At 65.0% G+C, this 56,850-nt stretch carries 54 protein-coding genes (1 of these 54 cut by a window edge); 31 read left to right on the top strand and 23 right to left on the bottom strand.

All coding sequences use genetic code 11. The features are described from left to right. Both EO136_RS17990 and EO136_RS17985 read left to right on the top strand, forming a co-directional pair. Positions 1-29: the 3' end of a dihydrodipicolinate synthase family protein gene (locus EO136_RS17990; protein WP_127145770.1), read on the top strand. It extends 910 nt beyond the left edge of the window; only the last 29 of its 939 coding nucleotides appear in the window; its start codon lies off the left edge, out of view; its stop codon occupies positions 27-29. Between the two features lie 75 nt (positions 30-104). Beyond that, entirely contained in the window at positions 105-722 is a 618-nt protein-coding gene (locus EO136_RS17985) for a 5'-methylthioadenosine/S-adenosylhomocysteine nucleosidase (protein WP_127145769.1), read from the top strand. Positions 723-816: 94 nt separating this feature from the next. On the opposite strand, the gene hutU is transcribed toward EO136_RS17985, so the two are convergent. From hutU to hutI, 4 genes are read right to left on the bottom strand one after another with little or no spacing between them, the layout of a single operon-like run. Next, positions 817-2,484 (bottom strand): urocanate hydratase, encoded by a 1,668-nt coding sequence (gene hutU, locus EO136_RS17980; protein ID WP_127145768.1) that lies wholly within the window; start codon positions 2,482-2,484, stop codon positions 817-819. Next, positions 2,481-3,308, bottom strand: coding sequence for an N-formylglutamate deformylase (gene hutG, locus EO136_RS17975; protein ID WP_127145767.1), 828 nt, complete (start codon positions 3,306-3,308; stop codon positions 2,481-2,483). Before hutG ends, hutU begins: the two co-directional genes overlap by 4 nt. Further along, positions 3,305-4,840, bottom strand: coding sequence for a histidine ammonia-lyase (hutH, locus tag EO136_RS17970; protein ID WP_127145766.1), 1,536 nt, complete (start codon positions 4,838-4,840; stop codon positions 3,305-3,307). Before hutH ends, hutG begins: the two co-directional genes overlap by 4 nt. Then, positions 4,837-6,075 carry an imidazolonepropionase gene (gene hutI / locus EO136_RS17965; protein ID WP_127145765.1) on the bottom strand — a complete coding sequence of 413 codons (1,239 nt, stop codon included), beginning with the start codon at positions 6,073-6,075 and terminating at the stop codon, positions 4,837-4,839. The genes hutH and hutI overlap by 4 nt, the downstream gene beginning before the upstream one ends. Positions 6,076-6,174: 99 nt before the next feature. Here hutI and EO136_RS17960 point away from each other — a divergent pair, with 99 nt between their 5' ends. The 9 genes from EO136_RS17960 to EO136_RS17920 all read left to right on the top strand — a co-directional run bounded on the left by EO136_RS17960 (position 6,175) and on the right by EO136_RS17920 (position 15,830). After that, positions 6,175-7,524, top strand: a complete 1,350-nt coding sequence (locus EO136_RS17960; RefSeq protein WP_127145764.1) for a formimidoylglutamate deiminase — start codon at positions 6,175-6,177, stop codon at positions 7,522-7,524. 57 nt (positions 7,525-7,581) lie between these two features. Further along, on the top strand, positions 7,582-8,331 hold the full coding sequence (gene hutC / locus EO136_RS17955; RefSeq protein WP_127145763.1) for a histidine utilization transcriptional repressor HutC: 750 nt from the start codon (positions 7,582-7,584) through the stop codon (positions 8,329-8,331). Positions 8,332-8,406: 75 nt separating this feature from the next. Then, a complete protein-coding gene (locus EO136_RS17950; RefSeq protein ID WP_127145762.1) occupies positions 8,407-9,180 on the top strand; it encodes an SDR family NAD(P)-dependent oxidoreductase in 774 nt (257 codons plus the stop codon). 124 nt (positions 9,181-9,304) lie between these two features. Continuing rightward, a complete protein-coding gene (locus tag EO136_RS17945; protein WP_127145761.1) occupies positions 9,305-10,417 on the top strand; it encodes an ABC transporter ATP-binding protein in 1,113 nt (370 codons plus the stop codon). 35 nt (positions 10,418-10,452) lie between these two features. Continuing rightward, positions 10,453-11,586: an ABC transporter substrate-binding protein gene (locus EO136_RS17940; protein WP_206513364.1), complete on the top strand. Its 1,134-nt coding sequence runs from the start codon at positions 10,453-10,455 to the stop codon at positions 11,584-11,586. Between the two features lie 78 nt (positions 11,587-11,664). After that, entirely contained in the window at positions 11,665-12,630 is a 966-nt protein-coding gene (locus EO136_RS17935) for an ABC transporter permease (protein ID WP_127145760.1), read from the top strand. Continuing rightward, on the top strand, positions 12,630-13,430 hold the full coding sequence (locus EO136_RS17930) for an ABC transporter permease (RefSeq protein ID WP_127145759.1): 801 nt from the start codon (positions 12,630-12,632) through the stop codon (positions 13,428-13,430). The genes EO136_RS17935 and EO136_RS17930 overlap by 1 nt, the downstream gene beginning before the upstream one ends. Positions 13,431-13,492: 62 nt before the next feature. Continuing rightward, positions 13,493-14,818 (top strand): histidinol dehydrogenase, encoded by a 1,326-nt coding sequence (gene hisD / locus EO136_RS17925; protein WP_127145758.1) that lies wholly within the window; start codon positions 13,493-13,495, stop codon positions 14,816-14,818. Between the two features lie 4 nt (positions 14,819-14,822). Next, positions 14,823-15,830, top strand: coding sequence for a zinc-dependent alcohol dehydrogenase (locus EO136_RS17920; protein WP_127145757.1), 1,008 nt, complete (start codon positions 14,823-14,825; stop codon positions 15,828-15,830). A 21-nt stretch (positions 15,831-15,851) separates the two neighbouring features. On the opposite strand, the gene phoB is transcribed toward EO136_RS17920, so the two are convergent. The 11 genes from phoB to EO136_RS18935 all read right to left on the bottom strand — a co-directional run bounded on the left by phoB (position 15,852) and on the right by EO136_RS18935 (position 26,758). Beyond that, positions 15,852-16,562 (bottom strand): phosphate regulon transcriptional regulator PhoB, encoded by a 711-nt coding sequence (gene phoB, locus EO136_RS17915; RefSeq protein WP_127145756.1) that lies wholly within the window; start codon positions 16,560-16,562, stop codon positions 15,852-15,854. 12 nt (positions 16,563-16,574) lie between these two features. Beyond that, positions 16,575-17,282: a phosphate signaling complex protein PhoU gene (phoU, locus tag EO136_RS17910; RefSeq protein ID WP_127145755.1), complete on the bottom strand. Its 708-nt coding sequence runs from the start codon at positions 17,280-17,282 to the stop codon at positions 16,575-16,577. 25 nt (positions 17,283-17,307) lie between these two features. Then, positions 17,308-18,078 (bottom strand): phosphate ABC transporter ATP-binding protein PstB, encoded by a 771-nt coding sequence (gene pstB / locus EO136_RS17905; RefSeq protein WP_206513370.1) that lies wholly within the window; start codon positions 18,076-18,078, stop codon positions 17,308-17,310. Positions 18,079-18,199: 121 nt separating this feature from the next. Beyond that, the gene (pstA, locus tag EO136_RS17900; RefSeq protein ID WP_127145754.1) at positions 18,200-19,483 is read right to left on the bottom strand and encodes a phosphate ABC transporter permease PstA; all 1,284 of its coding nucleotides are present in this window, start codon (positions 19,481-19,483) and stop codon (positions 18,200-18,202) included. Positions 19,484-19,495: 12 nt separating this feature from the next. Then, entirely contained in the window at positions 19,496-20,863 is a 1,368-nt protein-coding gene (pstC, locus tag EO136_RS17895) for a phosphate ABC transporter permease subunit PstC (protein ID WP_425466637.1), read from the bottom strand. An 84-nt stretch (positions 20,864-20,947) separates the two neighbouring features. After that, positions 20,948-21,985, bottom strand: a complete 1,038-nt coding sequence (locus EO136_RS17890) for a substrate-binding domain-containing protein (protein ID WP_127145752.1) — start codon at positions 21,983-21,985, stop codon at positions 20,948-20,950. Between the two features lie 227 nt (positions 21,986-22,212). After that, on the bottom strand, positions 22,213-23,040 hold the full coding sequence (locus tag EO136_RS17885; protein ID WP_127145751.1) for an IclR family transcriptional regulator: 828 nt from the start codon (positions 23,038-23,040) through the stop codon (positions 22,213-22,215). A gap of 112 nt (positions 23,041-23,152) precedes the next feature. Beyond that, entirely contained in the window at positions 23,153-24,439 is a 1,287-nt protein-coding gene (locus EO136_RS17880; protein ID WP_127145750.1) for a saccharopine dehydrogenase family protein, read from the bottom strand. A gap of 72 nt (positions 24,440-24,511) precedes the next feature. Beyond that, complete coding sequence (locus tag EO136_RS17875; RefSeq protein WP_127145749.1) at positions 24,512-25,615, bottom strand: carboxynorspermidine decarboxylase; 1,104 nt, start codon at positions 25,613-25,615, stop codon at positions 24,512-24,514. 166 nt (positions 25,616-25,781) lie between these two features. Then, a complete protein-coding gene (locus EO136_RS18940) occupies positions 25,782-26,333 on the bottom strand; it encodes a copper chaperone PCu(A)C (RefSeq protein WP_246018439.1) in 552 nt (183 codons plus the stop codon). A 44-nt stretch (positions 26,334-26,377) separates the two neighbouring features. Continuing rightward, positions 26,378-26,758, bottom strand: a complete 381-nt coding sequence (locus EO136_RS18935; protein WP_246018438.1) for a hypothetical protein — start codon at positions 26,756-26,758, stop codon at positions 26,378-26,380. A gap of 74 nt (positions 26,759-26,832) precedes the next feature. Between EO136_RS18935 and cobF the strand changes: the two genes are divergently transcribed. From cobF to EO136_RS17830, 8 genes are all read left to right on the top strand, one after another. Continuing rightward, positions 26,833-27,582 carry a precorrin-6A synthase (deacetylating) gene (cobF, locus tag EO136_RS17865; protein WP_127145747.1) on the top strand — a complete coding sequence of 250 codons (750 nt, stop codon included), beginning with the start codon at positions 26,833-26,835 and terminating at the stop codon, positions 27,580-27,582. Positions 27,583-27,646: 64 nt separating this feature from the next. Continuing rightward, entirely contained in the window at positions 27,647-28,903 is a 1,257-nt protein-coding gene (locus EO136_RS17860) for a hypothetical protein (RefSeq protein WP_164730683.1), read from the top strand. Further along, positions 28,900-29,532 (top strand): precorrin-8X methylmutase, encoded by a 633-nt coding sequence (locus EO136_RS17855; protein ID WP_127145745.1) that lies wholly within the window; start codon positions 28,900-28,902, stop codon positions 29,530-29,532. Before EO136_RS17860 ends, EO136_RS17855 begins: the two co-directional genes overlap by 4 nt. Next, complete coding sequence (locus EO136_RS17850; protein WP_127145744.1) at positions 29,529-30,281, top strand: precorrin-2 C(20)-methyltransferase; 753 nt, start codon at positions 29,529-29,531, stop codon at positions 30,279-30,281. Before EO136_RS17855 ends, EO136_RS17850 begins: the two co-directional genes overlap by 4 nt. Then, entirely contained in the window at positions 30,278-31,039 is a 762-nt protein-coding gene (locus EO136_RS17845; RefSeq protein ID WP_127145743.1) for a precorrin-3B C(17)-methyltransferase, read from the top strand. Before EO136_RS17850 ends, EO136_RS17845 begins: the two co-directional genes overlap by 4 nt. Then, positions 31,032-32,258: a precorrin-6y C5,15-methyltransferase (decarboxylating) subunit CbiE gene (gene cbiE, locus EO136_RS17840; RefSeq protein WP_127145742.1), complete on the top strand. Its 1,227-nt coding sequence runs from the start codon at positions 31,032-31,034 to the stop codon at positions 32,256-32,258. Before EO136_RS17845 ends, cbiE begins: the two co-directional genes overlap by 8 nt. After that, a complete protein-coding gene (gene cobM, locus EO136_RS17835; protein ID WP_127145741.1) occupies positions 32,255-33,019 on the top strand; it encodes a precorrin-4 C(11)-methyltransferase in 765 nt (254 codons plus the stop codon). The genes cbiE and cobM overlap by 4 nt, the downstream gene beginning before the upstream one ends. Positions 33,020-33,129: 110 nt before the next feature. Next, positions 33,130-33,477 carry a VOC family protein gene (locus EO136_RS17830; RefSeq protein WP_127145740.1) on the top strand — a complete coding sequence of 116 codons (348 nt, stop codon included), beginning with the start codon at positions 33,130-33,132 and terminating at the stop codon, positions 33,475-33,477. 33 nt (positions 33,478-33,510) lie between these two features. Here the strand turns inward: EO136_RS17830 and phnE (EO136_RS17825) are convergent, their stop codons facing one another. From phnE (EO136_RS17825) to EO136_RS17805, 5 genes are all read right to left on the bottom strand, one after another. Further along, positions 33,511-34,326, bottom strand: coding sequence for a phosphonate ABC transporter, permease protein PhnE (gene phnE, locus EO136_RS17825; protein ID WP_127145739.1), 816 nt, complete (start codon positions 34,324-34,326; stop codon positions 33,511-33,513). 2 nt (positions 34,327-34,328) lie between these two features. Next, on the bottom strand, positions 34,329-35,141 hold the full coding sequence (gene phnE / locus EO136_RS17820) for a phosphonate ABC transporter, permease protein PhnE (protein WP_127145738.1): 813 nt from the start codon (positions 35,139-35,141) through the stop codon (positions 34,329-34,331). Next, positions 35,142-35,981: a phosphonate ABC transporter ATP-binding protein gene (gene phnC, locus EO136_RS17815; RefSeq protein WP_127145737.1), complete on the bottom strand. Its 840-nt coding sequence runs from the start codon at positions 35,979-35,981 to the stop codon at positions 35,142-35,144. A 75-nt stretch (positions 35,982-36,056) separates the two neighbouring features. Further along, the gene (gene phnD / locus EO136_RS17810) at positions 36,057-37,016 is read right to left on the bottom strand and encodes a phosphate/phosphite/phosphonate ABC transporter substrate-binding protein (protein ID WP_127145736.1); all 960 of its coding nucleotides are present in this window, start codon (positions 37,014-37,016) and stop codon (positions 36,057-36,059) included. Next, positions 37,013-37,195, bottom strand: a complete 183-nt coding sequence (locus EO136_RS17805; protein WP_127145735.1) for a hypothetical protein — start codon at positions 37,193-37,195, stop codon at positions 37,013-37,015. Before EO136_RS17805 ends, phnD begins: the two co-directional genes overlap by 4 nt. A gap of 11 nt (positions 37,196-37,206) precedes the next feature. On the opposite strand from EO136_RS17805, the gene EO136_RS17800 reads away from it, so the two are divergent. From EO136_RS17800 to EO136_RS17750, 12 genes are all read left to right on the top strand, one after another. Further along, complete coding sequence (locus tag EO136_RS17800; RefSeq protein ID WP_127145734.1) at positions 37,207-38,373, top strand: GGDEF domain-containing protein; 1,167 nt, start codon at positions 37,207-37,209, stop codon at positions 38,371-38,373. Positions 38,374-38,492: 119 nt separating this feature from the next. Continuing rightward, on the top strand, positions 38,493-39,590 hold the full coding sequence (locus tag EO136_RS17795) for a microcin C ABC transporter permease YejB (RefSeq protein ID WP_127145733.1): 1,098 nt from the start codon (positions 38,493-38,495) through the stop codon (positions 39,588-39,590). Further along, positions 39,590-40,684, top strand: coding sequence for an ABC transporter permease (locus EO136_RS17790; protein ID WP_127145732.1), 1,095 nt, complete (start codon positions 39,590-39,592; stop codon positions 40,682-40,684). The genes EO136_RS17795 and EO136_RS17790 overlap by 1 nt, the downstream gene beginning before the upstream one ends. 4 nt (positions 40,685-40,688) lie before the next feature. After that, positions 40,689-42,296: an ABC transporter ATP-binding protein gene (locus tag EO136_RS17785; protein WP_127145731.1), complete on the top strand. Its 1,608-nt coding sequence runs from the start codon at positions 40,689-40,691 to the stop codon at positions 42,294-42,296. 70 nt (positions 42,297-42,366) lie between these two features. After that, a complete protein-coding gene (locus EO136_RS17780) occupies positions 42,367-44,220 on the top strand; it encodes an extracellular solute-binding protein (RefSeq protein ID WP_127145730.1) in 1,854 nt (617 codons plus the stop codon). A 70-nt stretch (positions 44,221-44,290) separates the two neighbouring features. Continuing rightward, complete coding sequence (locus EO136_RS17775; protein ID WP_127145729.1) at positions 44,291-45,550, top strand: NAD(P)/FAD-dependent oxidoreductase; 1,260 nt, start codon at positions 44,291-44,293, stop codon at positions 45,548-45,550. Between the two features lie 64 nt (positions 45,551-45,614). Then, on the top strand, positions 45,615-45,761 hold the full coding sequence (locus tag EO136_RS18690; protein ID WP_164730682.1) for a hypothetical protein: 147 nt from the start codon (positions 45,615-45,617) through the stop codon (positions 45,759-45,761). 132 nt (positions 45,762-45,893) lie between these two features. After that, complete coding sequence (locus tag EO136_RS17770; RefSeq protein ID WP_127145728.1) at positions 45,894-47,063, top strand: alpha-hydroxy acid oxidase; 1,170 nt, start codon at positions 45,894-45,896, stop codon at positions 47,061-47,063. Further along, positions 47,060-47,947 carry a carboxylating nicotinate-nucleotide diphosphorylase gene (nadC, locus tag EO136_RS17765; protein ID WP_127145727.1) on the top strand — a complete coding sequence of 296 codons (888 nt, stop codon included), beginning with the start codon at positions 47,060-47,062 and terminating at the stop codon, positions 47,945-47,947. The genes EO136_RS17770 and nadC overlap by 4 nt, the downstream gene beginning before the upstream one ends. 172 nt (positions 47,948-48,119) lie before the next feature. Further along, on the top strand, positions 48,120-48,686 hold the full coding sequence (locus EO136_RS17760) for a PadR family transcriptional regulator (RefSeq protein ID WP_127145726.1): 567 nt from the start codon (positions 48,120-48,122) through the stop codon (positions 48,684-48,686). Positions 48,687-48,798: 112 nt separating this feature from the next. Continuing rightward, positions 48,799-49,983 (top strand): efflux RND transporter periplasmic adaptor subunit, encoded by a 1,185-nt coding sequence (locus tag EO136_RS17755; RefSeq protein WP_127145725.1) that lies wholly within the window; start codon positions 48,799-48,801, stop codon positions 49,981-49,983. A 4-nt stretch (positions 49,984-49,987) separates the two neighbouring features. After that, positions 49,988-53,362: an efflux RND transporter permease subunit gene (locus tag EO136_RS17750; RefSeq protein ID WP_127145724.1), complete on the top strand. Its 3,375-nt coding sequence runs from the start codon at positions 49,988-49,990 to the stop codon at positions 53,360-53,362. A gap of 201 nt (positions 53,363-53,563) precedes the next feature. On the opposite strand, the gene EO136_RS17745 is transcribed toward EO136_RS17750, so the two are convergent. From EO136_RS17745 to EO136_RS17735, 3 genes are all read right to left on the bottom strand, one after another. Next, positions 53,564-55,456, bottom strand: coding sequence for an ABCB family ABC transporter ATP-binding protein/permease (locus tag EO136_RS17745; RefSeq protein WP_127145723.1), 1,893 nt, complete (start codon positions 55,454-55,456; stop codon positions 53,564-53,566). Positions 55,457-55,505: 49 nt separating this feature from the next. Then, positions 55,506-55,835: an ArsR/SmtB family transcription factor gene (locus EO136_RS17740; protein WP_206513363.1), complete on the bottom strand. Its 330-nt coding sequence runs from the start codon at positions 55,833-55,835 to the stop codon at positions 55,506-55,508. Positions 55,836-56,037: 202 nt separating this feature from the next. Then, the coding region (locus tag EO136_RS17735) for a LysM peptidoglycan-binding domain-containing protein (RefSeq protein WP_127145722.1) at positions 56,038-56,850 on the bottom strand (813 nt) is incomplete at its 5' end.

The raw sequence follows: 56,850 nt of genomic DNA, 5'->3' as shown, positions 1-56,850 counted from the left end.
GGTACGCAAGCTGGAGCGCGGCAGCCTGACCGGCGGAGGGAATCGCGATACGAGACAGGCTGCGCGGCCCCCCGCGCGGCCTTTTTTATCCTTCGGAGTCGGCAATGGAATTCAGTTCGTCCCCAATCCTTTACGTGATGGCCGCCGACCAGGAATACGGCCCTGCCCTGCGCGCCCGCATCACCCCGCTGATGACCGGCGTCGGCCCTGTAGAAGCCGCGATCGCGCTCACCCGCGCGCTGGACACGGCGGCATCGAAGGGAACACGTCCGCGATACGTGGTGTCACTGGGGTCAGCGGGGTCCGCGCGGCTCGAGCAGACCGGGGTCTATCAGGCTGTTTCGGTCTGCTATCGGGATATCGATGCATCGCCGCTGGGCTTTGCCAAAGGGGTGGTGCCCTTCCTCGACCAGCCGGCGACGCTCGAGCTCGGCCCGCGCGTGCCGGGCCTGCCGGCGGCCACGCTGTCCACGGGAGGCAATATCATTTCCGGGGCCGTCTACGAGACCATCGCGGAAGACATGGTCGACATGGAAACCTATGCCATTGCGCGGGTCTGCCAGACATTCGAGGTCGGACTGATCGCCATTCGCGGCATCTCCGATGGTGCCGCCGAGCTTTCGGTGATCGAGGACTGGACCCGCTATCTCGATGTCATCGACGCCAAGCTGGCGGCGGCTGTCGATACCATCGAAGCCTTCGTGAGCAGACAGACGGCTTGAGGACCTGCGCGCCCGGGACCCCGACTTGATCCCGGGGGTATCGGACGCGCCTATACTCGGCCAATCGCCCGGGGCGGCATATTCGGCCGCTCTGTCAGAGTATGGCCGGGAGGTCGAGCCCCTGTTCCCGAGCGCAGGCAGCAGCCTCGTCATAGCCGGCGTCGGCGTGGCGCATCACACCCGTTGCCGGGTCGTTCCAAAGCACCCGCTCGATGCGCCGGGCAGCGTCATCGGTTCCGTCAGCGCAGATCACCATGCCGGCGTGCTGGGAATAGCCCATGCCGACGCCGCCACCATGGTGCAGCGAGACCCAGGTCGCACCCGAAGCGGTGTTGAGGAGCGCGTTGAGAAGCGGCCAGTCCGACACCGCGTCCGACCCGTCCTTCATGGCTTCGGTTTCCCGATTGGGCGAGGCGACCGAGCCGGAATCCAGGTGATCGCGACCGATGACCACCGGGGCGCTCAGCTCGCCGGTGCGTACCATCTCGTTGAACGCAAGCCCCAGCCTGTGGCGGTCCCCGAGGCCGACCCAGCAGATGCGGGCCGGCAGGCCCTGGAACGCAATGCGATCGCGGGCCATGTCGAGCCAGTTGTGCATGTGCGTGTTGCCCGGTGTGAGTTCGCGCACCTTGGCATCGGTCTTGTAGATGTCTTCGGGGTCACCCGACAGCGCGGCCCAGCGGAAGGGCCCGATGCCGCGGCAGAACAGGGGCCGGATGTAGGCCGGCACGAAGCCGGGAAAGGCAAAGGCATCGGCGAGGCCTTCGTCCTTGGCGACCTGCCTTATGTTGTTGCCGTAGTCGAAGACCGGCACGCCCTGCCCGCGCAGCGTGACCATGGCTTCGACATGCTCGCGCATGGAGGCCCTAGCCGCCGCTTCGACGGCGGCAGGATCGCTCTGGCGCTTCTCGCGCCATTGCCCGAGCGTCCAGCCCTTGGGCAGATAGCCGTTGACGGGATCGTGGGCGGATGTCTGGTCGGTGACGAGGTCGGGGCGCACGCCACGGCGGACCAGTTCGGGCACGATCTCTGCAGCGTTGCCGAGCAGGGCCACGGACCTGGCGTCTCCGGCCGAAGTCCAGCGCGCGATCATCTCCAGCGCCTCATCCAGAGATTCCGTTTTCTCGTCTACATATCGGGTACGAATACGAAAATCGATAGAGTCCGGATTGCATTCGATGGCGAGGCAGCAGGACCCGGCCATTACGGCCGCGAGGGGCTGGGCGCCGCCCATGCCGCCCAGGCCGGCAGTGAGCACCCACCGGCCCGAAAGGTCACCGCCATAGTGCTGGCGGCCGGCTTCAACGAAGGTTTCGTAGGTGCCCTGGACGATGCCCTGGGTGCCGATATAGATCCACGAGCCGGCGGTCATCTGACCGTACATGGCGAGGCCCTTGCGGTCCAACTCGTTGAAATGGCTCCAGTTTGCCCAATGGGGCACGAGGTTGGAATTGGCGATCAGCACGCGGGGGGCATCGGCGTGGGTCCGGAAGACGCCGACGGGTTTTCCGGACTGGACCAGAAGGGTCTCGTCGGCCTCAAGTCGTTCCAAAGTCTCGACAATCAGGTCAAAATCGCGCCAGGTCCGGGCGGCGCGGCCGATGCCGCCATAGACGACGAGCTCGTGCGGGGCCTCGGCGACCTCGGGGTCGAGATTGTTCATCAGCATGCGCAGCGGGGCTTCGGTGAGCCAGCTTTTTGCCCGGAGTTCCGGACCTCTCGGGCTGCGAACCTGGCGGATGTTGTGGCGGGGATCGGTCATTGGGCAACCTCGTTTCGAGCGGCGAGAGACAGGGCGGCGCCCTCGATGGCCCCCAGAATCCGGGCGAGTTGGGGCCTTAGGCGCTCGGCTCGGGCCGGATCGTAGGCGAAGGGCGGGGATTCGGTGGCCAGGTGGGTGGCCTGGGCCAGTTCCATCTGGATGGCATGGACGCCCGCTGCGGGGTTGGCGTGGTGGCGGGTGGTCCAGCCCCCTTTGAAGCGGCCATTGAGGATGTGGGAGAATTCTTCTTGCGCGCCAATGGTTTGCATGGCGGCATCGGCGATCTCCGGGGCGCAGGATTTCCCGTCATTCGTCCCGACATTGAGGTCTGGTAGGAGGCCTTCGAAGAGATAGGGGATGCGCGAGCGGATCGAGTGGCAGTCGTAGAGCACAGCCACCCCGTGCAGCCCGATCACGCGCGTGATCTGCGCTCTGATCGCTGCGTGATATGGGGTGTGAAAGGCTGATAGGCGGTGATCTGACTCGCTGATCCGGGGCTCTTGCCCCGGTTTCCAGATCCCAATGTTGTCGAAATCGTGGCGCGGGATCAGATCGGTGGTGTTCTGGCCGGGGTAAAGGCTGGTGCCCTCAGGGTCCCGGTTGGCGTCGATCACGTAGCGATGAAAATGGGCGCGCACGGTCGTGGCGCCCGGCAGCAATCCGGCATAGAGCCGATCGACGTGCCAGTCGGTGTCGGCCAGCAGGCGGCCATTGGCATCGAGCCGGGCGGCGACGTCCTCGGGCACCATGATACCCGAATGCGGGAAGGCGAGGATAACCGGGCTCGTGCCCTCCTCGACCGAAAAGACCTCGAACGTGCTCATGGGTCGAGCCCCGGGAGGATGTCGAAAGGGACCGCGCCGGCGAGGGCACCGGATGCGACGAGCCGCGTGGCGGCGGCGATGTCGTCGGCCATGAAACGGTCATGCTCGAGGGTGGGGATGGAGCCGCGGACGACGGCATGGGCGCTGGCGAGGAGCGGGCTGGTGGAGAGCGGCGCCCGGCAGTCTATGCCCTGGCTCGCGGTCATCGCCTCGATGCCGATGATGGTTTCGAGATTTCCGACCATTTCACCGAGACGCCGGGCGCCGTGGCAGGCCATGGAGACGTGATCCTCCTGATTGGCAGAAGTGGGCGTGGAATCTACCGAGGCCGGGAAAGCCTTCTGCTTGTTCTCGGACATGAGGGCGGCAGAGGTCACCTCGGCGATCATCAGGCCGGAATTGACGCCGGCATGGGGCGCAAGGAAAGGCGGCAGGCCGTAGGACAGTGCCGGGTCGACCAGAAGCGCGATGCGCCGCTGGGCGATGGCCCCGATCTCGCAGATGGCAATGGCGATCTGGTCGGCGGCGAAAGCGACAGGCTCGGCGTGGAAATTGCCGCCCGAGACGATCTCGTCATCGGAGACCAGTAGCGGATTGTCGGTCACCGCGTTGGCTTCGATCACCAGCGTGCGGGCGGTAGTGCGCAGGAGGTCAAGACACGCGCCGACCACCTGAGGCTGGCAGCGAATGCAATAGGGATCCTGGACGCGCTCATCGCCTTCCTTGTGGCTGGCCCTGATCTCCGAGCCCTCAAGCAGCGCGCGGAGCGATGCGCCGACAGTGATCTGGCCGGGCTGGCCGCGCAGGAGGTGGATATCGTGATGGAAGGGCGCCGAGGAGCCCATGGCCGCATCCGTCGAGAGCCCGCCCGAGACCAGGCCCGAGCAGAGGGCGCGATGGGCGCCGAAAAGGCCGGCAAGGGCAAGCGCGGTCGAGACCTGGGTGCCGTTGATGAGCGCCAGACCCTCCTTGGCCGCGAGCGCGAGGGGTTCGAGACCGACGCGGGCAAGCGCTTCTTTGGCAGGGAGACGTTCGTCGCCCAGAAAAGCCTCGCCCTCCCCCATCATGACCGCAGCCATGTGGGCAAGCGGAGCGAGGTCTCCGGAAGCGCCGACCGATCCTTTTTCCGGGATCACCGGATGGCAGCCTGCGGCCAGCATGGCTTCGAGCAGAGCGATGATTTCGAGCCGCACGCCGGATGCGCCGCGCCCAAGCGAGACGATCTTGAGCGCCATGATGAGCCGCACGATGGGCGCTTCGAGCGGGCGGCCCACCCCGCAGCAATGAGACAGGATGAGATTGCGCTGCAGCGTTTCGAGGTCGGCGGCGTCGATCTTGACCGAGGCGAGTTTTCCAAATCCGGTGTTGATGCCATAGACCGGGGCGTTGCCCGACGCGATGCGGCGCACGCGCTCGGCGCCCTGGCGGACAGGCTCATGGAAATCGGGATCGAGCCGGACGGGTTCGGTGCCCCGGTAAATGCGTTCGAGCGTATCGAGGGGGACGGCGCCGGGCGTGAGGGTGAGGGTCATAGCAAGGTCCTTTCCCCGCGAAAGATGCGCGCATGGAGCGGATTGAAACCGATGCGGTAGACGAGTTCGGCCGGGGTCTCGCAATCCCAGATAGCGAAATCGGCCGAGAGCCCGGGCGCGAGCGTGCCGGTTTCCTGCGAAAGGCCGAGCGCGCGGGCGGCGTGGCAGGTGACCCCGGCGAGGCATTCGGCGATGGTCATCCCGAAGAACGTGGCGCCCATGTTCATGGATAGAAGGATGGAGGTGAGCGGCGAGGTGCCCGGATTGGCGTCGGTGGCCAGCGCCATGGGCACTTTGTGGGCGCGCAGCGCGGCAATATCGGGCTTGCGGGTTTCGCGCAGGGTATAGAATGCCCCGGGCAGAATGACCGCCACCGAGCCGGCTCGGGCGAGCGCCGCGGCATCCTCGTCCTCGATATATTCGAGGTGGTCGGCCGAAAGCGCGCCATGGCGGGCTGCCAGCTGCGTGCCCCCTGCCCGGCTGAGCTGTTCGGCATGGAGCTTGACCGGGAGGCCGAGTTCGGCAGCGCGGGCAAAGACGGGCGCGAGGTCCTCGACCGAAAAGGCGATGGATTCGCAGAACCCGTCCACCGCGTCGGCAAGGCCTTCGGCATGGGCCTTCTCGAGACCGGGGATGACCACCTCCGCGATGTATCCGGCACGGTCGTCCCGATACTCGGGCGGAATGGCGTGGGCCGCGAGGTAGCTGGTCCGGACGCGCACCGGACGGTGCTTTTCGAGCGCGCGGGCGGCGCGGAGCATGTTCAGCTCGGCGTCGATTTCGAGCCCATAGCCGGATTTGACCTCCACCGTGGAGACGCCCTCGGCAAGCAGGGCATCAAGGCGCGGCAGGGCCGAGGCCACAAGATCGTCCACCGACAGCCCGCGCGTGGCCTCGACGGTCGAGAAGATGCCGCCGCCGGCGCGGGAAATCTCGGCGTAGCTGGCGCCTTCTAGCCGCATCTCGAACTCGCGGGCGCGGTTGCCGCCATGGACGAGGTGGGTGTGGCAATCGATGGGCGCGGACGTGACCAGCCGGCCTTCCAGGTCCTCGACCGTCGCGTTCCCCGGGATGTCTGGCGCCTCGCTCGACGGGCCGGCATAGACGATGCGGCCATCGCGCGCGAGGATCGCACCGTCCGGGACGAGAGCAGGTTCTCCGTCGACGAGCGGGGCGAGGGTGGCATTGCGCCAGAGGGTCGTGGTGCCCGATGCAGCGGTCAATCCAGCGGCCATTGGAAAATCGATCCTTCCCTGTTGCCTCTAAAATGTATATACATATCGGATAGTGACGCAAGAGGGCAATCGGGCTGCATGGCAGGAGGGCCGGCGGGAATGGAACGCACAGTGTTTGCCGAGCATGCGCTGCTGCCCGATGGATGGGCGCGGGACGTGCTGATAGCCTTTGGCGCGGATGGCAGGATAGCCGATGTCTCGACCGGCGCGAGCGCGCAGGCCCGGGAGCGCCAGCGCTTCATCGTGCCCGGCCTTGCCAACCTTCATTCCCACGCCTTCCAGCGCGCCTTTTCCGGGCTGACCGAGCGCCGGGGCGCGAGCGCGGACAGCTTCTGGAGCTGGCGCGAGGCGATGTACCGGCACGCGCTGGCGATGAGCCCGGAGGCGACGGAGGCGGTCGCGGCCATGGCCTATATCGAGATGCTGGAAGCCGGGTTCACCCGGGTGGGCGAATTCCACTATCTCCATCACGATCCCGAGGGCGCCGCCTATGCCGACCGGGCCGAGATGGGCGCGCGGATCGCGGCTGCGTGCGCAGAGACCGGGCTGGGCCTAACGCTGCTGCCGGTGTTTTATGCCCATTCCGGGTTCGACTATGGCGCATCCCTGTCCGAGCAGCGGCGGTTCATTTCGACCCTCGATGACTACGCAAAGCTGCACGCGGCCAGCCGGCAAGCCATCGCCGGGCTCCCCACCGCCGTTCTGGGCATCGCGCCGCACAGCCTGCGTGCTGCCTCTGTCGCCGAGATCGGCGCCCTGCTTGATCTGGCCGGCGACGGGCCGATCCATATCCATGTGGCCGAGCAGGTGCGCGAGGTCGAGGACTGCCTGGCCGCGACGGGACAGAGACCGGCGGCCCATCTTCTCGATGCCCTCGATGTGGGCGCGCGCTGGTGCCTGATCCACGCCACCCATCTCGATGCGGACGAGATCGCGGGGATCGCCGCATCCGGAGCGGTGGCGGGGCTGTGCCCGGTGACCGAGGCCAATCTGGGGGACGGGATTTTTCCCGCGCCGCAGTTTCTTGCTGCCGGCGGCCGTTGCGGGGTGGGCACCGACAGCAATGTGCGCATCTCGGCTTCCGGGGAATTGCGCCAGCTCGAATATTCCCAACGGCTTGTGTCCCGGGCCCGCAATGTGGTGGCCGCACCGATGCACTCGACCGGCCAGACGCTGTTCGCACAGGCGGCGGCAGGCGGCGCGCAGGCGCTGGGATGGGAGACGGGAATCGCTGCGGGACGGCCCGCCGATCTGGTGGCGATCGAGGCTCCCGATGCGCCGCATCTGGGGCCCGAGACGATTCTGGACGGCTGGATCTTCGGCACCGGGGCCAGGGTCGCGGACGTCTGGACGGCGGGGGAAAAGCGGGTCTCTGCGGGCCGGCACGTGGCGCGCGACGCGGTTCGAGACCGGTTCATCGCGGCCATGGAGATGCTGGCCGAGACTTGACCGGATGGGGGTGCAATGACTAGCCATCTCTTTACAGGGGCGAAAACGGGGCCGGCGATGCTTGAGGACACGGAACGATTGCCCGCCGACGAGGACGGCCCCACGGGCACCCTGCACCAGCGCATTCTGGGCGATATCGAAGGCAAGATCGTTTCGGGCACCTGGCCGCCGGGCTACAGGATTCCCTTCGAGGTGGAACTGGCGCGGCAGTATGGCTGCTCGCGCATGACAGTGAACAAGGCGCTGACCCAGCTCGCCAAAGCCGGGCTGATCGAACGGATCAAGCGCTCGGGCAGCTTCGTGCGCCGGCCGGTGGCCCAATCGGCGGTGCTCGAGATCCACGACATTGCGCTCGAAGTCGAGCAACTCAACCTCCCCTATTCCTTCGAGATGCTCAGCCGCACCGTACGGGCGGCGACGGAAGCGGACAGATTGCGGCTGGACGTGCCGGCCGGGGGGCGGGTTCTGGCGCTGCGTTGCCTGCACAAGGCGGCGAGCGAGCCGTTCTGCCTCGAGGACCGACTGATCAGCCTTTCCACCGTCCCCGAGGGCGAGGACGCCGATTTCGGCGGCGCGACGCCCGGGAGCTGGCTTTTAGCGCAGGTGCCCTGGACCAGCGCGGAGCACCGGATTCAGGCGGTCGGCGCAAGCCAAGCGACGGCCCAGGCGCTTGCGGTCGACGCCGGGGCGGCGTGCCTGTCGATCGAGCGCCGAACGTGGTCGGGCTCGGGGCCGGTCACCCATGTGCGCTTCATCTATCCCGGCGACCGGCACGCGCTGGTCGCCCGGTTCACCCCTGAGTCCTGACCGGATGGACGGGGCCGAATTTATGTATAGATATGAGCGCGGCCCGGTTGTTCGATGGCCGCGGGAAAGGTGAGCATGGTTCTGCCAGCAGCATTCGATCTGACCGGGCGCAAGGCGCTGGTCACCGGCGCGAGCCGGGGGCTGGGCCGGCATATCGCGCTGGCGCTGGCGCGCATGGGGGCCGAGGTGGCGATAACCGCCCGCAGCGACGCGGGGCTGGCCGATACCATGGCCGCGTTCGCAAGCGAGGGCCTCGGCGCCTTGCCCCGGGCGCTGGACGTCACCGACATCGGGGCGATCCCCGAGGTGGTGGGCGCGACGGCAGAGGCGATGGGCGGGCTCGACATCGTGGTCAACAATGCCGGGATCGAAGAGGTCACGCCCTCCACGCAGGTGAGCGAGGCGATCTGGGACCGGATCGTGGACACCAATCTCAAGGGCAGCTTCTTTGTCTCACAGGCAGCGGCGCGGCTCATGGAGGCGGCGGGGACGTCCGGGGCGATGGTCAATCTGTGCTCGCTGACCTCGTTTGTGGGCGTGCCGACGGCGGTGCCCTATGGGGCGTCGAAGTCGGGACTTCTGGGCATGACCCGGGCGCTCTCGGCGGAGTGGGCCCCTAAGGGCATTCGGGTGAACGCCATCGCGCCGGGCTATTTCCGCACCGAGATGACGGACGTCTTTTACACCGACCCAGCCTGGCAGCAGACCATGCTGGCCAAGATCCCGCAGGGGCGCTTCGGCAGTCTCGAGGATGTGGGCGGGGCCGTGGTGTTCCTGTGCAGCGATGCGGCGGGTTACATCACCGGGCAGTGCCTTGGGATCGACGGAGGATATCTGGCGTCGATCTGAGCGGATGCACAAAATTGAGGCAGTCGTAAAAAGTGCCTAAACGGTTTGACACAGTTTTTGAATATGTATAGACAAATAAGCCATAGCCCTGATCGCCAGACCCCGCAGCGAGGGAGTTCGCAGCATGGATGACACCGCCCGCCGGAGCGAGACCAGCACGCAGGCGGCCGTTCAGGTTCAGGACGTCTCCATGGTCTTTGACGGGACGCCGGCGGTGGACGCTGCATCGTTCGACCTGGCCCACGGGCGGTTTCTCACGATCCTGGGGCCATCGGGATCGGGCAAAACGACGCTATTGCGCATGATCGCGGGCTTCCAGACGCCCACGGCGGGCGAGATATTCATCAAGGGCACGCCGGTGAGCACCACGCCGCCGCACAAGCGCTCGATCGGCATGGTGTTCCAGAAGCTGGCACTGTTCCCGCACATGACGGCGGCCGAGAACGTGGCCTATCCCCTCAAGATGCGCCGGTTCGCGCCGGCCGACATCCCAGGCCGGGTGAAGCGCTATCTCGAGCTTGTGCAGCTCGGGCCCTATGCGGACCGGCGCATTCACCAGCTTTCGGGTGGCCAGCAGCAGCGCGTGGCGATCGCGCGGGCGCTGGTGTTCGAGCCCGACCTGTTGCTGCTCGACGAGCCGCTGGCCGCGCTCGACCGCAAGCTGCGCGAGGAAATGCAGCTCGAGTTCCGCCGCATCCAGCAGGAGCTGGGGGTCACCACCATCAACGTCACCCACGATCAGCGCGAGGCGCTGGTGGTGTCTGACGAGGTGATCGTAATGGACGATGGCAGGATCCAGCAGATGGCCTCACCCACCACCACCTATGGCGAGCCGGCCAACCGGTTCGTGGCCAATTTCATCGGCGTGACCAATTTCCTGCCCGGCGAGGTGATCGGCGCCGAGAGCGGGCGGGCGCGCGTTCGGGTGGCGGGCCACGAGCTCGAGGGGCGCGTAGCCGAACCGCTGGCTGCGGGGACGCAAGTTGACTGCGCGCTGCGTGCGGAACATGCCCGAATACTGGGCGAAGCCGAGGCGGTGAGCTTTTCGGCGGACGCGGTGATCACGGAATCGATATTCGAAGGCGACCGGACCGTCTATTCGGTCGTCGCACAGGCTCTCGGCGGCGCGCAGATCAGGGTGTTCGACACCCTGCACGCCGGCGCAGGGAACAAGGGGATCGGGGATGCGGTCAGGATCGGCTGGGACAGCCGGCACCTGATGGTCTTCCCGCGATAGGGCGAGGCGCCCGGACAAAGGAGGTAGAACATCAAATGAGCATCAAAGATCCAAGACTATCGAAACTGGTAATGCCGCGCCGCAGGTTCCTGACCAGCGCCGCGGCGCTTGGCGTAGCGTCCATGGGCGCCGGCGCATTCCCCCGGCTGGCCTTTGGACAGGACGAGCCCGAAAAGCCCGCCGAGATCATCGTGCGCGCCTGGGGCGGCGTCTGGATGGAAAGCCTTGCAGAGGGCGTTTCCAAGCCCTTCGAGGAAGCCACCGGCATCCGCGTGCGTCACGACCTGACTGAAGACAACGAGATGCAGCCGCGCATCTGGGCCGCCGTTGCCCAGAACCGCACGCCGCCGATCCACGTCAACTGGGACACCTCGACCAACGCGACCCAGTCGGCCCTGCGCGGGGTTTGCGACACCCTGACCCCGGACATGGTCCCGAACCTCGAGGGCCTGCTGCCCGCCGCCCAGCCCACGGGCTTTGACGGCGCGTTCCCGATCGTCAATTGCTACTCGTATGTCTATGTCCTCGCCTATCGCGACGAGGCCTTCCCCGACGGGCCTCCGGAAAGCTGGGACGTCATGCTCGACCCCCGGTTCCGCGGCCGGGTCGCGCTCTACAATGACGGGATCGGGTTCGAGCCCGTCTCGGTCGTCATGGGCGGCGGGTCGATGGACGACATTCCCGACAACATGGAACCGGCATGGGAATTCTACCGGCAGCTTCGCGAGCAGCAGCCGCTGCTCGGCGAGGACCCGGACTTCACCAACTGGTTCCAGCGCGGCGAGATCGACGTGGCGTGCACGATCATCTCCAACGCCCGCGCCGCCAAGCAGGCCGGCATTCCCGTCTCCTGGACCGTGCCGCGCGAAGGCGCCAAGTACGACACCGACGCGCTCTGGGTGCCGGCCGGTCTGCCCGACAACGAAGCTTACTGGGCCAAGCAGTATGTCAACGCGGCGCTCGCGCCTGAGAACATGGAGAACTGGTGCTCCATGCTCGGCCTGCCCCCGCTTCGCGCCGGGCTCGAGGGCCCCGAGGATCTGGTTGGCGATCCTGCCTACCCGACCACCGAAGAAGATTTCGCGCGGCTGCTCAACATCCCGACGCCGATCCTCGTCGAGCACCAGAGCGACTGGTTCGCCCAGTTCCGCGACATCATGCAGTCCTGACCCGACACCGGACCGGGGGCGGCTTGCCCGCCCCCGGTCCGCAAGACCTGACCATCCGAGACGAGCAGCGAGACCAACATGCAGGGTTCGAACGCGGGACGGGCCGACGCGTCCCCACTGACCCGGGCGCGCTGGCGCCTGACGGACGCAGCCGACACCATGCTGTCCGCCCTGTTTCCCGGGCGCGCGCGCCGTCTGACGCCCTATATCTTTCTCATCCCCGCCTTCCTGATCGTCGGGGTGATCGTCGCGGGCCTCTTTTACATCGGGGATTCCAGCCTGCGGGTGCTGGACCGCTCGACCTTCCTGCAGTCGGAAGACTACAGCCTCGAGAACTACGTCAACATCTATGAGCGCGCGGGCTATCGCTCGGTGCTGTTCCGGACATTCTCGGGTACGGCCATCGTCACCATAACGGTGCTGCTGCTCTCGTTTCCCTATGCGTATCTGATGGTGCGCACGCAATCGTCGTTCCTGCGCAAATTCCTTTTGTTCAACCTGTTCCTGCCGTTCTTTCTGGGCCAGGTGGTGCGCGCGTATGGCTGGCTGATCATTCTGGGTCAGGAGGGGCTGGTGAACGGGATCCTGGGCCAGCTCGGGCTGGCCAACATCTCGGTGCTCTATACCAATACGGCGGTGCTGATCGGGCTGATCCAGTACATGCTGCCCTTTGGCGTGCTGATGCTGGCGCCCGCGCTGACCGCGATCGACAGCGATATCGAGGCGGCGTCCGAAGGGCTTGGGGCCAAATGGTACCAGACGCTCTGGCATGTTGTGCTGCCGCTGGCCAAGCCGGGGTTCGTGGCCGCGACCGTCGTGGTCTTCACCATCACGCTCACCGAGTTCGCGATCCCCGCCATTCTGGGCGGTGGCACCAATGACTACGTGGCCAACGCAATCTACGACGCCTTCTTTCGGGTGAGCGACATGGGCGCAGGCTCGGCGCTGGGGGTGGTGCTGATCGTGATCGGCACCACGCTGGTGAGCGTCCTCTTCGCGCTGATGGGCACGGGAACGGTCGGCTTCCTCAAGGAGGACAAGTGATGTTTCGCGCCGCCCCGTTCCGCATCGCCGTCTGGTCGGTGGTCGTATTCAACATCATCTTTCTGGGCCTGCCCACGGTGGTGATCGTCTTGGCCTCGTTTACCGCCGGGGACCTTCTGACCTTCCCGCCCGAAGGGTTTTCCCTGCGCTGGTACGAGCGGCTGCTCGGCATGCGCGATTTCCGCGAGGCGCTTGGGCGCAGCCTGCAGGTGGCCCTGTTCTGCACGCTCTTTGCCATGCCCTCGGGCACGCTGGCGGCGCTGGCCATGGTGCGCTACCGCATCCGCTTCGCCAGGACGCTGCAGCTCTACTTCCTTTTGCCCTTCACGGTGCCGCTGGTCGTTTCGGGCATCGGCATGATGTATGTGTTTGGCGACATGCGGGTTCTGGGCTCGCTCTGGCCGGTGGGACTGGCGACCTGCGCGATCAACCTGCCCTTCATGATCTGGTCGGTGAGTTCGGCGGTCAACCGGCTCGATCCGGATCTGGAAAACGCCGCGGCCAATTGCGGAGCGACGCCGCTGCAGGCCTTTTTCACCGTGACGATCCCTGCCCTGATGCCGGGGATCATCACCGGGGCGCTCTTGATGTTCATCCTGGCGCTCAACGAGTTCATCGTCTCGATCTTTCTGGTCGATGCCAGCATCGTGACGCTGCCGGTGTGGATGTACACCTCGATCCGCAACATCATCACGCCCGATCTGGCGGCGGTTTCGGTGGTCTATATCCTGTTCGCGATCGTTTCGATCTTTGCGCTGGACCGCTGGGTGGGGCTCGACATCTTCCTGAAATCCAAGTGATCCGAAACACCTACGCGGGCGCCTCGGCGTCCGCCATTGCCAACATTTGAGCCGGGGCCAGAATGACCAGACCGACCGTCCACGAGTACGCTTCACTGTCCGACGATGCCAAACAGGCCCTGTTCAAGCGCTCGGAAGCCGATATCTCGAGCTTCATGGCCAAGGTCGAGCCGATTATCGAGGCGGTGCGGACCGAGGGCGATGCGGCGCTGGTGCGGTTCGCCCGTGAGCTGGACAAGGCGGACGTCAAGCCGGGGGGCCTGAAAGTCACCGAGGCCGAATTCGACGCGGCGTTCTCCATGGTGGACCAGGAGGTGATCGACGCCATCACCTTCGCGATCGACAACATCCGCCGCTTTCATGAAGAACAGAAGCCCGAGGCGATGTGGCTCAAGGAAATCCGACCCGGCGCCTTTGCCGGGGACCGGTTCACGCCCATCCGCTCGGTGGCGCTTTATGTGCCGCGCGGCAAGGGCTCGTTCCCGTCGGTGACCATGATGACCGCGGTGCCCGGCGTCGTCGCCGGCGTGCCCGACCTTGCCATCGTGACGCCCCCTGCCCCCGATGGGAGCGTGGACGCGGCGACGCTGGTTGCGGCCCGGATTGCCGGGGTGGAGACCGTCTACAAGGCCGGTGGCGCGCAGGCCGTGGCCGCCGTGGCCTTCGGTACCGAGACCATCAGGCCGGCGCTCAAGATCGTTGGTCCGGGCTCACCCTTCGTGGTGGCCGCCAAGCGGCTGCTCTCGGGCATTCTGGACACCGGCCTGCCGGCGGGGCCCTCGGAATCGGTGATCTTTGCCGATGACACCATCGACGGCGGACTGGCTGCGCTCGATCTTCTGATCGAAGCCGAGCACGGGCCCGATTCCTCGGCCTATCTGGTCACGCACAGCCGCAGGGTGGCCGACGAGGCCATCGCCGCCCTGCCCGATCTCTGGTCCAAGATGACCGCGCAGCGGGTGGAGTTTTCCAAGACCGTTCTGACGGGCAAGGCCGGGGGGATCGTCCTGACCTCATCGCTCGAGGAAAGCTATGAGTTCGTGAACGGCTATGCGCCCGAGCACCTCGAAATTCTCTCGCGCGACCCGTTCCGGCACCTTGGAAAGATCACCGAGGCCTCCGAGATTTTGCTCGGCACCCACACCCCCTGTTCGATCGCCAATTTCGGGCTGGGGCCCAATGCCGTGCTGCCCACCAGCCGCTGGGCCCGCACATACGGCCCGCTTTCGGTGACCGATTTCGTCAAGCGCAGCTCGATCGGCTATGTGACGGCTTCGGGGTATCCCGATTTCGCCAAGGCCGCCTTCACGCTTGCCAATTACGAGGGCTTCTCCTCGCATGCGCTGGCGGTGTCGGCCGAGCGCGACCGCTTCCTGCCCAAGGATTGAGGCCATGGACGCGGTGCGCCTCCATGGAGTTCGCGATCTGCGCTTCGAGGCCGTTGCCGACCCCGAGGCTCCGGGGCCGGACGCGGTGCGCATCAAGATCGAGGCGGCGGGGATCTGCGGGTCGGACCTGCATAATTTTGCGACCGGGCAATGGATTTCGCGCGCGCCCTCGGTAGCCGGACACGAGTTCTGCGGGATCGTCGAAAGCGTCGGCGCCGACGTTTCGGGGCTCACGCCGGGCGATGCCGTGGTCGCGGACTCCCGGTACTGGTGCGGCACCTGCGCCGAATGCCGGGCCGGACATTACCATTGTTGCGCAACGCTGGGCTTTGTGGGTGAGGCGTGCGACGGGGGCTTTGCCGAGGCGGTGATCCTGCCCGCGCGACTGGTTCACAAGCGGCCTGCAGACGTGCCGGTGCCAATCGCGGCCATGGCCGAACCCCTGGCGGTGGCGCTGCATGCGGTGGCGCGGATATCCCCGACCAAGGGCGCCCCGGTTCTGGTGGTCGGCTGCGGCACGATCGGCGGGCTGATCGCGCTTGTGCTGGCGCACAACCATGAAGGGCCCGTGCTGGTCGGGGACCGCAATGGCGCACGCGCCGAACTCGTGGCCTCGGTGACCGGTGCAAGGGTCGTGACGCTGGATGGAGAGGCGATATCGCAAGCGCTGGCAGGCGAGACGCTGCGCTGCGCGATCGACGCCACGGGCGCGATTCCGGCGATCGAAGCGGCGATGGGCGTGCTGGGTCCGCGCTCGAGGCTGGGGCTGGTGGGGATCAGCCATGGCGCGCTGGTGCTCGATCCCAACAGTCTGGTCGAGCGCGAGATCGGGCTGATGGGGTGCCACGCCTTTGCCGACGAACTGCCCCAGGCGATCGGGATGCTCGGGGCGCTTGCGGGCCAGCTCGAAGCGCTGATCGACGCCGAGATCGGGCTTGCGGACGTGCCGGCCGCCTATGAGCGCCTGCTGGCCGGCGAGACCAAGGGGCTCAAGACCATCATCAGAATCTGATCGAGAGCCATTTGTAGTCGATCAGCGGCGGGCTGCGGCGGCGGCGAAGTTCTCGTCGAAGGAATAGCCCGCGCCGCGCACAGTGCGGATGGGGTCCCTGGCGCGGCCACGGTTGATGGCCTTGCGCAGCCGGCCGATATGCACGTCCACGGTGCGCTCGTCCACATAGACATCGGCGCCCCAGACGCCGTCGAGCAGTTGCTCGCGCGAATAGACGCGGCCGGGATTGCTCATGAGGAATTCGAGCAGCCGGTATTCGGTGGGGCCGAGGTGCAACTCCGAGCCGCTGCGGCGGACCCGGTGGCTCGAGCGGTCGAGTTCGAGATCCCCCGCCGAAAGCACGGCCGCGATCAGGTGCGGGCTCGACCGGCGCAGCAGCGCGCGCACGCGGGCGATGAGCTCGGGCACCGAGAAGGGCTTGGTCATGTAATCGTCGGCGCCGGTGGCAAGGCCGCGCACGCGCTCTTCCTCTTCGCCGCGGGCGGTGAGCATGATGATGGGGACCCGGGCGGTCTCCTCGCGCATGCGCCAGCGGCGGCAGAGTTCGATCCCCGAGGCGCCGGGCAGCATCCAGTCGAGCACGATCACGTCGGGACGCGCCTCACGCAGCTGGATATCGGCTTCCTCGCCGGTCTCGGCGGTGCCGACCGAGAAGCCCTCGGCTTCGAAATTGTAACGCAGGAGGACCGAGATATCGGCCTCGTCCTCGACCAGCAGAACGTGCGGACGCATGCGCTTACCTCATCAACCCTTGAGCTGCCGGCGGTTGACCTTGTCGTCCTCGGTCGCCAGATCGCGGCCGGTGGCGAGGAAATAGGCCTGCTCGGCAATGTTGGTGCCGTGGTCGCCCACCCGCTCGATGTTCTTGCCGCAGAACAGAAGGTGCGTGCACACAGAGATGTTGCGCGGATCTTCCATCATGTAGGTCAGAAGCTCGCGGAAAAGGGCCACATAGGCGGAGTCGATCTCGTAATCGTGCTCGAGCACGGCGATGGCGCCGGCCTCGTCGCGGTTGGCGAAGGCGTCCAGCGCCATGCGGATCTGCCGGCCGGCGATCTCGGTCATCTGGCGCAGCGAGCCGATGTGGCGGGCCGGGCCCTCCCCGCGATTGATCTCGATGGAGCGGCGGGCCATGGACTTGGCCATGTCGCCGATGCGCTCGAGGTCGTTGGCGACGTGGATCGAGGAGATGATCAGGCGAAGGTCGGATGCCATGGGCTGGCGGCGCGCGATGATCGAGACGGCGAGGTTGTCGATCTCGTGCTGGAGGGCGTCGATTTCCTTGTCGGCCCGGACGGTGGCCTCGGCGAGGGCGGCATCGTCGTCCACCAGCGCGCGGGTGGCGTCGGCAAGGGCCTCTACCGCCTTGTCGCCGGCGCGGGCGATCAGGGCAGCGAGAGTGTTGAGTTCGTCCTCGTAGGACGTAACGATATGATCACCTGTGGTCGGCATGGGTGGTCCCCCGAGTTGGTAGGTATCAGCCGATCCGGCCGGTGATGTAGTCCTGGGTTTTCTTGTCCCGGGGATTGGTGAAAATCCCCTCGGTCGGTCCTTCCTCGATCAGCTTGCCAAGGTGGAAGAACGCGGTCTTCTGGGACACGCGCGCGGCCTGCTGCATGGAGTGCGTCACGATGACGATGGTGTAGTTCTCGCGCAGCTCGTCGATCAGCTCCTCGATGATCGCGGTCGCGATCGGGTCGAGCGCCGAGCACGGCTCGTCCATCAGGATCACCTCGGGGCCCACGGCGATGGCACGGGCGATGCAGAGGCGCTGCTGCTGGCCGCCGGACAGCCCGGTTCCGGGCGAATGGAGCCGGTCCTTGACCTCGTTGAACAAGCCCGCCTTCTTGAGCGAGGATTCCACGATCTCCTCGAGATCGGTCTTGCTGCGCGCCAGCCCGTGAATCTTGGGGCCGTAGGCGACGTTCTCGAAGATCGACTTGGGAAACGGGTTGGGCTTCTGGAAGACCATGCCGATCCGGGCGCGCAACTCGACGACGTCGAGCGAGGAGTCGTAAAGGTTCTGGTCGTCGAGCGTGATATCGCCCAAAACGCGACAGCTCTCGATGGTGTCGTTCATGCGGTTGATGCAGCGCAGGAAGGTCGACTTGCCGCAGCCCGAGGGGCCGATGAACGAGGTTACCGCCTTCTCGGGAACGTCGATCGAGACATCGTAGAGCGCCTGCTTGTCTCCGTAGAAGACCGAGACGTCCTTTGCCTTGAGACGGGGGAGGTTCGCGTCGACCATGGGCACGCGGACAGTCTGGTGTGCAGGGGCCTGCGTCGTGGACGGTGCGGAAGTGCCAGACATGTCGGTGGCGCCCCTAGCGCTGAGTGTTGTGGACATTGTTTCGCGCTCCAATTGGTTCCTACCAGGTCCGCTCGAGGCGCTGACGCAGGAAGATTGCGATTGCGTTCATCGTGATCAGGAAGCCGAGAAGCACGAGGATGGCGGCGGACGTGCGCGCCACGAAGCCGCGCTCGGGACTGTCGGCCCAGATGAAGATCTGGGTCGGAAGAGCCGTGGAGGCTTCCATCACCCCGCCCGGGGGGCTGGTGATGAACGAGTTCATACCGATCAGCAGCAGCGGCGCCGTCTCGCCGAGCGCCTGGGCCAGACCGATAATGGTGCCGGTGAGAATGCCAGGCAGGGCGAGCGGCAGCACGTGGTGCATGATCACCTGATGCTTGGACGCTCCCATACCCAGAGCAGCCTCACGAATTGAAGGCGGCACGGATTTGAGCGCGTTGCGCGTCACGATGATGATGGTTGGCAGCGTCATCAGCGAGAGGACCATACCGCCGACCAGCGGTGCGGACCGGGGAAGCCCGAAGATCTGCAGGAACACCGCCAGACCCAGAAGGCCGAACACGATCGAGGGCACGGCAGCGAGGTTGTTGATGTTGACCTCGATGATGTCGGTATACCGGTTCCTGGGTGCGAATTCCTCGAGATAGATCGCAGCAGCGATGCCCACGGGAAAACTGATCACGAAACAGATCATCAGGGCATAGAAGGACCCGACAATAGCGCCCGAGAGACCCGCGATCTCCGGGAAGCGGCTATCCGCGTTGAAGAACAGTGCCCAGTTGAAAGGCCGGCTTACGAGCCCCTGCTCCTCGACGATATCGTAGGCCGCGATCTGTTCGTCGGTCAGCCGGCGGCGGTTCTCGGGCAGGTCGCGGTCGAGCACGCCCTTGTTGAGCTGGTCATAGGGGTCGGACGCGGGTACTTCGAGCACCAGGGTTTCGCCGACAAGAGACGGATTGGCGATAACCGCATCGCGTACGAAGAACTGGGTGTTGTTGGTCAGGATCCGCGCGCCCAGGCCCCGGACCTCTTCACTTTGGCCGGGGAACAGATTTTCGACGCCTTCTGTCACCACCGCGCGCCAGTTGCTGCCACGCAGATCATCGGCATCGACGTTCTGGGTGGAGATGGGGAACGTCACGCGGACATGGGTCTGCGTGAAAGCCTGATAGCCCCCCAGAACCAGGGTCGCGATGAGAATTCCCAGCAGGCCGACGGCCACCGTTATGGCCCCGATGCCGTAGGCCCGGAGCCGGCGGTCTGCCGCATAGCGCTTCTTGCGCAGGCGGGCAGCAACGTCTGCCGGACGGTCTGATACTGAGACTGCAGATGTATCGGTCATTGTCCTGGCGCCTTATTCGTATTGTTCGCGGTATTTGCGCACGATGGTCAGTGCCACCACATTGAGACACAGCGTGACGACGAACAGGACCAGACCGAGGGCAAAGGCCGCAAGGGTCTTGGGATTGTCGAACGCCGTGTCGCCGATCAGAAGCGTCACGATCTGAACGGTGACGGTGGTGACCGAGTCCAGAGGATTGATGTTCATAGACGCGATCAGCCCGGCGGCCATCACCACGATCATGGTTTCCCCGATGGCGCGGGAGGCGGCGAGAAGCAAGCCGCCGGCGATGCCGGGCAGCGCAGCGGGAAGCAGCACGTTCTTGACCGTCTCGGCGCGCGTAGCGCCCATGGCGAGCGATCCGTCACGCATCGATTGCGGCACGGCGCGCAGAGCGTCGTCGGCCAGAGACGAGATGAAGGGGATGATCATGATGCCCATGACCCCACCCGCGGCCAGCGCCGAATTCGGAGAGGTCGCAAAGCCGAGCAGCGAGCCCGCTTCCCGAATGGCCGGGGCGACGGTTAGCACCGCAAAGAAGCCGTAGACCACCGTGGGGACGCCCGCGAGGATTTCGAGAATGGGCTTGATGACGTTGCGGACACGTCTGCCGGAGTATTCCACCAGATAAATGGCCGTGAAGATGCCCACGGGGGTCGCAACGATCATGGCGATTGACGCAATGACCAGTGTGCCGAGGAATACGGGGACAGCGCCAAAGGCACCACTGCCGGCGATCTGATCCTCGCGGATCGAGATCTGGGGCTCCCAGTTCAGCCCGAAGAAGAACTCGGCGGGCGGCACCATGGAAAAGAACTGCAGCGATTCAGCCACGAGCGAAACGATGATACCCAGCGTCGTGACGATGGCGATGAGCGAGCAGAAGATCATGAAGCCGCTCAAAAAGCGCTCGACATTGGTCCGGGCGCGAAACCGGTAGTTCAGGCGCGTGTAGGCAAAGAACCCGGCGAGCAGCATGACGGCCAGCGCGACAACGAACATGGCCCAGCCGGCGATGACGTTCCAGCGCGCCCATGTATCGGCGGCAGCGGACAACTCGGGCGAAGGCTCGCCAAAGGTGACCCCGACGGCAGTGTTCTTGATTTCCGAGAGGAGCAGGCTCATGCGCCCAGGCGCGACCCCATCGGTCAATGCGGGCGGCAGGCTGGCAAGAAGAAGGTTGTCGATTACGCTGCCCTGAAGGAGCAGCCAGAGCAGAACCAGAACCAGGGCCGGAACACCGACCCAGATGGCGACGAAAGCGCCGTGATATCCTGCGAGGGAGTGGGTGGCAGGTCCGTTCTCAGCAACGAATCGGTTTCCCGCTGAGCGACCAACGTAAAATGCGGCCAGGGAGAGAACAATTATTGCTGTGAACAGGAATCCAAGCACTTCGCATGTCTCCGATCAAACGAGGAGCCGGCCGGGACGCAATGTCCCGACCGGCATGACTATTGGAGCCGATTACTCGTAGCGCGTGAAGTGAGCGCCTTCTTCGATGTTTGCGCGGGTCTGGTCGCGCTCTTCATCGGAAAGCGGGATCAGGCCACGCTCTTCAAGGTAACCGCCCGGGCCGAACGAAGCTTCGGACACATACTCGGTGACGAACTCGGTCAGGCCGGGGATGACGCCCATGTGATCGTTCTTGACGTAGAAGAACAGCGGACGCGAGATGCCGTAGGAGCCATCAGCGATGGTTTCGGCCGACGGCGAGACGCCCTCGACAGCGACTGCCTTGAGCGTGTCCTGGTTCTCGTAGAGGAACGAGTAACCGAAGATACCCACGGCGGTGTCGTCGGAGTTGAGGCGCTGAACGATCAGGTTGTCGTTCTCGCCGGCTTCAACGAAGGGTCCGTCCTGGCGCATGCGCTGGCAGACTTCTTCCATGCGATCTTCTTCGAGAGCGGTGATGGCTTCGAACTCACCGCAGCCTTCTTCCATGACGAGTTCAACGAACGCGTCGCGGGTGCCCGAGGTCGGGGGAGGGCCGAAAACGGTGATGGCCATGTCGGGAAGCGAGGAGTCGATTTCCGACCAGTTGGTGTAGGGATTGGCGACGACTTCGCCGTCGACTTCGACTTCAGCAGCCAGTGCCTGGAAGAGCTGGGCCTTGGTCAGGTCCATGTCCGGGCCGCTCTGAGCGTGAGCAACGGAAAGGCCGTCAAAGCCGATGAGTACTTCGTTGATGCTGTCGACGCCATTGGCGATGCAGCTGTCGTACTCACCTTCGGTCATTGCGCGCGAAGCACCCGTGATATCGGGGAACTCGGCGCCAACGCCGTCACAGAAGATCTGCATGCCGCCACCGGTACCGGTCGACTCGACGACGGGAGCGGAGAACTCGGTGGATGAACCGAACTGCTCGGCAACAGCCTGGGTGTAAGGGAACACCGTGGACGAACCGACGATGCGGATCTGGTCGCGGGACTGGGCCTGGACGGCAGTGGTGCCGAGTGCGGCGACGACGGCGAGCGCGACGCCTGCGTAAAGTGCGGATTTCATGAGTGTGCCTTCCTTATCAGAAGCGGTTTCTCGTCAATCGAGGCGCGGATCAAGACGGTGTAGTTGTCTTTTGTCTCCGCTGTACGGGGCGCACACTAGGTTCGCGCTGCAAACCTTATATGTCGTTTGTGCAAAACATTTATGACAGCGTAAGCCATTGTTTTATATGAATTATGACAGTTTGAAGCTGTGCATTTCCCTCCGCCCGTGTCATACACCACATACCCTCAGGCAGGCCGGGCTGCAGGGGTGGTTCCGCCAAGGAGCTGAGTCAGTTCCCCGGCCGCCTCGGCGACCATCCGGCCGAGCGTATCGAGACGGTCGGCGGGCACCCGCGCGGTGAGGCCTGAGACCGAAATCGCGCATAACGGTTCGGCATCGGCGTTGTAGATCACCGCAGCCACGCAGCGAAGACCGGTGACGTATTCCTCGTCATCGATGGCGTAGCCGCGCGCGCGCGTCACCTCGAGGTCCCGGCGCAGAACGTCGAGCCGGGTGATGGCCCTGGCCGTGATCGGGCGCAGGGCAGCGCGCTTGATGTAGGCGGCGACCTCATCATCGGAATAGGTCGCGAGAATCGCCTTGCCCATGCCCGATTGCGCCATGGGCGCGCGGCCGCCGACCCGGGTGATCGCGCGCATGATCTCCCGGCTTTCAGCCTGGGTGAGCACCACGACCTCGCCCTCGTCGACCACACCGAGATTGGCGGTCTCGCGCGTCCTGTCGCGCAGGCGGCGCAGGACGGGCAAGGCCGGGGCCACGAAATTGCGCTGGCGCGCGAAGGTCGCGCCCACAGTGAAGGCCTGGCGCCCCACATGCCACATGCCGTCCGAGCGGTCGAACTGCACGAATTTTCTCTGCTCGAGGGTGGTGAGCAGCCGATGGACGGTGGAGATGGACAGCCCGGACCGGGTGGCGATGTCGGTCAGCCGGTGGCCTTCCTCGTCTTCGGCGAGCACCTCGAGCAGGGTCAGCGCGCGGTCGACGGACTGAACCAGTCCCGACCGGCGTTTCTCGCTGCGCCCTGCCCCCGGCTCCTCGTCCTCGTCGCTCATCGCCCTGCCTCCCGATCGATGACATTGCTATATCCCTGCACGCGCCCGAACGCAAAAGCCGCCCCGGATGGCTCCGGGGCGGCTGAAGTGATTGGACGTTGACCAGGCAGGATCAGCCGCGTGCGCGCTTCTCGCCGGTCTGGGCGGTGTGCCAGCCTTCGAACGAGAGCGGACGTTCGATCCCCTTCTCGTCGCGAATGCAGGTCGGCAGACCCATCTCGTTGAGCAGGCCCAGGAACGGCTGGGGCGGGAGCTCCTCGACATTGACCATGCGGTGCACGTCCCACACGCCTCGGGCGATCAGCATCGCGGCGGCGACAGGCGGAACGCCGGCGGTGTAGGAGATGCCCTGGCTGCCGACTTCGGCGTAGGCCTCCTCGTGGTCCGCGACGTTGTATATGAAGACCTCGCGATCCTCACCGTCCTTCTTGCCTTTCACCAGATCGCCGATGCAGGTCTTGCCCTTGTATTCGGGCGCGAGCGAGGACGGATCGGGCAGCACGGCCTTGACCACCTTGAGGGGCACGACTTCGAGCCCTTCGGCGGTCGTGATCGGCTGCTCGGACAAAAGCCCGAGGGTCTTGAGCACGGTGAAGACGTTGACGTAGTGATCCCCGAACCCCATCCAGAACCGGATGTTGGGCACGTCGAGATTGCGCGAGAGCGAATGGATCTCATCGTGGCCGGTCATGTAGGTCTTGCTTTCGCCGACCACCGGCAGGTCCCAGGTCCTGGGGATCTCGAACATCTGGTTGGTCTGCCACTGGCCATCCTGCCAGGAGTAGACGCGTCCGGTGAACTCGCGGAAGTTGATTTCCGGATCGAAGTTCGTGGCGAAGTACTTGCCGTGCGAACCGGCATTGATGTCGATGATATCGATGGACTCGACGGTGTCGAAATACTCTTCGACCGCCAATGCCGCATAGGCGTTGACCACGCCGGGATCGAACCCCGCGCCGAGAATGGCCGTTACGCCGGCCTTCTCGCACCGCTCACGTCGCTTCCACTCGTAATTGCCGTACCAAGGCGGCGTTTCGCAGATCTTGTCGGGCTCTTCGTGGATGGCGGTATCGATATAGGCCGCACCCGTCGCGATGCAGGCTTCGAGAACCGACATGTTGACGAAAGAGGAGCCGACATTGATCACGATCTGCGCTCTGGTCCTGCCGATGAGCGCCTTGGTCGCCTCGATATCGAGCGCATCGAGCTTGTGGGCTTCGATGACGCCAGGTTTCCTGAGCGACTTCTTCTCGAGCACGCTGGCGACGATGTCGCGACATTTCTCGACGGTCCGGGAAGCGATGTGGATGTCGCCCAGCACATCATTGTGCTGCGCGCACTTATGGGCGACGACCTGCGCCACACCTCCGGCACCGATGATCAGAACGTTCTTTTTCACTTCGCACGTAACACCTTTTGCAGAGATTGAACCAATCTACGCCAGTCTGTCGTCGTTGGGCTCTCAACCCGGTTACGACAGGCTCTGCGCGTAGTCCTCGAACGTGAACTCTTTCACGAGTTCCACCTGCCCGTCCAAATGCCGAACCGCTATGGCCGGCATCTGAACCCCGTTGAACCAGTTCTTCTTGACCATGGTGTATCCTCCCGCATCGAGGAAGGAGATACGGTCCCCGGCCTTGAGTTCATGTTCGAACTGGAACTCTCCAAAAATGTCTCCGGCAAGACAGGTTTTGCCGCAGATCATGTAGGTGTGCGGCCCTTTATTGGGGGCCACCGATGTATATTCGTCGTAGGTCAGCAGATCGAGCATATGCGCTTCGGTCGAACTGTCAACGATCGCAACGTGCTTGCCGTTATAGACGGTATCGAGCACGGAAACTTCCAGGGTCGTGGACCGGGTGACGGTCGCTTCGCCGGGCTCGAGATAGAGCTGGATGCCGTAACGCTCGGACATGGATTTCAGCCGCTCGGCCAGCCGGTCGATCGGGTAGTCCTCGTTGGTGAAGCGGATGCCCCCGCCGAGGCTGACCCATTCCATGCGGTGCAGGACGTCGGCGTAGCGCTCCTCGATCGCCTTGAGCAGGGTATCGAGGCTGTCGTACTCGTCGTTCTCGCAGTTGAAGTGGAACATCACGCCCGAAAGCTGGTCGAGCACCGGGGCAACCCGATCCATGTCCCATTCGCCCAGCCGCGAGAACGGCCGTGCCGGGTCAGCGAGCAGGAAATGGGAATGGGAAATGCCGGGATTGAGCCGCAGGCCGACCTGCTTGCCGGCCGCGCGCGCCCTGGCGCCGAAGCGCTCGAGCTGGCCGACGGAATTGAAGATGATCTTGTCGGAATTCTCGATCGCTTCGTCGATTTCGTGATCGGCCCAGGCCACCGAATAGGCGTGAGTCTCACCACCGAACTTGAGCTTGCCGAGCTTGACTTCGTTGAGCGAGGACGAGGTGGTGCCGTCCATATGCTCGGCCATGAGGTCGAAGACGCTCCAGGTCGCGAATGCCTTGAGCGCCAGAACGCACTTGACGCCCGACTTCCGACGCAGGTCCGACAATTTTTCCATGTTCTGGAGAAGTATCGACTTGTCGATCAGATAATACGGCGTCTTGAGCAATCTTTACGTTCGAACCTCCAAAGCACCCGGGCCGGGCACGTCATCGTCGCGTCATTCAAATCAGAGCGGCCTATCTAATGAAGCTCGGCCTCAAGCACAAGAGCCCGCTTGAAGATTTCGCTTTCGGGCCAGCCGGAGCAATCGCCCCGACCGGCCCGTAACGGCCTTAGTGCACGTGCTCGTCACCCGCTTCGTGGCAGGGCGCGTCGCCCGCAGCCTGCCGGGCTCCGGCAGCGGCGACGGGGAGCGAGAGTGGAACGCGGCCGGCATTTTCAAAGTCGAGCACCACGTCCACGGCCTCGCCTTCCACAAAGGCTGTCTCAAGGTTCATGAACATCAGGTGGAAGCCGCCGGGCGCCAGCGTCACTGTTTCTCCGGCGGGGATCACGAGCCCGTCCGCGAGCTCGCGCATGGTCATGACGTCGCCCTCATGGGCCATTTCGTGAATCTCGACGCGCTCGGAGACATCGGCCTCCACCGCGATAAGCCGGTCGTCGGCCTCCCCGGTATTGGTGACCGCGAAGTAGCCGCCGCCTACGGGCGCGCCGGGATTGGTGGCCCGGGCAAATGGGCCGGAGATCACGAGGTTGCCCGCCTGGACCACGTCCTCGGCGTGGACATGACCGTGGTCGTCATCAGGGGCGTGATCGTCATGGGCGTAGGCAGGCAGGGAAAGGCAGACGGCGGCGAGGGCGCCGAAAAGGGACATCCGGTTCATGATGTGAACTCCGAAAAGAGGAAAGCTGAGTCGAAAGAATCGGTTCAGGGCGTTTCCGGAGGTGCTCTGGCAGGAGGGGTTCCATGCGGCGCGGGGGCAATCGGGGCCAGTGCGAGGACCGGTTGGCCAATCCGGAGGACCACCGCGAGGGGCCCCGGGATGGCCACGAGGTCCGGCAAAGCCATGCCGGTCTTGCCGACGCCAGCCACAGGGCAGACGGGCTGGGGGCCGCCGGGAGACGGAGACTCGGTCTCCCCGGCCAGACACAGGGACCAGCCCGAGAGCGGCTCGAATCCAAGGACCTCGAACGCATCCTGAGTGGCCTGGGCCTGGTGGAGGGGGACAAGGAGGGTCAGGACATAGACGGCCAGCACGGCGACAGCCGCGCTGCATTCGCGCACCAGTGTTCTGCCAATCGCTGCCATGGGACCCCTTTCCACATCTGGGTAGCGTGTTCTAGGACTGCTCTCAAGCACATCAATGTCGCATCGGCCGCACTATGCGCACGCTCACCGTGATCGGGATCGGGACCGGAAACCCCGACCATCTCACCCTTGAGGGCGTCCGCGCGCTCGGGAAGGCCGACAGGGTGTTCGTGCCGACCAAGGGCGAGGAAAAAGCCGCCCTGGCGGCGGTGCGCCATCAGATCTGCGCGCGGCATCTGAGACCCGGAGCCCGGACCGTCGAATTCGCCCTGCCCGTACGCGATGCGGCCAATCCCGATTACGGGGCGGGCGTCGACGATTGGCACCACGCCATTGCGCTTCAGTACGGGACCCTGCTCGCACAGATGGGTGAAGAGGAGAATGGTGCGTTTCTCGTCTGGGGGGACCCCTCGCTTTATGACAGCACCCTGCGCATTCTCGGGCATGTTCGGGCGCTGGGCGGGCCCGACTTCACAGTTCGGGTGGTGCCGGGCGTGACGGCGGTCCAGGTTCTGACCGCGGCCTTTGCCATTCCGCTCAACACGATCGGCAATCCGATCACGATCACCACAGGGCGTCGCCTCTCAGAGGAATGGCCCGAGGGCGCGGACAGCGTGGTGGTGATGCTGGACGGGCGGCAGGCTTTTTCCGCGCTCGATCCCCAAGGCATCGAGATTCATTGGGGCGCCTATGTGGGCATGGACGAGGAAATCCTGATCTCGGGGGCCCTCGCCGAGGTGCGCGACACGATCGCCCGGGCCCACGCCGCGGCCCGGAAACAGCATGGCTGGATCATGGACATTTACCTGTTGCGCCGGGTGTGACGCGGGGCACCCTTTCCGCATCGGGGTGCGCCCTGTTAAGAGGGCGGGCGAAAGGAAGGTTTTGATGGTCCACCCCGCCCCGCGCGGCGCCTGCCCCACACTGGCCGAGCCCATGGCCGTGGCCGACGGGCTGCTGGTGCGCTTCCGGCCGGCGTCCGGTCTCGATCCCGACCAGGTGATCGCGCTCGCCGCGGCGAGCGCGGACCATGGAAACGGGCTGATCGAGGTGACCGCGCGCGGCTCGATCCAGGTGCGGGGGCTGACCAAGGAGTCCGAAGAAGGCTTCCGCGCCGCACTCGATGGCGCCGGGATCGAGGCGATGACGGGCCCGAGCGTGGAATGCTCGCCAATCGCCGGCGAGGATCCCAAGGAGCGGGCCGACCCGCGCGCGCTGGCGGAATCGCTGAGGATCGTGGCGCGGGAGGTTCTCTCCCATGGCGCGCTTTCTCCCAAGCTCTCGATCGTGCTCGCGACCGGCGGACAGGTGGCGCTCGATGCGCTCAAGGCCGATATCCGGCTGATCGCCCAGCCGCAGGGCTGGGTGCTGGAAGTGGGCGGGGACACGGTGGGCCTTGTCACCGAGCGCGACGCCGCGGCCACGGTGCGCGCGGTGCTCGCCGAGCTCCAGCAGATCGGGCCCCGGGCCCGGGGCAGCGATCTCGACCGCTTCGCACTGCAGGCCAGCCTCGAAGCGACAAGCCCCCTGCCCCCGACCTATACCCGCCCCGTGAGCTATACCGTCGGGCCCATGGTCTTGACCGGCCAACGCCCGGCGCTGCGGATCGGGCTGCCCTTCGGGCAGGTCCGCGCCTACCAGCTCAAGGCGCTGGGCGAGACCATGGCGCGGTTCAAGGTGCGCCGGGCCCGCCCGGCTCCGGACCGCACGATGGTGCTGTCAGGATTCGAGACCGCGGCGCTTCACGCGCTCTCGCCGGCGCTGAGCGGTGCGGGCTACTGGACGCGCGGGGACGCCGAGGGCACGCGGCTGGGCGTATGCTCGGGCGCGGAAGGCACCGCAGGCCAGGCGATCCACGCCGCGCAACTGGCTGCGGCGCTGCTGGCCGTGGATACCGACCTTGTGGATGGCTCGTTCCACCTGCACGTTTCGACCTGCGCCAAGGGGTGCGCGCACCCCAACAAGCCGGGGCTGATGCTCAAGGGCACGGAGATTTTCCGCTTCGAGCAACCCCACAAGCGCCTTGCAACGCTCGATCCTGCCGCTATTGAGAATGGCATACTCGATCTGGCGAGACGAATCCGCGATGCCCGCCAAAAAGGCGACAGCACGCTGGACGCGCTCATGGTGCTGGAAGCGCAATGACCACCTACGACTACATCCGCGATGGCGAGGCCATTTATCGCCAGAGCTTTGCCATCATCAGGGCCGAGGCCGACCTCTCGCGCTTTTCCGAAGCCGAGGCCGACGTCGCCGTGCGCATGATCCATGCCTGCGGAATGGTGGACGCGGCGACCCATTTCCAGTTCTCGCCCGGGTTCGTGGAGGCTGCGCGCGCAGCACTGGCCGCTGGCGCGCCGATCTTTACCGATGCCGAGATGGTCGCGCGGGGCGTGACGCGGGCGCGGCTGCCGGCCAACAACGAGGTCATCTGCGAATTGCGCAACCCGGAAACCCCGCACCTGGCGCTCGACTATGACACCACGCGCTCGGCGGCGGCGATCCATATCTGGCTGCCGCGCATGGCTGGCTCGGTGGTGGCGATCGGCAATGCGCCGACGGCGCTTTTCCACCTGCTGGAGCTGTTGCGCGACGGCGCGCCCAAGCCGGCGGCGATTGTCGGCATGCCGGTGGGGTTCGTGGGGGCAGCCGAATCAAAACAGGCGCTTAGCGAGAATTCCTGGGGCGTTCCTTTCGCCATCGTCGACGGCCGGCTGGGCGGCAGCGCCATGACCGCAGCGGCGATCAATGCGCTGGCGAGGCCCGGACTGTGAGCGGGCCAAAGGCGGGGCGTCTCTTCGGCGTGGGCACCGGCCCGGGCGATCCGGAACTGCTGACGCTGAAGGCCGTGCGCACTATTGGGGAAGCGGACGTCATCGCCCATTTTCTAAAGCGCGGCCGCAACGGCAATGCGCGCACCATCGTCGACCCGCATTGGCCGGAGAGCGCGATTGAGCTGAAGCTGGCCTATCCGGTGACCGTGGAGATGGACCGACACTCCGAAGCGTACAGGCAGGCGATCGGGGACTTCTTCGAAGAAAGCGCGGCAGCGATCGCCCGGCATCTCGATGCGGGGCGCAGCGTGGCGGTGCTCAGCGAAGGCGATCCGTTCTTTTACGGCAGCTACATGCATATCCATGTTCGGCTGTCCCCGCGCTATGCGACCGAAGTGGTGCCGGGCGTCACCAGCCTTTCGGGGTGCTGGAGCCAGGCGGGCGTTCCGCTGATGCAGGGCGACGACATCTTTACCGTGCTGCCGGGCACGCTCGACGAGGCAGCGCTAGCGGCGCGGCTGGCTAATACCGAGAGCGCCGTCATCATGAAGGTGGGGCGCAACCTGCCCAAGATCCGCGCCGCTCTGACGCGGGCGGGCAAGCTCGATGCGTCGGTCTATGTGGAGCGCGGGACGATGCCGGGCGGGCATGTGGTCCGGCTGGCCGAGCGCGACGACGCCCCGGCACCCTATTTCTCCATGGTGCTCGTGCCCGGCTGGGCGGCGCGTCCGGGCGCGGCGGCGCCATGACGGGAACACTTCATGTGGTGGGGCTGGGCCCGGGCGACGGGGCGATGATGACCCCGGACGCCCAGGCGGCGATTGCCCGGGCGACAGCGCTTTATGGATACGCACCCTATCTCGACCGACTGGCTCTGGCGCCCGGCCAGCGCGCGATCGCCTCGGACAATCGCGAGGAGCTGGACAGGGCCCGCGAGGCGCTGGGCACGGCGGCGGCCGGGGAGGCCGTGTGCATGGTTTCGGGCGGCGATCCGGGGGTCTTTGCCATGGCGTCGGCGGTCTGCGAGGCGATCGAGTCCGATGCGCCGAGATGGGACGGGATCGAGCTTGTGGTCGTTCCGGGGCTGACGGCCATGCTGGCTGTGGCCGCGCGCGCCGGCGCGCCACTGGGCAATGACTTCTGCGCGATCTCGCTGTCGGACAACCTCAAGCCCTGGACCGTGATCGAGGCGAGACTTCGGGCGGCGGCCGGCGCGGGGTTCGCGATGGCGTTCTATAACCCCATATCCAAGGCAAGGCCGTGGCAATTGGGCAGCGCGTTCAACATCCTGCGCGAGATTTTGGACAGCGAGATTCCGGTCGTCTTCGGGCGCGCGGCGGGGCGGCCCGACGCGGCGATGCGCATCGTCTCACTCGGCGAGGCACGACCCGAGATGGCCGACATGGCGACCTGCGTGATCGTGGGCGCGCCGACGACACGGATCATCACGCGGGCCGGACAGCCGCCGCTGGTCTATACTCCGCGATTTGTGAGGGACGATGGCTGAGCGCTGGCTGCGGATCATCGGGGTGGGCGAGGACGGGCTGGACGGGCTGACCGAGACGGCGCGGCGGCTCATCTCGGGCGCCGAAATCGTCTTCGGCGGCGCGCGGCATCTCGATCTCGTCGCCGCGCTCGGGCTCAACGAGACCCGGCGCTGGCAGAGCCCGATCGATGCCTCGATCGAGGAAGTGGTTCGGCTGCGGGGTCGCAAGACGGTCTGCGTGCTGGCCTCGGGCGATCCGTTCCATTTCGGGGTCGGCGCCACGCTGGCGCGCCGGGTGCCCGCCTCCGAGATGGTGGTGGTCCCTGCTCCCTCGGCATTCTCGCTGGCCGCAGCGCGAACCGGCTGGCCGCTTCAGGACGTGGCGACGGTCTCGATCCATGGCCGCTCGATCGATCTGGTCCGGCCCCATCTTCATCCCGGACGCAGGGTGCTGGCGCTGACCTCGGACGGCGCGGGGCCGGCGGCCGTCGCGGCGCTGCTCTGCGATGCCGGGTTCGGCCAGAGCATGGTGACCGTGCTCGAGGCGCTGGGCGGAGAGAACGAGCGGGTGCGGAGTGCGCGTGCCGACAGGTTCGATCTCGAGGATATCGCGGCGCTCAACGTACTGGCCATCGAGGTGGTGGCGGCGTCCGATGCGCTGGTGATCGCGCGGGCACCGGGGCTCGCTGACGATCTTTTCGACCATGACGGGCAGATCACCAAGCGCGAGGTGCGGGCGATGACGATCTCGGCGCTGGCGCCGCGAAGGGGCGAGACGCTCTGGGATATCGGTGCGGGGTCGGGATCGGTCGCGATCGAATGGATGCTGGCGGACCCGTCGCTTTCGGCCATCGCGATCGAAGCAGAGCCGGAGCGGCTGGACCGGATCGCGGGCAATGCGGCGCGGCTGGGGGTGCCTGGGCTCGCGTTACGCAGCGGTCGGGCGCCGCAGGCACTCGAGGGCCTGCCCGTGCCCGACGCGATCTTTGTGGGCGGCGGGGGCAGCGAGGAGGGTGTGCTGGACCGCGCGATCACCGCGCTGCGGCCCGGCGGGCGGCTGGTCGTCAACGCGGTGACGCTGGACCTCGAAGCGCTGCTGCTGGCGCTTTATGCGGAGCTGGGCGGCTCGCTGACGCGGATCGCGATCGCGCGGGCCGAGGCGCTGGGCACCATGGCGGGGTGGCGGTCGGCGATGCCGATCACCCAATGGGTGTGGACCAAGCCGGAGGATGGCGCGTGACGGTGCATTTCATCGGCGCGGGTCCGGGCGCGGCAGACCTCATTACCGTGCGGGGCAGAGACCTGCTCGGCCGCTGTCCGGTGTGCCTTTACGCAGGCTCGATTGTACCAAGGGAGATGCTGGGCTGGTGCGCCGAGGGCGCGCGGCTTATCGATACCGCCCCGCTCTCGCTCGAGGAGATCGAAGCGGAGTATGTGGCCGCCCATGCGGCGGGCAAGGATGTGGCGCGGCTCCATTCGGGCGATCTCTCGGTCTGGAGCGCGGTGGCAGAGCAGATCCGGCGGCTCGAGCGACTGGGCATTCCCTATACGCTGACGCCCGGCGTTCCCGCTTTCGCGGCGGCGGCTGCGGCACTGGGCCAGGAGCTGACGATCCCGGCGCAGGCGCAGAGCCTCGTTCTCACCCGGGTGTCTGGGCGCGCCTCGCCCATGCCCGAGGGCGAGACGCTGGCCGGGTTCGGGGCGACGGGGGCGACGCTGGCCATTCACCTCGCCATCCACGCAATCGAGCAGATCGTTGCCGATCTGACCCCGCTCTACGGCACCGATTGCCCGGTGGCCGTGGTCGCCTGGGCGAGTTGGGCGCAAGAGAAGATCATGCGCGGCACGCTGGGCGATATCGCTTCGAAACTGGCCGCCGACCCGATCGAGCGGACGGCGATCGTCTTTGTCGGGAGGGCGCTGGGTGCAGACGACTTCCGCGAGAGCGCGCTCTATGACGCTGCCTATCAGCGGCGGTTCAGGGGGCGGGACCCCGTCTGACGGCATGGCGGCTCCGCGAAACCAGGCGCTTCAAGGCCTACTGTGCCCGTGGGAACCGGCTGGCCGCTATGGGCTTGTGCTTCGGACACAGTCCTTTTGCGGAGGCAGACATGGACGTACACTCGATCTTCCTGAGCATCAATGCCAGAGATTTCGCAGCGCAGTCAGACTGGTGGCGCCGGTGCATCGGACGGAATTGGGACCGCGAGCCCATGCCATCGTGTCATGAATGGGATTTGCGCGACGGCGTGCTGTTCCAGGTGCTCGATGCTCCCGATGCCCAGGACCAGACGACGATCACCCTGCTGGTGCCGGATCTCGATGCGGAACGGGCCCGGTTGGCGCAATCGGGCATCGAGGTGCCCGATCCGAGCGCTATCGAAGGCTTCGACACCCTTCGGTATACGGAATTTTTCGACCCCGAGGGCAATACGATCGGATTGCTCGACGGGTCGTAGGCCTCGGGCTGGTTACCGGTCGGCTGAGCCTCGTCAGATGATTGCGGTGCGGACTTTGCCCGAGACCCATTCCGAGACGATCACCGTCACGAGGATGAGGGCGAAGATGACGGTCACCTGGCTCCAGGCGAGCACATTGAGCGAGCTCTGGAGCTGAAGACCGATGCCCCCTGCCCCGACGAGGCCCAGAATGGTCGATTCCCGGATGTTGATGTCCCAGCGAAAAACCGTGATGCCGGCAAAAGCGGGCAGCACCTGGGGGACGATGCCATAGTCGAGCACCTGCCAGCCGCCCGCGCCGGTTGCGCGGATAGCCTCGACCTGGCTTTCATCGATCTCCTCGATGGCCTCGTAGAGCAGCTTGCCGATAAAGCCGATCGAGCGTAGCGCGATCGCGATGATCCCGGCGAGGATGCCCGGGCCGAGAATGGCCACCAGCAGCAGCGCCCAGATCAGCGAATTGATCGAGCGCGAGGCCACGATGACGAAAAGCGCGACCGGGCGCAGGATCGCCACGGAGGGCGTCGTGTTGCGGGCGGCAAAAAAGGCCGTGGGCACGGCCAGGATGGTGCCGATCAGCGTGCCCAGGGTCGCCATGTTGAGGGTGTCCCAGAGCGGCAGCCAGAGATTGCCGACATAGGACCAGCGCGGAGGCCAGGAGCGGCTGAGCAGATCACCGGCCTGACGCGGGGCGTCGTCGACGAACGACCAGATCGTATTGGTGTTCATGACCTGCCAGGAGATCACGAACAGGACCGCGACGGCCAACCAGCCGGCCCAACTCGCCCATTGCTCGGTGGTGGTGCGTCTGGTCCAGACCGGACCGCTCGGTGTCTGGGTGACCGGCATGGCTACTGTATCCACTTGCGGATGTGGCTGGACCCGTATTCGGCGGCCATGACCAGCAGGATGATGAGCAGCAGGATCGCTCCGGCGGTGTCGTAGTCGTAACGTTCCATGGCGGTGTTCAGCGTGGCGCCGATGCCCCCGGCGCCCACGATGCCGATCACCGCGCTTTCCCGGAAATTGATGTCGAGCCGATAGAGCGAAAGTCCGATCAGCCGCGGCATGACCTGGGGCTGCACACCGTAGTTGACGATCTGCCACCACCCGGCCCCGGTGGCCCGGGTGGCCTCGGCCTGGCTTTCATCGATCTCCTCGATATCGTCGGCAAGCAGCTTGGAGAGAAAGCCGATCGTAGTGAACGACAGGGTGACGAAGCCGGCGAAGGGGCCGAAACCGAACATGGCGACAAAGAGGATGGCGATCACGATCTCCTGGAAAGCGCGGCTGACCGCAATGATCGCGCGGCAGACCACGCGGACCGGCCATGGCGCGATGTTGCGCGCCGCCCCGATGCCGATGGGCACGGAAATGGCGATGCCCACCACGGTCGCGCAGACGGTCATGGTGAGGCTCTCGACCATGCCGCGCCAGATCTGGTCCGAGCGCGTCACGAAATCGGGCACAAGGAAGCCGCCGATGAAGCGCTGGGCCCGCTCGAGCCCGGCATAGACGCGCTGCCAGTCGACTTCGAGCGAGCCGACGGCCAGGACCAGATAGACCAGCACGCCAGAATAGATCACCCAGCGCCAGAGCCGGCTCTGGATGAAGAGCGGCGGGCGGCGCCAGCGCCGACCGGCCACGGGCGGGGTCGCGCTCATTTATGCGATGCCTTCCATGCGCTCGCGGCGAGTGGCCTCGAAAGCGGCGGCGTCCTCTTCGTCGCGGGCGTCCTCTTCCTTTTCGGCGCGCATCTGGTTCCAGTCTTCCTCGCCATAGATTTCGGTGAGCGCGGCGTGGTCGAGGCCATCGGGCGGGCCGTCGAAAACCACCTCGCCGGCCCTGAGCCCGATGATGCGGTCGACGAACATCTGGGCGAGCGAGACGTCGTGAATGTTGATGATCGCGGGCAGTTGCCGCTCGCGGCAGACCTCGCAGATCAGCCGCATGATCTGGCGGGACGTCTTGGGATCGAGCGAGGCGGTCGGCTCGTCCACCAGAAGCAGTTCGGGATCCTGTTCAAGCGCACGGGCAATGCCCACGCGCTGGCGCTGGCCGCCCGAAAGCGCATCGGCGCGCTTGTCCACATGATCAGTCAGCCCGACCCGGTCCAGAAGCGCGAAGGCCTTGTCCACGTCCGCCTGGGGATAGCGGCGGAGAAAGGAGCGCCAGAAGGGCACATAGCCGAGCCGGCCCGAGAGCACGTTCTCCATGACGGTAAGCCGTTCGACCAGCGCGTATTCCTGGAAGATCATGCCAATCCGCCGGCGCATGCGGCGCAGGCCGGAGCCGGACATCCCGGTGATCTCCACATCGTTGAGAAGCACCTTGCCGCGGCTCGATTCCACCAGGCGGTTGATGCAGCGGATAAGGGTGGACTTGCCGGCGCCCGAGGGCCCGATCAGCCCGACAACCTGCCCGCGCTCGACGGTGAAGGACACGCCTTTGAGGGCGTGGTCACCGGTCTTGTAGCGCTTGTCCAGTGCGTCGATCCGCAGCACGAATGATACTCCCCCGTCGTCCAATGCAAGAGGAGCGCCACTTGGCGCGGCGCTCCGAAACGTTCGGCCGAGACCTTACTGGCAGGCGTAGGACACGCCGTTGGCCTCGTCGATCTGACGGATGACCGACCAGTCGTCCTGGAAGGAGATTTCGATGAACTTGGCTTCGCCGGAATTGGCGAACTCTTCCTGGAGCGCGGAGCCTTCCCAGTCGAACGAGAAGAAGGCGTCGCGGATCTGCTCCTGGAGCTCGGGCGTGAGGTTGTAGACGGTGCCGTAGCCGGTCGTGGGGAAGGTCTGGGACTGGTAGATGACCTTGACGTCGTCTTCGGCGATCACTTCGCGCTCGATCATGCGGGCCTTGACCGAGTTGGCGATGGAGGCGGATTCGTAGTCGCCATTGGCAACGCCCAGGATCGAGGTGTCGTGCGAGCCGGAGAAGGCCGGGGTGAAGTCTTCGTTGGCGACCATGTCGAACTCGCTGGCGAGAATGGCCGACGGCGCCTTGAAGCCGGAGTTCGAGGTTTCCTGGGTGAAGGTGATCTCACCGCCGCGCAGGTCTTCGACGCTTTCGGCCTCGGAATCGGCCGGCACGATGATTTCCATCTCGTAGCCGAAGGAATCGTCTTCAGCAGCCATCATGGCGAAGGGGCGGAAACCGGCACAGGCAACTGCGATGGGGTTCGAGCCCGTGTTGAAGCCGGCGATGTGCAGGCGACCGGCGCGCATGGCTTCGAGCTGGGCGGCGTTGGAATCGACGGGGAAGAACTGGACGTCCTTGCCGGTGGCTTCCGAGAGGTGATCCATGAAACCCTGCCACACGCCTTCGTAGACGGCGGGGTCTTCAACGGGGGTGTAGGTGAAGATCAGCGTCTCGGGATCGAGCAGCGCGCTTTCGTCGGTGGGGATATCGGCAACCAGGTCGCCGTCATTGTCGACGAAGCGGGAGTCGAGTTCAAAAGCGATTGCGGGGGCGGCCAGCGCCAGGGCAGCAAGGGCGGCCGTGCCGGTCAGCAGACGGGACAGAGAGGTCATGGGTAGCTCCAAAGGTTCGTCGTGCAGGTGATCAGACGGCTCTCCATGACCATTACGCCGTTGCAGCTCCATGTCGGTTTGATTGCAGTTTCGTGAATTCCCTCGCGGACCTGCCACCAGCGTGCGTTGATGAAGCGTTCACCAAAGCGTTTGGTTAAATTGCAAGACTTGTTCGCCATGATATCGATCCATGCCGATCCCGCTCGACAGCCAGACCCTGTTTCTCGCCAACGCACTGATCCTCTTGGTCGCGGGCATGGCGTTTTTGTCCGCCTATCGCAGCCAGGAACGGGCGTCCTACTGGCTGAGCTGGACGGCGGCCAATCTGGTGCTCGCCGCGGCGCTTGTCCTGCTCATGTTCCAGTTCGCGCTGCCGGCCTTCGTGATCGGGCCGGTGGGTCATGGCGCGCTGCTCCTGGGGTTCGGGCTGAGGCTCAAGGCCGCGCGGCAGTTTTCAGGGCGCGGCGACAGACCGCTCCTCTATTTCGGGCCGGCAGTTGCCTTTTCATGCATCTGCCTGATCCCCGCGGTAATGGCGTCCCCCGGGCTGGTGTTCGCCGGGGCGAATACGGCTCTGGCCATCGCCACCGGTCTGGTCATCCACGAATTCGCACGCGATCGTGCCGACGGGCTGCCCTCGCGGCTCGGGCTGATCGTGGTCTATGCGCTGATGGCGGCCTCGTTCGCCGCGCGGGCCGCAATCGCGATGTTCGACTTATCCAGTTTCGAGCACTACCTGCCACGCGACGGGCTGTTGGTGGTGCACCTGGTGATCGCCATCATCCATGTTTCCGGCAGCGCGGTGTTCGCCATTACCCTTTCCTACGAGCGCGCGGCAAAGAACCTGCGCCGGGACGCGCGCAGCGATGCGCTGACCGGGCTATTCAACCGGCGCGCCTTCGAGGAGCGGATGCTGGAACTGCTCGATGATCCGCGCAAGCCGGCCTTCGCGCTGGTGCTGTTCGACGTCGACCATTTCAAGGCCGTCAACGATGCGCATGGGCACGGCACGGGCGATGCCGCCCTGCGCCGGTTCGCAGAGGTGCTGCGTTCGGTGGTCCGCGACACGGACATGGTGGCGCGCATCGGGGGCGAGGAGTTCGGCGTGATCATGCCCTCGGCCAGCGGATTTGCGGCGATGGCCGCAGCCGAGGGCGTCCGGGCCCGGCTGGTCCATGCGCGAATCGAGGGCGCGCCGGCTGACACGCGGATCACTGTCTCGGCGGGCATCGCCTGCCATGAGGCGGGTCCGACGAGCGTCCATGCCCTGCTCACGACGGTTGACGAGGCCCTGTACCGGGCCAAACGCAACGGGCGAAACCGCGTGGAAGCGGCCCGGACCGTGGCCGCGGCCTGACCCCGGACGAAACGGCCCGCACTCAAATCTGCGTGCCCGGCGCCAGATGCCCTTGGAAGCGCGGCCAAAAACCGACAAGGTAGCACGCGAATCGAGCCGCCGTGCCAACCGGAGACGCAATGGGCGCCTATATCCTTCGCCGCCTGATGCTGATGATCCCCACGCTGTTCGGGATCATGCTCGTCTCGTTCGTGGTCGTCCAGTTCGCGCCCGGAGGGCCGGTGGAGCGCGCGATCGCCCAGTTCCAGGGCATGGACGTGGATGCCACCGCGCGGGTCACCGGTTCGGTGGAGGGCGATTTTTCGGGCTCGGACAATGGCGGGGAAAGCGGCAATGCCTATCGCGGATCGCAGGGCCTGCCGCCTGCGCTGATCGCTCAGCTCGAGGCCCAGTACGGGTTCGACCGCCCGGCCCATGAGCGCTTTGCCACCATGATCTGGGACTATGTGCGCTTCGATTTCGGGGAGTCCTATTATCGCGACATCTCGGTGATTGATCTCGTGCTCGAGAAGATGCCGGTCTCGATCTCGCTCGGGCTCTGGATGACGCTAATTTCGTATGGAATCTCGATCCCGCTGGGCATCGCCAAGGCGGTGCGGGATGGCTCGCGGTTCGACGTGTGGACGTCCGGTATCGTGATCATCGGCTATGCGATCCCGGGCTTCCTGTTCGCGATCCTTCTGATCGTCCTGTTTGCCGGGGGCAGCTTCTGGTCGATTTTTCCCTTGCGCGGGCTGACGTCACCGAACTTTGCCTCCCTGCCCTTCCATCTGCAGGTGCTCGACTATTTCTGGCATCTGGCGCTGCCCATCACCGCGATGGCGCTGGGCGCATTCGCCACCACGACGCTTCTGACCAAGAACTCGTTTCTCGATGAAATCCGCAAGCAATATGTGACGACCGCCCGGGCCAAGGGGCTGAGCGAGAACCGGGTGCTCTATCGCCATGTGTTCCGCAACGCGATGCTCATCATCATCGCTGGGTTTCCCGGGGCCTTCATCGGCGCCTTCTTCGGGGGATCGCTGTTGATCGAGACCATCTTCTCGCTCGACGGGCTGGGGCTCCTGGGGTTTGAATCGATCCTCAACCGGGATTATCCGGTGGTCTTTGCCACGCTCTACATCTTCTCGCTTCTGGGGCTGGTCATCAGCCTGATCTCCGACCTCACCTATATGTGGATCGATCCGCGGATCGATTTCGAGACGCGGAACGTCTGATGGCGCTTTCGGCGATCAACCAGCGCAGGCTGACCAATTTCAAGCGCAACCGACGCGGCTATGTCTCGGCGTGGATATTCCTCATCCTGGTCGTGGTGACCCTGTTTGCCGAGCTGCTGGCCAACGACAAGCCGATCATCGCGTCCTACAAGGGCGAGATCCTGTTTCCGCTGCTCGTCGATTATCCCGAAACCAAGTTCGGGGGGTTCCTCGCGGTCACCCAGTACCGGTCCACCTCGATCCAGAACGAGATCAACGCCAATGGCTGGATGGTCTGGCCGCTGGTGCGCTACTCGCACCGCACGGTCAATTCCGCCCTGCCCGTGCCCGCGCCCGCGCCCCCGTCATGGATGATGGAGCGCAGCGAGGTGTGCTCGCGCTATTCCCAAGGCGTGGAGGACCCCCAATGCGTCTTCGGCAACACCCATATCCTGGGCACCGACGATCAGGGCCGGGACGTCTTTGCGCGGCTGGTGCACGGGTTCAGGATTTCCGTCCTGTTCGGGTTGACGCTCACCGTGCTGTCCTCGATCGTCGGGGTCGTGGCCGGGGCGGTGCAGGGCTATTTCGGCGGCTGGACGGACCTGTTGTTCCAGCGCTTCATAGAGATATGGACCTCGATCCCCTCGCTCTACCTGCTGCTGATCATCTCGAGCGTGATCGCGCCCAGCTTCTGGGTGCTCATGACCATATTGCTGCTGTTCTCGTGGGTGTCGCTGGTGGGCGTGGTGCGCGCCGAATTCCTGCGCGGCCGCAATTTCGAGTATGTGAACGCGGCGCGAGCGCTGGGAGTCGGCAATATCGCGATCATGTTCAAGCATCTTCTGCCCAATGCCATGGTCGCGACAGTGACGTTCATGCCGTTCCTGCTCGCGGGCTCGATCGGCACGCTCACATCGCTCGACTTCCTGGGGTTCGGCCTGCCGCCCGGCTCGCCTTCGCTGGGCGAGATGCTGGCCCAGGGCAAGAACAACCTCCAGGCACCCTGGCTGGGGCTGACGGGCTTTTTCTCGATTTCGATCATGCTCACGCTGCTGGTCTTTGCCGGTGAAGCGGTGCGCGACGCCTTCGATCCGCGCAAGACCTTCGGATAGGACCATGGCCTCACCCCTTCTCAGCGTACGCGATCTCGACGTCGCCTTCCGCATGGAAGGGGGAGACCTGACCGCTGCGCGCGGCGTGAGCTTCGATCTCGCACCGGGAGAAACGCTGGCACTGGTGGGTGAATCCGGATCGGGCAAGTCGGTGACCGCACTCTCGGTGCTGCGGCTGTTGCCATACCCCGCGGCCCATCACCCGTCCGGCGAGATCCTCTTTAAGGGCCAGAACCTGCTCAAGGCGGACATGGGCGCACTGCGCAAGGTGCGCGGCAATGCGATCTCGATGATCTTTCAGGAGCCGATGACCTCGCTCAATCCCGTGCACACGATCGAGCAGCAGGTGAGCGAGGTGCTGTTCACCCATCTGGGGCTCTCGAAAAGCGCGGCCCGGACGCGCGTGCTCGAGTTGCTCGATGCGGTCGGCATTCCCGATCCCGAGACCCGGCTGCGCTCCTTTCCCCACCAGCTTTCCGGCGGGCAGCGCCAGCGGGTCATGATCGCCATGGCTCTGGCCAACGAGCCGGACCTCCTGATCGCCGACGAGCCAACGACCGCGCTGGATGTGACTGTGCAGGCGCAGATCCTCGATCTGTTGAAATCGGTGCAGCGCCGCATGGGGATGGCGATGCTTTTCATAACCCATGACCTGGGGATCGTGCGCCGCATGGCCGACAAGGTGTGCGTGATGCAGAACGGAGAGATCGTGGAGCGCAACGCCACCGCCGAGCTGTTCGCTAACCCCCAGCATCCCTATACCCGCCATTTGCTGTCGTCCGAATTGTCCGATCCGCCCCCCGCCCATCGGGGCAGCGGCGAGACGATCATGAGCGCCCAAGACCTCAAGGTCTGGTTTCCCATCAAGCGCGGGCTCTTCCGCCGGACGATTGGGCACGTCAAGGCCGTGGACGGGATCGAGCTCTCCGTCCTCAAGGGCCAGACGCTGGGCGTGGTGGGGGAGTCGGGGTCAGGCAAGACGACGCTGGGGCTGGCGCTGTTGCGCCTGTTGCCCTCGGACGGGCGCATCGTCTTTCAGGGCACCGATATCGCCGGCCGGTCTTTCCGCCAGATGCGCCCCCTGCGGGCCGACATGCAGATCGTCTTCCAGGATCCCTTCGGATCACTGTCGCCGCGCATGACGGTGGGCGATATCATCGCCGAGGGGCTGGCGGTTCACAAACCGCGCCTTTCGGGGATAGAACGCGCCGAGAGCGTGAGCAAAGCGCTGGTGGAAGTGGGGCTCGATCCCATGATCACAGACCGCTATCCGCACGAATTCTCCGGCGGACAGCGCCAGCGCATATCGATCGCGCGCGCGCTGGTGCTCGAGCCCGATTTCATCGTCCTGGACGAGCCGACATCGGCGCTGGACATGAGCGTGCAGGCCCAGATCGTGAAGCTGTTGCGCGATCTGCAGGAGCGGCGCGGGCTCACCTATCTGTTCATCTCGCACAATCTGCGCGTGGTGCGGGCGCTGGCGGACCATGTGCTGGTCATGCACCATGGCAAGGTGGTCGAACGCGGCCCGACGGTGGAGATCTTCGACAATCCGCGACACGAGTATACCAAGACCCTGCTTGCAGCCGCTCTGGAAGACACGGACAAGTGAAGCTGCCAACAATTCACCACAGGGGGCTGATTAAGTGCCCTTTTCATTCACCGCCCGGAGAGCGAACGCCATGAACGTCCCCCCCCTCGCCATGCTGTTGGCCGCCGCCGGCGGGCTGTCGGCCGCCCTGCCCGCGTACGCGCAGGATGAGGGAGAATGGCGGCACGCGACCTCACTGACCGGCGAAGTCAAATACGCCGAAGACTTCGCGCATTTCGACTACGTCAATCCCGAGGCGCCCAAGGCCGGCACGGTCAGGCTCTCGGCGCAGGGCACGTTCGACTCGTTCAATCCCATCCTGCCCGAAGGACAGGCGGCCTCAGGGCTCGGGCTGGTCTATGAAACGCTGATGTCCAGTTCGCAGGACGAGCTTTACACCCAGTACGGATTGCTGGCCGAGGCCCTGCGCTACCCGGACGATTTTTCCTCGGTGACCTACAGGCTCGACGCGGATGCGCGCTGGCACGATGGCGAGCCGGTGACGCCCGAGGACGTGGTGTTTTCCTTTGAATCACTGGTAGAGCATTCCCCGTTCTACCAGAGCTATTATGCCAATGTGACGGACGTTGAGATCACCGGCGAGCGCGAGGTGACCTTTTCGTTCGACGAAGCCGGCAACCGCGAATTGCCCCATATCATGGGCCAGTTGCTCGTGCTGCCCAAGCACTGGTGGGAAGCGGAAAACGAGGACGGCGAGCCGCGCGATATCGGCGCTTCCACCTTCGAGACGCCCATGGGATCGGGGCCCTACAGGCTCGAAAGCTTCGTTCCGGGCCGCACGGTGACCTATGAGCGGGTGGCGGACTATTGGGGCCGGGACGAGCCGGTCAATGTGGGCCATTACAATCTCGATACCTACAGGGTTGAATATTTCCGCGACACCACGGTGATGTTCGAGGCCTTCAAGGCCGACGAGTTCGACTGGTGGCTGGAAAACACCGCCCGTCGGTGGGCGACTGCCTATGACTTCCCCGCGGTCGAGGACGGCCGCATCGTACGCGAGGAATTCGAGGAGCCCTATCGCAGCGCCGGGCTGATGTTCGGCTTCGTGCCCAACATGCGCCGCGAGCAGTTCGCCGACCCCAGGGTGCGCGAGGCGCTGAACTATGCCTTCGATTTCGAGGAGTTGAACCGGACGATCTTCTTTGGGCTCTATGAGCGTGTGGATTCCTATTTCTACGGCTCCGAGCTGCGCCATGAGGGCCTGCCCGAAGGTCTGGAACTGGAAATCCTCGAGGAGGTTCGCGACCTCGTTCCCGAGGAGGTCTTCACCGAGCGATACACCAACCCGGTCGGCGGCAATGAGGAGGCCGCGCGCGAGAATCTGCGCGAGGCGCTGCGACTCTTCGGCGAGGCGGGCTATATGCTCGATGGCAACCGGCTGGTCGATGCCGATGGCAACCAGTTCAGCTTCGAGATCCTGTTGAACGGCCCCCTGCTCGAGCCCATCGCGATCCATCTCGAATCCAACCTCGAGGCGATCGGCGCCGACGTTTCGGTGCGCACCGTGGACTCCCCGCAATATGTCAATCGGGTCCGGTCGCGCGACTACGACGTGATCTACCAGTCCTGGGCCCAGTCCATGTCGCCCGGCAACGAGCAACGCGATTTCTGGGGATCGAGCTCGGCCGATGTGAACAGCTCGCGCAATTATGCGGGCATCTCGGACCCCGGCGTCGACGCGCTGATCGACCGGATCATCTTTGCCGAGGATCGGGAAACGCTCGAGGCGGCGTCCAAGGCGCTCGACCGGGTGCTGCTGGCCAACCACTATGTGGTGCCCAGCTACGTAAGCACCGAGATGCGAACCGCGCGCTGGAACCGGTTCACCCATCCCGAAGAGCTGCCCTATTACGCGATCGGTTTCCCCGATATCTGGTGGTGGGACGAGGAAAAGGCGGCGGCCACGGGCGGCAACCGCTAGGACGCCCGGCTCCGGCTTCCGAAAGGGGCCGGAGCTTTTCTTTTTGTCCGCGCAGGTGCACAACAGGCTCATGAAACACGACGTCATCATTCTGGGCGCCGGCATCGTCGGCATATCCACGGGCATCCACCTTCTGCGCAGGGGCCGGTCGGTTCTGATCGTCGACCGGCGCGAGCCCGGGCGCGAAACCTCCTACGGCAATGCCGGGGTGATCCAGCGCGAGGGCGTGCGCCCCCACACCTTCCCGCGGGACCTTTCGACGCTGATGCAGGTGGGGCTGCACCTTTCGACCGCTGCGCGGTACGATCCGCTGGCGCTGCCGCGCTTTGCGCCACCGCTGCTGCGCTATTGGTGGAAATCCTCGCCCGGCAATTATCGGCAGATCGTGCGGAGCTATGCGCCACTGATCGGGATGAGCATCGACGAGCACGCCGATTTCATCGCGGCAGCGAGTGCGGACGATCTGGTCGTGCGCAAGGGCTGGATGTTCGTCTACCGCACCGCAGAGGCCCTGCGGCGCGACGCGGCCAAGGCGCGGGCCGACCACGAGCAGTTCGGGATCAACAGCTCTCAGATCGAGGGCGCGGAACTCGAGCGCCGCGAGCCCGACCTCAAGAAGGGGCTGGCCGGCGCGATCCACTGGCAGGACCCCTGGACCATCCGCAATCCCGGCGCGCTGGTCAGCGCCTATTTCGAACTTTTCAAATCGCTCGGCGGCACGTTCCTCAACGATCGGATCGACTCGCTGGAGACCGATGGCGAAGGCTGGAGCGTGCGCACGGCCAATTCCCTTGCCGAGGGCCGCGAGGCCGTGGTGGCGCTCGGGCCCTGGGCACCGGAGGTTCTCGAGCCGCTGGGCTATCGGCTGCCGCTGTTCGTCAAGCGCGGCTACCACATGCATTACGGCACGCGCGGCGAGGCCAAGCTCAACACCTGGATTCTCGACACGGAGGTCGGCTATCTCCTCGCGCCCATGACACAGGGGATAAGGCTGACGACCGGGGCGGAGTTCGCGCACCGGGATTCCGCACCCACCCCGATCCAGCTCGGCAAGGCCGAGGCCGAGGCGCGCAAGCTGTTCCCGCTCGGCGACCGCCTCGATCCCGAACCCTGGAAGGGCGCGCGGCCCTGCACGCCCGACATGATGCCGATCATCGGCCCGGCGCCCAGGCACAAGGGCCTGTGGGCCGCGATCGGGCACGCCCATCACGGGTTTACGCTCGGCCCGGCCACCGGACGGCTGCTTTCGGAGGCCATGACCGGAACCAGGCCCGCGATCGACATCTCCCCGTTTGCCATGGAACGCTTCCGGGGCAGCTACGGGCGCTGAGAAGCGGAACCGACTTATCGACCAACGCGTTGTGCGGCATTACTTAAAGCCATTGGAGCCTGCAATGAACAGGAACACCCTCTACATTCTTCTCGGCGCGCTGATCGTGGTGGTCATCGGGCTGGGAATCTACGTCTATCAGCAGGAAAGCGAGCCTTCGGGCGTTCAGGTCGAGATCAACGAAGAAGGGCTCTCGGTCGAGGGCAACTGACGCTCCAATAGACCCGGGCGGCCGTGATGGCCGCGACCATTTGCGGCAGACGTCTTTTCCCCGGCCGTCTGCCGCGCTATGGATTGCGCCGCGCGCCAGACGCGCTGTGTCGCATTCTTGACCGGGGGCTCCATGACCACCAACGCGCTGACCATCGCCGACCTCAAGGAGCAGGCCCGACGGCGGGTGCCGCGGATGTTCTTTGACTATGCGGATTCGGGCTCATGGACCGAGGGCACCTACCGCTCCAACGAGAGCGACTACGCCAAAGTGCTTTTCCGCCAGCGGGTGGCCGTGGACATGACCGACCGTTCGCTCAAGAGCGCGATGATCGGGCAGGACGTCTCGATGCCTCTGGCCATAGCGCCGACCGGGCTTTCGGGCATGCAGCACCCCGATGGCGAAATGCTGGGCGCCCAGGTGGCGACCGAGATGGGCATTCCCTTCACGCTCTCGACCATGAGCATCTGTTCGATCGAGGACGTGTCCGAGGCGATCGGCGGCAAGCCGTTCTGGTTCCAGCTCTATGTGATGCGTGACAAGGACTTCGTGGCCAATCTGATCGACCGGGCCAAGGCGGCGAACTGTTCGGCGCTGGTGATCACGCTTGACCTGCAGATCCTGGGCCAGAGGCACAAGGATCTGCGCAACGGGCTGTCCGCGCCCCCGAAATTCAATCTCAACTCGATGCTGCAGCTCGTCACCCGCCCGCGCTGGTGCTTCTCGATGCTGGGCACCAAGAGGCGCACCTTCCGCAACATCGTGGGCCACGCCAAGAGCGTGACGGACCTCTCCTCGCTCTCGGCCTGGACGGCCGAGCAGTTCGATCCGCACCTCGACTGGAAGGATCTCGAGTGGATCAAGGAGCGCTGGGGCGGCAAGGTGATCCTCAAGGGCATCATGGACCCCGAAGACGCGCGGCTGGCCGCCGACGCGGGCGCCGATGCCATCATCGTCTCGAACCATGGTGGCCGCCAGCTCGATGGTGCCCCCTCCTCGATCTCGGCCCTGCCGGCGATCGTCGATGCGGTCGGGGATCGTATGGAAGTGCATATGGACGGGGGCATCCGGTCCGGGCAGGACGCGCTGCGCGCGCTCGCGTTCGGCGCCAAGGGTGTCTATGTGGGCCGGCCATGGCTCTATGGACTGGGCGCTGGCGGCAAGCCGGGCGTGAAGCGCGCGCTTGAGATCATCCGGACCGAACTCGACACCACGATGGCGCTATGCGGTGAGCGCGACGTGCGCAATGTGGGACGGCACAATCTGCTCGATCCCGACATCTTCCAGAGCCGGCGCGCATGAGCGTTTCCGCCCATCCGCCTGCCCTGCCGGTCCATATCGTCGAGGCCGCGGTCCGGCTGGCGCTGGCCGAAGATCTGGGCCAGGCCGGCGACCTCACCAGCCAGGCGACCATCGCGCCCGACGCGGTCGCGACCGCCCGCATGGTTGCGCGCTCGGGCGGCGTGGTATGCGGGTTCGACTGCGCCCGGTCCGCATTCGCCCAGATCGGCGGCGCTCCGCGCGTAACGGTGATGGCCAGCGATGGCGAGGCCATAACCCCGGGCCAGGTGCTGCTGGAGGTCTCGGGCAACGCCCGCGCGGTCCTGGCGGCAGAGCGCACCGCGCTCAACTTCCTCACCCACATGAGCGGCGTCGCATCGCTGACCCGACGCTTTGTCGATCTGATCGAGGGCACGGGCGCCCGCATCTGCTGCACGCGCAAGACCACGCCGGGGCTGCGGGCGCTGGAAAAATACGCAGTGAAATGCGGCGGCGGCCAGAATCACCGGTTCGGGCTATCGGACGCGATCCTGATCAAGGACAACCATATTGCCGTTGCGGGCGGCGTCGGTGCCGCGCTGGCGGCGGCGCGGGCCTTTGCCGGCCATCTGGTCGCCGTCGAGATCGAGGTCGATACGCTCGACCAGCTCGCCGAGGCGCTGGATGCCGGGGCCGACGCGGTCCTTCTCGACAACATGGATGTGGATACCCTCAGGCGCGCCGTGGGGATGACTGGCGGGCGGGCCAAGCTCGAAGCCTCGGGCAATGTGACGCAGGAGACCGTCCGGGCGATAGCGGAAACCGGGGTGAATTTCATCTCCACCAGCCGGATCACCGCGGCATCCGTCCCGCTCGACATCGGGCTCGATATCGCCATCGGACACAGCATGTCCCGTTCTGATTGAATCAGAACGGGAGCGCCAAGTCCGTGATTTGTCGCCCAACACTTCGCTAACCATTTTCGGTGGCTCCGGGTTGATCCGGGAGCGCAGATCGTTGCGTACATCTTGCAGCCTTGCGAGCGAGTATATATATGCTCAGCATATTCACGCCCGATATATGGTTGCCGAGAAGCCCATGAACGTCAGAACTCTCTGCCTTTCGATCCTGCATGAGCGGGAGGCCAGCGGATACGAAATCCGGAAGATGTGCACCGAAGGGGAGTGTTCCTACTTCGTGGAGGCCAGTTTCGGCTCGATCTACCCGGCCCTCGCCCGGCTCGAGGAAGAGGGGCTGGTGGAAAGCCGGGTCGCACACCAGGCAGGAAAACCGTCCAAGAAAATATATGCGATCACCGAAGCGGGCCGGGAAGCCTTCATCGAGGCGCTCAGCGAGCCCTTGGGTGAGGACGTGTTCCGCAGCCCCTTCCTTCTGTTCGCGCGCTTTGCGCATCTGCTTCCTTCGGAGCTGGTGCGAAGGCGCGTGGACGAGCGGCGGGATCAACTGCGTAGCGAAATCGGGGAATTGACCGAGATGCGCGAGACGGTGGCAGGCGATCGCAAGAACAGCCATGCCAATGACGCATGGGTGCTAGGCTATGGGCTGGCTTGCCTCACGGCCGCTCTTGAGCATCTTGAGGGCAACATGGAAACGCTGATCGGTTCAGCCAGAGACAGTGACGGTTTGGCTGCGGCTGCAGAGTAGCCGCGCAGACCGTCTTGCGCCACGAGTGCTTGTGTATTAGTGGTCTATTACACCAATTTTGGAATACCAGGCGCCCCACTCCCTTGGGGCTGCGATTTTCAGGGACGCTCGGATGCGTTTTTTCAGGTCATATTTTCTCGCATTTCTCATCGTTCTGGGCATTGGGCTCTGGATGATCAGCGGCACCCTGATCGAGGGTGGACAGGGTGAAGGCCAGGGCGAGCAGCCGCTGGTGGAAGCCGTGGACGGCAACGACGGCCCGCTGCGCGGCTTTCTCGAAACGATCGGAGTGATCCAGCCCGAGGAAGAGGCCGAGGCCGAGGTCGTCGCTGTGGTCGAAGAAGAACAAGCTCCGGTCCAGAGCGTGCGCATACGTGGCTTTCAGGCCCAGGAAATGCCGGTGGTCGTCAATCTGCGCGGTCGCACCCAGGCCAATGCCGTGATCGCCTCGCGCGCCGAAACCAACGGCACGGTGCAGGAGGTGAATTTCACCAAGGGCCAGAGTGTTGAGGCTGGCGATCTGCTGTGCACGCTCGACCAGGGCACACGGCAGGTCAGGTTGACCACCGCCGAAGCCCAGCTCGAGCAGGCCCGGGCCGATCTCGAGAACAACCAGCAATTGCGTGAACGGGGCGTGGCACCGGCCAATTCGGGCCGCCAGTTTGAAGTGGCGCTACGCTCGGCGGAAGCCAATTACGACGAAGCGCTGGCCGAACTGGAGCGCACCGAAATCCATGCAGAAGTTTCCGGGATCATCCAGGATCCGCTGGCCACGGTAGGCGACAGCCTGTCGGCCGGCGGGGAATGCGCCACGATCGTCCAGCTCGATCCAATGCTTTTCATGGGCGACATCGCCGAAGCGCGCGTCGGCACGCTGGCGCCGGGCGAGGAGGCGACCATCACCACCGTGACCGGGCAGGAAGTGACCGGCACGGTGCGGTACGTCGCCTCGCGCGCCAACGAGCAGACCCGGACCTTCGCGATCGAGATCGAGATGGCCAATTCCGATGGCGCGATCCGAGACGGGGTGACCGCCGAAGCCGTGGTGCAATTGCCCGCGATCCAGGCCCACCTCATTCCGCAGTCGGTCCTCACTCTCGACGCCGAGGGCGTCATGGGTGTGAACGCGGTGGAAGGGGATGTCGTCGCGTTCTACCCCGTGCAGATCGTCCGCGACACGCGGGAAGGCGTGTGGGTGACCGGGCTGCCCGAGACCACCGACATCATTACCGTCGGACAAGAATATGTTCAGACCGGTCAGACCGTGACCGCAACGCGGGAAGGCGAAGGGGCCTGATCCGATGATCAATTTCCTAGAAGCGACCCTGCGCCGACCGCGAACCGTGCTCACTGTCATGGTGGTGTTGTTGTTCGCAGGCGTCTCGGCCTATATCAATCTCCCCAAGGAGAGCATGCCGAACATCGACGTGCCGTATCTCTACGTTTCGGCCTCGATGACCGGCGTTTCCCCACGCGACGCGGAACAGATGCTCGCCCGGCCCATCGAGCAGGAACTGCGCGACCTCGACGGGCTGGCCAATATCAGCTCGACTGCGACCACCGGCCACGCCTCGATCTTCCTCGAGTTCGACATCAACTTCGACAAGGATCAGGCGATGAGCGACACGCGCGAGCGTGTCGAGCGCGTGCGGTCCCAGCTTCCCAGCGATGCCGACGATCCCACGGTCAACGAGATCGACATCCAAGGCTTCCCCACCATCACCGTCTCGGTGTTCGGGGACGTGCCCGAACGCACGCTGACCCGGTATGCAGAGGAGCTTCAGGACGAACTTGAGAACAATGTGTCCACGGCCCGCGACGTCACGCTCTCGGGCGCGCGTGAAGAAGTGCTCGAAGTCGTGGTCGACCAGTTGCGGCTCGAATCCTACAACCTGACCACCAATGAGCTCTTCGATGCGCTGGCACGCAACAACCTGATCGTTCCCGCCGGTTCGCTCGACACCGGCCAGGGCCGCTTCGACATCGAAGTGCCCGGGCTGATCTCGAGCGCCCAGGACGTGCAGACGCTGCCGCTCAAATCGGTGGATGGCACCGTCATCACCTTCTCGGACGTGGCGACCATCAACAGGACGTTCAAGGACGCTACCGAGTTCACCCGCGTCAACGGGGCACCTGCGCTGATCCTTGGGGTCAACAAGGCGACCGGCACCAATATCATCGAGAACTCGCGGCTGGTGCGGGAAACCGTCGAGCGGGTGACCGCAGACTGGCCGGCGGCGGTGCAGGTGAGCTATGTGCTCGACCAGGCCGTTTCCGCGGAGGAAATGCTGCTCAGCCTCGAGAACTCGGTGATGACCGCCATCGTCTTGGTAATGATCGTTGCCGTGGCACTTCTGGGCCTGCGCCCTGCCCTTCTGATCGGGCTGTCGATCCCCGTCTCGTTCATGACGAGCTTTTTCATCCTGCAGATGCTGGGCATCACGGTGAACATGATGATCATGTTCGGCCTGGTGCTGACGGTGGGCATGCTGGTCGATAGCGCCGTGGTCATGGTTGAGTACGCGGTCCGCAAGATTTCCGAGGGCATGTCGCGCAAGGAAGCGTTCATCCGCGCGGCGCGGCTGATGTTCGTACCGATCCTGTCGTCGATGGCCACCACGATCGCGGCGTTCCTGCCCCTCCTGCTCTGGCCGGGGATCATCGGGCGCTTCATGAGCTATTTCCCGATCATGGTCATCGTGACCCTGACCGCTTCGCTCATCACGTCCATGATCTTCATCCCCGTCGTGGGCGGGATCATCGCGCGCTGGAAGGTGAGCGAAGAAGAACAGGAAAAGGCCAAGATGCTCAGCGCCCAGGGCGCGGCAACCTTCGACCACCGCAACATGAAGGGCCCGGTGGGCGCTTATCTGAGGGTTCTGGCCTTCTCGATCCGGCACCCCATCCTCGTGCTCGTATTGATGGTCGGAAGCATCGGAGCGATCTTTACCGCCTATGCGGCCAATCCCACGGGCGTCGTCGCCTTCCCCGTGACCGAACCCGAATACGGCACGGTGGCGGTGACGGGCATCGGCAATTACTCGCCGGTCGAGGTCCGCGACATGCTGATCGAGGTGGAAGAGGCGATCCTTCCGGTTTCCGGGATCAAGGAAATCGTCATGAACTTCGGGTCGACCGGCGCGCTCGGCACGGTCCCGCCCGATACCATCGGCAATTTCCAGCTCGAGCTCGCAGCCTGGAAGGACCGGCTTCCGGCCGAACAGATCTTTGAGGAAATTCGCGCCCGCACCGCCGATATTTCGGGCATCGGGGTCGAAGTTTCCGGGCTCGAGGGCGGCCCCCCTGCAGGCAAGGACATCAACGTGCGAGTCGAGACCACCCGGCTCGATGACCTGGTTCCGGCAGTGGAGCAGGTACGCGATTTCGTCGAGAACGAGCTGGGCAACACCACTGATGTCGAGGATGGACGGGCCCTGCCGGGTATAGACTGGCTGGTGACCGTAGACCGCGAGCAGGCCGCACGGTTCGGCGTGGGCGTGAGAGAACTCTCGCCATACGTACAGCTCGTGACCTCGGGCGTTACCATCGGCACCTACCGGCCCGAGGATGTCAGCGAGTCGCTCGATATCGTGGTGCGCCTGCCCCAGGACCAGCGGACGTTCGACGCGCTGGATTCGCTACGCATCGTCACCCCGCAGGGCCTGGTTCCGGTCTCGAACTTCATCAGCCGCGAGGCGGTGCCCACGGTGGCCGACATCTCGCGTACCAACGGGCTCTACACCATGAGCGTGCTGGCCAATGTCGAAGGGACCAACCCCGAGACCGGCGAACCGGTGATGGCGCTCGAGAGGGTCGAGGAGTTGCGGGCCTGGATCGACGGCCAGGACTGGGCCGATGGGGTAACCTTCGAGTTCGGCGGCGCCGACGAGCAGACCGCCGAGACAACCGAGTTCCTGAGTCAGGCCGGCGTCGGCGTGCTGTTCCTGATGTTCCTGATCCTGCTCACGCAGTTCAACAGCTTCTATCAGGTGTTCCTGACGCTCTCGACCGTGCTTATGTCCACGGCCGGCGTGGTACTGGGGATGCTGGTGACCGGACAGTCGTTCTCGGCCATCATGACCGGTATTGGCGTCATCTCCCTGGCGGGCATCGTGGTGAACAACTCGATCATCCTGATCGACACGTTCAATCGCCTGCGCGAAGAGGGCGTGGAAGCGATCACGGCGACGTTGATGACCGCGGCACAGCGTCTGCGCCCGATCATGCTGACCACCATTACCACCGTCATGGGGCTGGTCCCGATGGCTGCGGGAATCAACTTCGACTTCTTCAACAGAACGCTGGAAATCAACGGCCTCTCGGGGGCCTGGTGGTCCCAGCTCACCACCGCGGTGATTTCGGGACTGACCTTCTCTACGGTCCTGACGCTGATCGTGGTTCCTGTGATGCTGGCCGCGCCGACGCTCTGGGCAAGACAATTGGGGGCCATCAAGAGGGCTCTGGGCGGGCTGATGGCGTCGATCGTCGGGCTGTTCAGGCGCCCCACCAAAGCGACCACCCCCGATGGAAGTCGGGTAGAGGTGCCCGATGAGCATCAGGCCCCGCTTGCGGCGCAAACCGCAGACGGGCTGGGAGACGAACCGGCCGATACCACCGGACTGGTCGAAAAGGAAAAGAACGGCGTGACCGTGGTGTCCCGCCAGGCTGCCGAATAGGCGGCGAACCCAAAGACTGGCTGTCCTCCAAAGCCGTCAGTCCGCCCGCTCCCCAGAGATGGGGAGCGGGCATTTTCATGGGCGACTTCGGTAGGCGCTTGGAGCGTTTCCAGAAAAAGTGGAAACACTTTTCCGGTTCGGACACGCGACAAATCAGAGACTTAGAGCACCTGTTCTGATTCAATCAGAACAGGATATGCTCTAATGTTCGCCCGGCTGGGGCGCGGGCTGGCGGATGACGTATCCGTCGGGATCGGTCTGGGCGGCGCGCAGGCGCTCGGTGGCCTCTGCGGCCTCGCGCTGGCGGTTCCACATCTGGGCGTAAAGGCCGTTGTCGGCCAGAAGCGAAACATGGGTCCCGCGCTCGGCGACCCGGCCTTCCTTGAGGACGATGATCTCGTCTGCGTTGACCACGGTGGACAGGCGGTGCGCGATGACGAGGGTCGTCCGCCCTCTCGAGACCGCCTCGAGCGCCGTCTGGATTTCCTGCTCGGTATGAGTATCGAGGGCGGACGTGGCCTCGTCGAGAATGAGGATCGGCGGTGCCTTGAGGATGGTGCGCGCGATGGCCACGCGCTGCTTTTCCCCGCCCGAGAGCTTGAGCCCGCGCTCGCCCACCTGGGTATCGAACCCTTGGGGCAGCATTTCTATGAAGCCGCCGATCTGGGCCATGCGGGCGGCTTCGGCGATCTCCTCACGCGAGGCGTCGGGCCGGCCATAGCCGATATTGTAGGCGATGGTGTCGTTAAAGAGCACGGTATCCTGCGGGACCATGCCCACGGCGGCGCGCAGCGATTGCTGGGTAACCGACCGGACATCCTGTCCGTCGATCTCGATCCGGCCCTCGATCGCATCGTAGAACCGGAAGATCAGCCGCGAGATGGTCGATTTGCCCGCCCCCGAGGGCCCGACCACGGCGATGGTCTTGCCGGCGGGCACCTCGAAGCTGACGCCGCGCAGGATGGGCCGGTCCGGATCGTAATGAAAGTGCACGTCGTCGAACCGGAGCACCGGCCCGGAGATGGCCAGCGGGCGAGCATCGGGCGCGTCCTCGATCTCGGGCGGCTGGTCGAGCAGCGCGAACATGGTCTCGATATCGGCGAGCGACTGGCGGATTTCCCGATAGACGAAGCCGATCTGGTTGAGGGGCCGCTGGATCTGCATCATGAAGGTGTTGAGCAAAACGAAATCGCCGACTGTCAGGTCGCCGTTCATCACGCCCCAGGCGGACATGAGCGAGAGCACGACCATGCCGATCCAGAAGATAACGCCCTGCCCCAGATTGAGCAGGCCGAGCGAGGTCCAGATGCGGGTGGCGGAGCGCTCGTATCCTTCCATGGCGCCATCGAAGCGACGGGCTTCGAGCTCCTCATTGCCGAAATATTTCACGGTCTCGAAATTGAGCAGGCTGTCGATGGCCTTGGCGTTGGCGTCGGTGTCGCTCTCGTTCATGTCGCGCCGGATGGCGATGCGCCAGTTGGACGCCTGCACGGTGAAAACGAGGTAGGCCCCGATCATCACGACCAGCACTGCAAGATAGGAAAACCCGAACAGCCAGGCGAAGATGGCCCCTACGATTACGAATTCGACCACGGTGGGGGCGGTGTTGAGCATGGTGAAGCGCACCACCGTCTCTATGCCCTTGGTGCCGCGCTCGATCACCCGGCTCAGCCCGCCCGTGCGCCGCGCCAGATGGAAGCGCAGCGAGAGCCGGTGCATGTGCTTGAACGTGCGGTGCGCGAGCCGACGGACCGCGTTCTGGCCGACGCTGGCGAACAGGATGTCGCGCAATTGCTGGAAGCCGGTGTCAACGATCTGGCCGATGCCATAGGCGATGACCAGGATGAGCGGGATCGAAAGCCCCAGAATAAGCGCCGCGTCCGGGCCGCTCGTGTCGAGCGTGTCGACGATCCCCTTATAGGCAAAGGGCACAAGGGTGGAGGCCACCTTGGCCAGCGCCAGCGCCCCGATGGCCAGCATGACGCGCCGGCGCAGGTCGGGACGATCCGCCGGCCAGATATAGGCCCAAAGATTGCGGATCGTGGATACGAGCGCGCCCTGATCGGCACTGACCGAGCGTTGCGTGTCAGCCATCTGTGGCCCTTCCTGAAATTTCGGTTTGTCGCCGGTCAGCCCGTCGGCGTCACGACGCGCGGTCCAGCCCCTGCACGCAAGATGAGGCCGCCGGCGCGGCCAACTCGTCGCAATAGCTGCCGGTGGCTGCCGCGAAGGCGGAGAGCCGGTCGACGCACACCTGGTAGTTGTTTCGGGTGCCCTGGGCCCGGCGCTCGATGACACCGGCGTCGAGAAGCACCTTGAGATGCTGGGACACCGTGCTCTGAGCCAGCGAAAGGCAGGAGGTGAGGTCGTTGCAGCAGCAATGGGTGCCGCGCCCCGAAAGGATGCGCAAGATTTCAAGCCTGACCGGATGCCCGAGCGCGCGCATCACGGCGGAAAGTTCTTCGGTGTTCATGGCGGCATCTTTCATCGTAAAATGACGATAAAAGATGCCGCTCAAGGATGCAAGCTGCATGAGCGTTTCGCGGAAAATGCCTGTCCCAGAGGGCGCCTTGTCAGGCCGGGGCACTTTTCCAGTTCGCAAACACCGGCATCTTCATGTGAAAAAGGCGCTGCCAGTAGCAGCGCCTTTTAGATGTGCATCAGGGTGGTTCAGCCTATTTGTCCGAAGCCTGATCGTCGGGCATATCCCCGATGACCGCATCGGTTCCCGGCAGATCGAAGATCTGGCCCGGGTAGATGAGGTTAGGATTGCGAATCTGATCTGTATTGGCCTCGAAGATCTGCGTGTACCGAATACCCTGCCCGTAAACCCGACGGGCAATGGTCCAGAGATTGTCGCCCCGCCGGATGATCGCACTGCCGGAGACGACCCTGTCCCCTTCGCGCACACCGACCAGAGTGGGTACCTCATCCTCATCGGCAGGCTCGGCCATAGGTTCGGCTGGCGCTTCGGGCTCGGCTGCCGGCTCGGCAGGCGTTTCGACCTCAGGCTCGGCGGCTTCCTCGGCCATCTCCATGGCAGGAGCCGGTTCAGCCGGGGCTTCGGGCTCGCTCACAGGCTGATCAGCCATCGGCTCATCGACCGGCGCGGGCTCGACAGGGGCCTCTATCTCAGGCTCGGCGGTGTCCTCAGCCATTTCCATCGCGGGAGTGGGCTCAACGGGAGCCTCCGGCTCGCTCACGGGCTCTTCGTCAGTCATGGACTCGTCGACCTGTGCCGTCTCGACAGGGCTCTCCACTTCAGGCTCGGCGGTCTGCTCGGCCATCTCCATCGCAGGAGCAGGCTCGGCGGGAGCCCCGGGCTCACTCACAGGCTCATCGACCGGTGCCGGCTCAACAGGTGCCTCGGCCTCGGGCTCAGCGGTCTCCTCGGCCATGTCCATCGCGGGATCAGGCTCAGCGGGAGCCTCGGGCTCACTCACAGGCTCATCAGTCATCGGCTCGGCGACCTGTTCGGGCTCGGCAGG

The sequence above is a fragment of the Pelagibacterium montanilacus genome, from assembly GCF_003992665.1.
In the GTDB taxonomy this organism is placed as follows: domain Bacteria; phylum Pseudomonadota; class Alphaproteobacteria; order Rhizobiales; family Devosiaceae; genus Pelagibacterium; species Pelagibacterium montanilacus.
Note: the sequence above shows the minus strand (reverse complement) of the source record. Positions and strands in the feature narration are given on the sequence as shown.

Excerpts from the sequence above, each read along its gene's own strand:
- cobF (WP_127145747.1), top strand. The coding sequence starts at position 26,833 with ATGCGCACGCTCACCGTGATCGGGATCGGGACCGGAAACCCCGACCAT.
- phoU (WP_127145755.1), bottom strand. The coding sequence starts at position 17,282 with ATGCCGACCACAGGTGATCATATCGTTACGTCCTACGAGGACGAACTC.
- EO136_RS17795 (WP_127145733.1), top strand. The coding sequence starts at position 38,493 with ATGGGCGCCTATATCCTTCGCCGCCTGATGCTGATGATCCCCACGCTG.
- EO136_RS17800 (WP_127145734.1), top strand. The coding sequence starts at position 37,207 with ATGCCGATCCCGCTCGACAGCCAGACCCTGTTTCTCGCCAACGCACTG.
- EO136_RS17845 (WP_127145743.1), top strand. The coding sequence starts at position 30,278 with ATGACGGGAACACTTCATGTGGTGGGGCTGGGCCCGGGCGACGGGGCG.
- EO136_RS17750 (WP_127145724.1), top strand. The coding sequence starts at position 49,988 with ATGATCAATTTCCTAGAAGCGACCCTGCGCCGACCGCGAACCGTGCTC.
- nadC (WP_127145727.1), top strand. The coding sequence starts at position 47,060 with ATGAGCGTTTCCGCCCATCCGCCTGCCCTGCCGGTCCATATCGTCGAG.
- EO136_RS17920 (WP_127145757.1), top strand. The coding sequence starts at position 14,823 with ATGGACGCGGTGCGCCTCCATGGAGTTCGCGATCTGCGCTTCGAGGCC.
- hutU (WP_127145768.1), bottom strand. The coding sequence starts at position 2,484 with ATGACCGATCCCCGCCACAACATCCGCCAGGTTCGCAGCCCGAGAGGT.
- EO136_RS18690 (WP_164730682.1), top strand. The coding sequence starts at position 45,615 with ATGAACAGGAACACCCTCTACATTCTTCTCGGCGCGCTGATCGTGGTG.
- EO136_RS17985 (WP_127145769.1), top strand. The coding sequence starts at position 105 with ATGGAATTCAGTTCGTCCCCAATCCTTTACGTGATGGCCGCCGACCAG.
- EO136_RS17930 (WP_127145759.1), top strand. The coding sequence starts at position 12,630 with ATGTTTCGCGCCGCCCCGTTCCGCATCGCCGTCTGGTCGGTGGTCGTA.
- phnE (WP_127145738.1), bottom strand. The coding sequence starts at position 35,141 with ATGAGCGCGACCCCGCCCGTGGCCGGTCGGCGCTGGCGCCGCCCGCCG.
- EO136_RS18940 (WP_246018439.1), bottom strand. The coding sequence starts at position 26,333 with ATGAACCGGATGTCCCTTTTCGGCGCCCTCGCCGCCGTCTGCCTTTCC.
- hutG (WP_127145767.1), bottom strand. The coding sequence starts at position 3,308 with ATGAGCACGTTCGAGGTCTTTTCGGTCGAGGAGGGCACGAGCCCGGTT.
- EO136_RS17960 (WP_127145764.1), top strand. The coding sequence starts at position 6,175 with ATGGAACGCACAGTGTTTGCCGAGCATGCGCTGCTGCCCGATGGATGG.
- EO136_RS17855 (WP_127145745.1), top strand. The coding sequence starts at position 28,900 with ATGACCACCTACGACTACATCCGCGATGGCGAGGCCATTTATCGCCAG.
- phnE (WP_127145739.1), bottom strand. The coding sequence starts at position 34,326 with ATGCCGGTCACCCAGACACCGAGCGGTCCGGTCTGGACCAGACGCACC.
- EO136_RS17785 (WP_127145731.1), top strand. The coding sequence starts at position 40,689 with ATGGCCTCACCCCTTCTCAGCGTACGCGATCTCGACGTCGCCTTCCGC.
- EO136_RS17745 (WP_127145723.1), bottom strand. The coding sequence starts at position 55,456 with ATGGCTGACACGCAACGCTCGGTCAGTGCCGATCAGGGCGCGCTCGTA.
- pstA (WP_127145754.1), bottom strand. The coding sequence starts at position 19,483 with ATGACCGATACATCTGCAGTCTCAGTATCAGACCGTCCGGCAGACGTT.
- EO136_RS17830 (WP_127145740.1), top strand. The coding sequence starts at position 33,130 with ATGGACGTACACTCGATCTTCCTGAGCATCAATGCCAGAGATTTCGCA.
- phnD (WP_127145736.1), bottom strand. The coding sequence starts at position 37,016 with ATGACCTCTCTGTCCCGTCTGCTGACCGGCACGGCCGCCCTTGCTGCC.
- EO136_RS17935 (WP_127145760.1), top strand. The coding sequence starts at position 11,665 with ATGCAGGGTTCGAACGCGGGACGGGCCGACGCGTCCCCACTGACCCGG.
- EO136_RS17805 (WP_127145735.1), bottom strand. The coding sequence starts at position 37,195 with ATGGCGAACAAGTCTTGCAATTTAACCAAACGCTTTGGTGAACGCTTC.
- hutC (WP_127145763.1), top strand. The coding sequence starts at position 7,582 with ATGCTTGAGGACACGGAACGATTGCCCGCCGACGAGGACGGCCCCACG.
- EO136_RS17760 (WP_127145726.1), top strand. The coding sequence starts at position 48,120 with ATGAACGTCAGAACTCTCTGCCTTTCGATCCTGCATGAGCGGGAGGCC.
- pstB (WP_206513370.1), bottom strand. The coding sequence starts at position 18,078 with ATGGTCGACGCGAACCTCCCCCGTCTCAAGGCAAAGGACGTCTCGGTC.
- EO136_RS17740 (WP_206513363.1), bottom strand. The coding sequence starts at position 55,835 with ATGAACACCGAAGAACTTTCCGCCGTGATGCGCGCGCTCGGGCATCCG.
- hisD (WP_127145758.1), top strand. The coding sequence starts at position 13,493 with ATGACCAGACCGACCGTCCACGAGTACGCTTCACTGTCCGACGATGCC.
- EO136_RS17780 (WP_127145730.1), top strand. The coding sequence starts at position 42,367 with ATGAACGTCCCCCCCCTCGCCATGCTGTTGGCCGCCGCCGGCGGGCTG.
- hutH (WP_127145766.1), bottom strand. The coding sequence starts at position 4,840 with ATGACCCTCACCCTCACGCCCGGCGCCGTCCCCCTCGATACGCTCGAA.
- EO136_RS17860 (WP_164730683.1), top strand. The coding sequence starts at position 27,647 with ATGGTCCACCCCGCCCCGCGCGGCGCCTGCCCCACACTGGCCGAGCCC.
- EO136_RS17790 (WP_127145732.1), top strand. The coding sequence starts at position 39,590 with ATGGCGCTTTCGGCGATCAACCAGCGCAGGCTGACCAATTTCAAGCGC.
- EO136_RS17755 (WP_127145725.1), top strand. The coding sequence starts at position 48,799 with ATGCGTTTTTTCAGGTCATATTTTCTCGCATTTCTCATCGTTCTGGGC.
- EO136_RS17775 (WP_127145729.1), top strand. The coding sequence starts at position 44,291 with ATGAAACACGACGTCATCATTCTGGGCGCCGGCATCGTCGGCATATCC.
- hutI (WP_127145765.1), bottom strand. The coding sequence starts at position 6,075 with ATGGCCGCTGGATTGACCGCTGCATCGGGCACCACGACCCTCTGGCGC.
- EO136_RS17770 (WP_127145728.1), top strand. The coding sequence starts at position 45,894 with ATGACCACCAACGCGCTGACCATCGCCGACCTCAAGGAGCAGGCCCGA.
- EO136_RS17950 (WP_127145762.1), top strand. The coding sequence starts at position 8,407 with ATGGTTCTGCCAGCAGCATTCGATCTGACCGGGCGCAAGGCGCTGGTC.
- phoB (WP_127145756.1), bottom strand. The coding sequence starts at position 16,562 with ATGCGTCCGCACGTTCTGCTGGTCGAGGACGAGGCCGATATCTCGGTC.
- EO136_RS17940 (WP_206513364.1), top strand. The coding sequence starts at position 10,453 with ATGAGCATCAAAGATCCAAGACTATCGAAACTGGTAATGCCGCGCCGC.
- cbiE (WP_127145742.1), top strand. The coding sequence starts at position 31,032 with ATGGCTGAGCGCTGGCTGCGGATCATCGGGGTGGGCGAGGACGGGCTG.
- EO136_RS18935 (WP_246018438.1), bottom strand. The coding sequence starts at position 26,758 with ATGGCAGCGATTGGCAGAACACTGGTGCGCGAATGCAGCGCGGCTGTC.
- EO136_RS17945 (WP_127145761.1), top strand. The coding sequence starts at position 9,305 with ATGGATGACACCGCCCGCCGGAGCGAGACCAGCACGCAGGCGGCCGTT.
- EO136_RS17885 (WP_127145751.1), bottom strand. The coding sequence starts at position 23,040 with ATGAGCGACGAGGACGAGGAGCCGGGGGCAGGGCGCAGCGAGAAACGC.
- EO136_RS17890 (WP_127145752.1), bottom strand. The coding sequence starts at position 21,985 with ATGAAATCCGCACTTTACGCAGGCGTCGCGCTCGCCGTCGTCGCCGCA.